Raw genomic sequence first — 56,968 nt, 5'->3', positions numbered from 1 at the left:
CTAGCACCTATGATACTTTGATGGAAATCGCCCGCGAAATGGTTCAGCCAAGAGAGTCGAGGATCACCGGTTATTCCACCGGCTATCCAGACCTTGACCAGATGACCGGCGGCAGTCAGAAAGGCGATCTGATGATTCTAGCCGGACGACCGTCGATGGGCAAGACCGCCTTTGCGCTGAACTTAGCTTCGCACCATTGCAAGACCGGTGGAGAGGTACACATATTTAGTTTGGAAATGGGACACAAGGAACTGCTGAAGCGGATGATATCCTGTGAAGCTGAGGTGGATGGGCAGAAATGGCGCTCGATGAAATTCTCTAATGAAGATTATGAACGCGCGATGACCGCCATTGGGGTAATGGCAGAATGGAACATGGTCATTCACGAGCGGGAGCGCACGGTAGCGGATATCCGGGCCGCCATTCGCCAGGCCGTACATAAAAATGAGGAAGCACGACCGCTTGTGATCATTGATTACCTGCAGCTCATGGCTTCTACGGCACGCTTCGAACGTCGGGATCTGGAGGTTGGGGCCATGACGAGGGAATTGAAACTGCTGGCTCGGGAACTGGAAGTGCCGATTGTTTTGTTGTCACAGTTATCCCGGGGCGTAGAGCAGCGTCAGGACAAGCGGCCGGTCATGTCCGATTTGCGGGAATCAGGAAACATAGAACAGGATGCGGACGTGATCGGATTTTTGTATAGGAATGATTATTATAACTGGAAGGCGGAGGATCAGGATCGGGTCGAGTTTCTGTTAAGTAAACAGCGGAATGGTCCGGTGGGGATGGTAGGGCTCAGGTTTATGAAAGAGTACGGGAAATTTACAGGCGTGTAGGGTGCATTCCTTTTCCTACGGTCGATCTGCGCCTTGAGGGTGACAGCGTATAAAACTCTAGTCTCTTTTCTATAATAATAGAAAGCTCTCATTACGGCAGGAGATGAAGAACGTGATAAGAAGAGTATTGATAACGCTTCTCCCTTTGATTTACATGGGGATGATCTGGCTCCAATCCAGCTACTCTATACAAACGATTAAGAGATTTCTGGGGTTACTCAAATGAATACGGTTCTTGAGATGATGCATTTTGTGGAATTCGCCATGCTTTATGTTCTACTCATCGCAGCTTTAGGTGTGAATCATAGATTAACGAAGGTAACCAGCTGTTTGGCTGCTTTATTTTCTATCCTGTACGGGGTGGGAGATGAGTTTCACCAATTATTTGTGCCAGGGCGATCTTTTACATTGATAGATTTGGTAAAGGATACAGTCGGGGTAGTCACCGTATGGGGGATATTTCATGCTTTCTATTTTAAAAGGAAAGTGACTGCTTCATGTGTGGAGCATCCTGAGTCTCACCCGCTCGTTAAACCCTGGGAGTAAATGGATGATCATTCAGCAGTTGTAACCTGTGAACCACAGATTTTATGGTTAATGAAAACTCCGTAACATACAATACTAACAGGAGTATGACAGGAGGAATGAAAGTGGGCGAGGATTATTTAAGGAAGCGGGTTAAGCTCTTTATTGATCAGGTCACAGGGAAAGTCACACCCCCAGTTCCAATCAAGAAAACTCCCCAGCTCAGCTTCTGGAGGAAATGGCTGAGAAAAAGGGCTTCTAAGGACTCGTTCTAGCCATTGTTTGTACCTATCGCCTTGTTAGACACAAAAAAACCCCGTGCTGATATGATCCCCGGGTCTCCATTGAGAAGATCAGACTACTTTTAGTGGGTATTCGTCTCTTTCCATTGTTCACGCAAATACTTTAACAAGCTTGAAGAACCATCCTGGTTAGGCTGGTTCTTTTTAATGCGGCCTTGACGTCTCCGGACAAACTCTTCGGCTTTCTCCTCTGGCGATCCTTTATCCTTGCCGTTCACCGTACCATCTCCTCACTCTCATTGGCAGACCAGTTTTTATTGGTTCTCGATTACTTCGTCCTTATCCAAGTAATACGTGATCATTAATTCTTCATACAAAATCTTAGAGTAGTTTATAATGCTTTGAAGGGCATCGACATCGTATTGTTCAAATGGTAAGTCGAACCCTGTTTTCATAACGATAATAATATGATCCTCTGTATCTACCTTGTACTGACCTTCGGATTCTCCTTCAAATTCCTTCTCAAAATACGCTAACCCGACTAATGTATTTTCTCCATTGATTAAACGATTCGTGTATACAGCTTGCTGTGTCTTCTTATTTCTTAGGAGGAACTTATACAAGCGCCTTGTATTCTGATCCATTTTTTCGGTGTTGCCCAAAATAAACAATTCGGATTGTAAATCTGGATAAAAAACGCGTATGTACTCCCGGTAGTCAGAAGCTAAATAACTGATGATCTCCTGCTGTACGGTGTGTTCTTCCATTCTCCTTTTGAACGACTTCTTGTCTTCGTAAATGTCGCACAAGATTTCGATGTTCTGTTCAAGCATGGAGGAAATGAATGTGAATCGCTGCTGGATTCTCGACTCTTGAAGGGAAGTGTCACTTATATCAACTTCCAATTTATTAATTTTCACTTTTTTAATCATCGATAAAGACATCCATATAACAAACGAGCCTCCGGCCAGAATCAGAACCATTGCTAACATCCCTATAATAAAAGGGATATTGGCCATGTGTTCAATGATCGTTGCAGGTGAAGCGAACATGGGGGTTTTCCAATAGTTCCAGAACGTATAACCGCCTACCCCTGCAGCTAATAGAAAAAATATAGTTATGGAAATGGAGTAGATGCTTTTCTGGTGATTTTCAAGCCAGTCGATAAAGCGATCCACGCGTCGGAAGAACCAGTTTTTATACATAGAAACGCCTTCCTTCTGCCATGTTTATTTTTCCTTACTGTTTTATTCTATTTTACGTGACGGACAAACATGAAAGGAATTGTAGATATTGGGGAAGGAGGAAGGTGTAAATGTGTGAAAAACTAAAAAACAGAGCACAGGGAATCCCTGAGCTCTGTTTTACTTATTTGTTCGATTTGTTATTTACGCTTTAACAATCCTAGAAGGCGAGAATATCGAAATACTCGAAAGCGAATCTTCATCCGTGTTATTCCCTTGTTTTGGCGAGTATTATAATTTACTATTCCTGGTAACCACAAATTAAACGTGTATAACAGGTTTAGCATATGGAAATTAAAGTTACTTATGATAATATTAAATTAAGAATGAAAGGAGAGTGGAAGATATGGTAGCAAAAGAGACGCCTTTAAGAACCCAAAGAAAAAGAGAATCAAACAAAACTTCCCGTCACAGTACTGTGCCTCCTAGAAACCCGAACAAAAAACCAACAACAATTAATATGAAGCGTTCAATAGGACGCATGAGAGCCAAGGATATGGACGTAATTAGACACGCTAAATAAAATAAATGAAGAAGAGGAAGCATGATATATGTGCTTCCTCTTTTTAATGATACTTTTTCGAGAAATTGCATAAACTATACAAACTATCGAAAAAGGTGAGTTTTTAATATGAAAAAAAACCCGAAAAAATCTGTGCCTCAGAATCCAAACAAACGACCGTGTGTGGCAACAAATATAACCTTTTCGGTTCAAAAGGAAAATGAGGAATGGATTCGTCAGTTATCTAAAAAAACGTAGATAAAAATAAAAAATTTTGAACGGATGTGTAGAATTATAAGTCTTAATCACTTGGGAAAGCGTCGCAATGATCGCGATTGGAACGGTAAAAATTATGTACATAATGAGAAATGAAAGAACTCCTCCGATGTTTTTTGTGTTGCTTGTTATGATCACAGCAGTGATAAATAGAGCGGCAAACGTGAAACAGTGCCGAACATTTTTGTTCGTTACGAAACGAATAGACCACCGAAACAATTATACTAGCGATAACGAACCCTAAGACTACCCGTAGGAAGGGAAGTACTAACGTATCTGCCCCGCGTAATCAACTAGAAACTGGAGACAAGGATCGTGTGATTCCGGAATGAGGTTGCCTGTTTTTTCAAATGATCCCTCATACCTATGGATAACGGTATGGAATTCCAATATTTTGAAGAGATGGTGAAAACTCAATTTCCGCTATGATCAGCTGTAAAAAAAGAGCTCAGGGAAAATTCCCCCTGAGCTCTTTTGCTATTGATATTTGTTATTTACGCTTTAACTAGAGCTTCTTTGCCATAGTAAGAAGCTTTAAAGAGCTCTTTCATTTGCTCAAGAGAAGTCTCGCGGGGGTTGGTGCCCGTGCATGGATCTTCCATAGCATTTTCAGCCATTGTATCCAGATGCTTGTTGAACTCCTCTTCGGATACGCCGAAGTCCTGCAGGGTAGTTGCAAGACCGATGTCTTTGTTCAATTGATAGATATACTCGACTAGAGAATCAGTCAATTCAGCATCGTTGTTCCCTTGCAGGTTCAGGCGGCGAGCGATTTCAGCAAAACGATCTTCAACGACTTCACGGTTGAACTGAATCACGTAAGGCAGGTAGATCGCGTTCGCATAGCCATGCGGAATGCCGAACGTCGGACCACTTTTATGAGCAAGGCTGTGCACGTTACCAAGCACGGCGTTCGCAAAGGCCATGCCTGCCATTGCTTGAATAGTGTGCATCTTCTTACCAGCTTCGTGATCGCCTTTATAAGACGCAACCAGGTTATCTTTAATGACTTCAGCACCACCAAGGGACAGGATGTCTGTGTACATCGTGCGTGGTTTAGCCACATAAGCTTCGAGGGTGTGCGTGAACGCATCCATGCCGGTATAAGCAGCGATGTGCTGCGGCAGGTCTTCGATCATAACCGGGTCGATAATAGCAACATCCGGTGTCAGTTCAAAGTCAGCTAGTGGATATTTTACATTGGTTGTTTCATCGGCTACCACAGAAAGGTTGGATACTTCAGAACCACTTCCGCTTGTCGTCGGAATGCCGGCGTATTTCGCTTTCGTGCGAAGACGCGGTAGTTCAAATGGTTTAATCGCATCTTCAAAAGCAAGCTCCGGATGCTCATAATAGAGCCAGATTGCTTTGGCAGAATCCATCGCGGATCCGCCGCCGATACCGATGATCCAATCGGGCTGGAACTGTTCCAGATCTTTGGCGCCTTGTTTGACTACTTCAAACGTAGGCTCGGTATTGAAACCTTCGAATACTTCTGTTTCTATATTGGCAGCTGCCAGGTGTTCCTGTACCTTGGAAAGGTTTCCGTTTTGTTTAACAGAACCTCCGCCAATCACTAGCGCGGCCTTTTTTCCTTCAAAGGACTCTAATACTTCAAGTGCATTATCTTCGAAATAAATATCGCGTGGTATTGTAAAACGATTCATAGTAAAAATAGCCTCCTTAAGTTGGCATCGTTGATTATCGTTTCTGGGTAAAAAAATTGCCCCTGCCATTCGTCGAAGGGCAATGGAAAGTAATATTCCCATTCATTGATTTTTAAAACCTCTTCGATTGTTCGCAGGGTATCTGGGAAGTTTTTTCTATGGAGAAAATAACTTCCACAAGTGAGGAATTCCCTTTGTGTTTTCATTTAAACACTTTGATGTTCGAGAAGGGGAAGGGTTTGTTTCTTTGAATCTTGCTTTTTAGACATATATTGCATCACTTTTTCGTTAGTTTTAAAATTATATATAATTGATGAACTGTAAACACAATCTGATTTAACAACTAGCCCACTCTGTAGCTAAATTAACAGTTTAGAGAGTACAAGGAGTTACAGGAGTTTAAGGGAGAGTATAGAGGAAGGGACGAGGAGTTATGGCAACGGCATTGAAAATTATAGTAATACCTCTCTATGTTCTAGGAATGAGCTTATTAATAAATCCACTATTTAATGTGGATTTAAACTGGTTCGGACATATAGTAGTGGTCATTCCTCTTACATTGATGACTTACTATCAAGTTTTCTTTTACAATAAACGTAAAAAATAGTCCGTAAATTTACGGACTATTTTAATTTGAGTCTAGGATTTTCGATAAAAGCGGAGCGGCAAAATGCTTGATGGTGATGATCCAGTTTTGGGGAGTCCTGAGTTAGGCTGTCCGTAAAAACGAGCCTAAGATAGAGATGGCTCCAAAAACAGCGAAAGTCACCGCGTAACCGATCCCTTCAATCATACTGCCTGCAAGGATGGACCCGATCACCTGGCCTATGGACAGCATAAGGAAAGGTACACCTATACCTAAAGAAGCATTACTTTCGAATACACGGATTCCCCAGACAATGAGCAAGCCACACATAAATAAGTTAGAGGTGCCAAATAACGCAGCTGATCCTATTACAATTGGGATGCTGTCAGGTGCCCATGTAAGCAGAATCGAAGCTCCTCCCATCATCACAGCAAACAGGGTATAACTGGATTGAAGTCCAATGCGCTCGATAACGGTGCCGCCTAAACCACTGGTTATACCGAAGAGTCCAATCGTTACCCAGAACAGAGACAATACGAGCGTACTGAAGTCCCCGCTGCTTTCTATGAAGCTCCTCGAAAAAGTCCAAAAACATGCACTCGAAATCCCCATGAGAATAGCCCCGGTGATCATAGATTTAGCTCCCTCTAAACCTTTTGCCGATAATAGACCACGCTTGATTCTTAAGGAATCGTCAGGTTTTGGGATAATCCGGTAATTCCACCATAATACGATCAACGCAATAATGGCATACAGTACGTACGTGTATCGCCAATGAGGAGTCAACAGAATGGCTCCGACTCCTGTTGCGACTATACCCAGACTAGTACCAGAATTTATCCAAGTGTTTGCTTTTCCTTGTAAGGGTTCTTTTATCCAAAAGGCAATAGCTGCTCCGTACGGCGGAGACACGAGTCCTGTACTCCCCCCTGCCAGGAGAACCCCGGCAGCAAGCATCCATTCGTTTAAGGAAGCACTAATCATAAACATTCCACTAACAGCAAAACCACCTGCCAGCATAATCATAGGTTTAGGTCCTTTATTGGTGGTCATTACGATAGAGTAAATAATCGTAAAACAATAGGCAAGGTAAAATAGAGAAGAAATGATACCGGAAACTGTATCAGACATTTGAAATGAGTTGGAAATGTTAGGAAGTAATAATCCGAAACTATACCTTGCTAATCCATACGTGACAGCAATCATGGTTACGCCAGGAAAGACGAGTCTCGTAAAATTCATAAACGAAGATACTCCTTTTTCTTGAAACTTAGATAGAACGTTCTTTCTACCTGTATTAAAAATTTTTGATCCACACAAGCTGTATGAATACGTACCATGAACTCCTCTATATGGGGCAAGGATTTACTTATAGAAAAAACGGTATCCTATAGGATGCCGTTTACGTTTGGAAATGGGATTGAAGAGCTTTTGTCATGGTAACTGCATGTTCGGTGGCTTGTGTTGGATCTGTAATCTGGGTCATAGATGTAGCTCCTTCGATAATGAGAAGAAACTCATAAGCAAAGTTCTTATAATCTTTGATGTTGTTACTCATAGCAAGTTCCTCGAAATACTGCAGCACTTTAGATTTATGGTTTTTGGCAATATTCACAATGTTACTGTCTGTATCCTGATATACTTCAATGGCACGCAGGAACATACACCCTTGAGGGGATACTTCTTTTAAGAAAGCTCCGTGTAATTGTGCAATTCGTACAAATGGTTCGTTAGAATAGGCCCCGGATGTAGAGCGAATGTATGCCCAGTACCGCTCTTCCCGGTGCTTAATGGTCTCTTCTACAAGCGTGTTCTTAGAGGAAAAGTGATTATATAACGTCATCGTCGCAACATTTGCTTCTTTAACAATTTGTTTTAAACCTACTCCATGAAATCCATAATCATAAAATAGTTGTTCGGCAACATTTAATACTTGTTTACGTTTCTCACTCAATGGTTAAGCAAACCTCCTTTAGATAGAACGTTCATTCTATTTTCAAGTTAGCATCTATTAAAGTGAAAGTCAAAGTCAACAGAGGGAGGCTGTTTACCGAAAGATATAATGCAGCTCGACAAAGGGATCGTTTGATTACAATCATTGCCTGCCTATGTTTACTTTGGAATAATAGATGTGAGATCAAGTGAGCGAGGACCAAATATTTTGACTTGTTAAAGACTGGGGGGATTATTTGTTATATATCTATTTAGCAACTTTTATTTTAATAGTTGGTAGCTGGGCATGGTTTATTTATAACAAGGAAAAAGATAAACCATACTCATTATTAGTTTTAGTTTCGCTCGCATTGCCCTTTATATTGTTTACTGTCGGTACTAAGCTTGCTGAGTATACAGGCAGCAACAGTGGAATTTTTGTTTCAATCTTCCTTCTAATGATTCTGTTTGCGAACAGTATCATGTTAAATTTAACTATCTTTCTAGTTTCCTTAAAGAATAAAGGAAGAAGTACTATGAAACAGGACTGACTAATAGGCGAGTGGTTAAGTCATAGGGGTTAGGTTGAAGCGGAAGGAATTCACGGAAAAATCCTCTTGGGAAATAAGTTTAAAGGACAGGTATGGCTGTGCTAGCCGGTTCTTGTGGTTATAATTTCCATGTGGGTGTAGATTTGATACGCTTGATTTACATAATTTATTGATTAAGTAGTCACGAATTGAATCTTAATCATAGTGGTAACAAATAGGGGGATGTGAATGTTGTCGAAGAGGAAAACCACAACAGGAAAATGGCTTGTTTATTTAGGTTTGTGGATTTTTGCTGCTGGGTTTGCATTTAGTGAATTCATAGGAATCGAAGGTATGCCGGATATGTTAGAGTCGGCATCCATCCCCCTGGTAGTAATAGGATTAATGATGGTAATCCTATCAAACTTTTTTAATAAGAAAGGTTCAGATTTTAATAGTTGAGGATAGATCAATTATTATTCTGGCTCTATCGGTATTTCTGGGTATAATCGGCTTTGAAAAGAATGCTGGAAAAAAGCTTTTGCTTTTAGCTGCTTTAGGGACAGTAATAGCTATTATGTCCTGTTTTCTAATAGTTTCTATATTATTAATGTCGCATATGGCTTGATTCGAAACTATAGAATAATTTGACCTTTTTAGAAGGGTTAAGATCAATAGTATGGTTGCAGGACAGTTGGTATCGCTGTTTTCATTTGTAGCTATTCCGCTTTTGTTCCTAACAGTCATTGCATTACTGGTAAATGTAAAAAGACGAATAGAGAAAATAGAAAAGAAACTTAATCACATGCCTCCGAATGAAGAAGGAAGAAATAAGGGGAATACTTCATTAAATTAATAGGAGGAGAAGTTCTTTGAAAAGAAAGACAGTAGCGCAATTATCAGTTTTTATTATAGGTGGTTTACTATTTATTTTTTCTATTGAACTTCCTGTATTAGGTTTTAAGAAATTAGAGATTATAGAGGAAACTTCAACCCGTCAGGTAATTAGTTACAATTGGTATGGTAAGGAAATAAGTGAGCAGACCTTTCAAGGCGAGCCTAAAGAAGCACTTAACCTATTCCAAAAGCAAGACAGGCTTCAACAAAATCAAGTGTTGATAGTTGTTTTTGCCCTTATGACTTTGGCGCTATGGTGGAGCCGGGAGAGAAAACGTTATATATACGGCAGTGCCTTTCTATTTCTCCTCTTTGTAGTGATTGATATTATTTTAGTAAGCAAATTTAGTTAGAGTAGGATTTAAAACGTTCTTTATGAGGACGATTATTCCATAGGAGCAATCATCCTTTCGCTATATTTTGAGTCCACAGGTAATGTGAATTGAAGTTAAAGAAAGGGGAGATCAATATGAATTCAACAAAAGAACATCACAAGAGATCACCTTTTCAAGGTAGTAACCGTGAACTTTTTTATGTCGGTTACCTAATTCTCATTTCTTTTCTTTCAGTACAATTCCCCTTGACCCTTAAGTATCTCTTAATACCCATGCTAATCATTTTAGGATTGGATTTTTACTTTAATCATAAACGATTTAAAACAATAAAAATCAGTGTCGTTAGCATTTTAATTTTGCTGTTTATCTTTATATGATCTTTAAATTTCAACAAAGAAGCCCATCGATGAAAAGGTGGGCTTCTTTGTTATTATCCATCCATAATCAGGATTATGTAAAAAGGGAGCATAGAAGACTCCCTCCTCCCACAGTTACACAATCAAGAGATTGAGATAAAAATAATGAGGCAGACAACACGCTTCTTCTAATAAAGTAATGACAAGGGTGATTGTCTTACTCACAATTGGATTGCAACAAGCTATTGAATTAGAGTTAATTAATAAGTTGGGATAATTTAATAACTGCACTAAACACATAGGAATACTTCTTTTTATTTTCGGAATGAGTTTGTTGATATCTCCACTCTTCGATATAGATTTAGGTTTATCCGAGCATGTATCAATGGTGATTCCTAGTATTTTAATAGCTTATTAGCAATCGTTCTTATCTAAGAATAGCGAAAAATAGTTACAATTATGACTGACTGTTTATTTAGGAAGATTCTTTGAAATGTCTCGAAATCAAGTCTTCCGTTAAAGGGGGATTTAGTTGAATAAGAAAATTGAAAAGTCAGTCATCTAATGCTGGCTTTTTTGCTTAAAATAGGAGGATGTAATTTATTGAGGTTTTGTAAGTTTATCACTTTAATGTATGAGCTCACCAGAACAAGTACTCTTGATGGTGTGCTTTAACAATGGTCATCGTTCTCATAATTAAGGACTTATGATATGTTCAGTTCATCAATATTTATATTAATAAAAGAGAGAATTAAGGGATGAGATTCGAGAGTATAAAAAATTAATTTAAAATTGGGAGGGCTTTCAATGTTTGCATCAACTCCACAACAAGCGTTGAAGTTGTTAGAAGAAGCAACAAACACTCATGATTTCAAAAATGTGTCTGAGTTAATAAGTGAAGAAGCTGTATATTACTTTTCTGATGAAATTGTCTATGGACATGAAAATCTTAAAAGTTACTTTGAAAAAACGTGGGATCATATCCGTGATGAAGATTATCAAATACATGATGTAAATTGGATAAGTGCAAGTGATACCGTTGCCGTATGCATATACAAATTTCACTGGGCAGGAAAGATAGACGGTACACTAAAGGAAGGTCAAGGAAGAGGGACAAATGTATTTAAAAAGGAAAGTCAGGGATGGAAAGTAGTTCATGAGCATTTGAGTACTCTACATTAGGATACAGAAATTAAACCTATTATCTTCACTTCAAGTTTTCAACTATTGAATGTATTATTCGCAAATCTACCGGAAGATACCTCGAATTCAAGTATTCCACATTAGGGGGCGATTGTTCAATATGAGCAATCGCTTTTTTGCTAAGGGCAGGTTAGTTGAGAACTTTAATTCGAGATATTATGATATTTTGAAACGATATCTATTCTGTTTCGTAGTTAAATTAGAGTAGCCTATTTAATTGTGTTACAAACGTGGTGAATTGGAGTGATTATTTTATTACGAATCGGAAAATTTTTTTTGTATTATTAGTTCCATTCATCTTAGCATTATTTTGACAGTTTTATATGTAGCGCCTCCTCCATCATATTACTTGGCTTCATTTATCGTGATATTGTTCTGGAGTTGCTATTTTATTGGGATTAGAAAAAATAATGATAGTTAATTTTATTAAAGTGATTTTATCTTGATTTCAAAACTTCCATAAACGGAATGAAAATTACGAAACGAGGGTTTATATGGAAGTTACTTATCCAGCGGGTTTTAGGAACAGGTTTTTAGCAAGTGTGTTAGATTTTATCATTATATTTTTGATAACAGGAATTATCTCTTATTTTCTATATGGAGTATTTTATGATGGTGATAACTCCTACCCTACTGATATTTTAGGATTATTCTATACCGTGTTATTACCTGTTATATGGTCCGGGTACACATTAGGGAGAAGAATGGCAGGCAATCGTATCGTAAGAATTGATGGGAGAAAGGTTGGGGTTGGCACAATGATATTAAGAGTTGTTGTAGCAGGAATGGTCTATGCTCTCACATTAGGAATTGGATTGATTGTAAGTGCCTTTATGATAGGAATAAGAGAAGATAAACGCTCGATTCATGACTTTATTGCATACACGTATGTGACAACAAACCCACCAACCCGGAATTAAATTATGAAAGGTGGAACTTAAACTAGAAGGTGTTAAATTGAAAAGAGCCTTATGAGATATCTTGAATTCGAGTCTTAAAGTAAAGGTGGCAATAGTTGAAGAATGAGGTTAGGTAGGGGGACTATATTTGAACATAGATACTGATTCATTGGTTACTTTCCTTATTACGTGGGGAATACCAACTTTTATGGTTGTTAGAACTTATTTGAAAATGGATTCAGATAATAGGAACTCTGCAAAGAAGGATTTTAAGTCGGCACATTTTGTTTTCACAATCGGCTCACTTGCAATAGGTTATTTTTTCGCTTCTATTGGAAATCTACTAACATTAAATATCATAAAGTTACCTGGAATTTTCTTAATGATCATAGCAGGTATTACAATTACGGTGGATATGTGGAGAAAAAATAAAGCTAAAAGTATGTTAACACCAATGCTTATTGCAGTTGCAATCTTCTTCTTGATTAAGCAATAGTGAACCCCTCCTCTAAACCTAGAAATTAATAACCAATGTTACTGTTTAATGTGGCCATTGTTTCAAAACTTGTTCTTTTGCAATTTGATACACTTCTTTTTCTGAATTGTTTTTGTTAGCTATTACATTAGTTTGGTAAATTTTCCCATTGACTGTTACGTTGATTATATACTTGTACATGTTGTTCTTCCCCCTTTCTCTATACTTATATTGTAAAGGTGATTTTTTAAGTTTTGATAGATTTTACGTAAAAGTTTATTGAATTTAATTTTTAAAGTGTGATCTTTTTATAAAAGATTCGTTTAGTGCATAAAATAAGAACATGTTTTTATATTTTGAACATTCCGCATTCCTTTTTAGGTATCTTTACTCGGGAAATGCCGAATTTCTGATCTGGCTTTAACTGTTGATTAAGTCTAAGGCAGAAATAGTGAGAGTCTACTTCTGTTACCACGTAATAAGGGGAGCCTTTAAAGCAAATTACTTTTTTCAAAATCATCACCCTTTCTTCTAAATAACAATTCATCATATGCTGATCTCTTTCTGTTATGATCTCTATCTTCCCAGCTCATAAAAAAGGTAGGGTTTTAAATACATAACCCTTAATCTGACGGGTATAAAGTTATGAAGACTGAAGATAAGGCGTAAACCATCTTATATAGGTTCCTTAAGCAATGATCCGCTATTCTTTTTAAATTGGAAGGAATATTATCTATTAATTTCAAATCATACTGAGGTTATTAATGGAAATCTATACCTTCTACATAACCTCTATTCAAATGTCAAAAAAACAAATTTAAATACCAATTATTTATTAGCACATTACTCAACGAATTTAAAAGATAGGGAGCTGATCCTGATACAACTGTTTTCTGATTGGAGCATCGATAAATCTAAACAAGGATGGGGGGAAGCATATAAGCAGTATCAAGGAGATGTCTTTCACCCCAGAGATTCCTGAGAAGCTTTCTTATAAACCCTCCAAAATAAATGTAGATACAGAAAGTAAAGCTGGTGGTCAATAATGGAAATCGGAGAATGGAAAGAGTTCAATAAAAGGTTACAACTGAAGTTTTCGAGGAGTATAAAGAGAAGTATAAAAAATAATTTCAAACACCAGTACAGTTAAAGATAGGATGATGGAAATGAGGCGAAGAGACCGCAAAGGGAAGGGGTAGATATGGGTTCAGGGACTTTGTGTACGATGTGTTGTACCTTGTACCTGAGATAATACTGTGGCCATTCAAAATAATAGGGAAATTAATTAGACTCATATTTAATGCTTGGAACTAATTCCGAACTAACTACACCAATTCATAAAAAAGTGAAATTTGACGATATTCAATTAATGGGTGCGATAGTAATAGAAGAGTAAGATATATCTCGAGTCTGAGAATTACATAAACAGGGGCTATTATCCAATAAAAACTATCGCTTTTTCACTAACGTAGCAGTTTAAATTAAGGCAGAAGGTTTTTAATAGATACAAAAGCTCAAGAGGGTGAAAGTGTTATGTTTCTGAAAAAAGGAATGAATTTATTTTCGGTCGGTTTAGTATTAGTTATTCTTTTGCTTTCAGGTTGTGATAGTAACGACAAAACAATGAAGAATAATTATTACTTATCATTATCAGGAGAAAGTGAGCGTTGGGAAGTGGATTCCTATGAAATTGAAATTAAATCCGATACCTTCAAAGCTGGAAACGGAAGCCTAACTATGAAGAATGAAACGGAGAATAGCACTGATTTCTTTAATCTTGAAGTCTATGCTGTTATAGATAATGAAGATAGACTGGTTCAGGCAAAGTCAGTAAAGGGAAGTGAATTAGACATAACCCAAATGACTACAGGAGCAACTGAAGGCGGAACTTTTTTAGATGATAATGGAGTACCTATTTCACTTGAAAAAGTTAGCGACATTTATATGAGTATTGAATGGCAAGATAAAAGTAAGACAATGGAAGAGAAAATAGATCTGTATAATCAAGAAGGGTTCTTCGACTGACGGCTGCGTTAATTGAAGGTTTGTTTCAATATATCTAGAAGTCCAGTTTGCAAGATAAAGGGGCGCTCGTTTCAATAAAGAAGATGATTCTTTACTAAAGGACCAGTTTACATTAATAAATGGAGATGGTAGACACAATGAAATGTCTATGTACGCAACAGGAAACAAATGAATTAAAAGTAGAAGGAGATGTGAGCGCAGACCCTATATGGTGTAATCGCTGTAATTGTAACCTTGACATAGAAGAGATTCCGATTGAATTCGACTTGAAGTTAGAGTTAATGAAATGGATTGAGAAGTATGGTGAATGGGTTGATTGGGATAGTGATGGAATAGTTCCTAATGGTGTTAAACTTGAAGAAGCGCATAATAAAGAAGGGTTGAAACTAGCAGAAAAAGTACAGAAAGAACTTGAAGGTAGGTATAACGTTTCATATTCACCTTCAACATTTGCAAAGGAATATTGATAGAATACAGTCAATTGTATTAACGGGTAGCTAAAAGCTTTAGGAAGTAAATAAGGGTGAGGAGGGTTGCAGAGTGAAATTGAGTAAAGACAATCAATACCTTAAAAGATTAAACCTAAAAACAGATAGTATAAACTCATATGAGACTTTTCCATTTAGTTTATCTGTTATTAGGAATTTTAAAGAATTGCTATTTCATCCTAATGTTACCTATATTATCGGAGAGAACGGAATGGGTAAGTCCACACTGTTAGAAGGTATTGCTATTAAACTTGGCTTTAATCCCGAGGGTGGAACTCTCAATTTTAATTTTTCCAATTATGATTCTCACTCTAACTTAGAACAATATTTACTATTGTCCAAGGGGATTAGAAAGGCAAGAGACAGCTTTTTCTTTAGAGCTGAAACTTTTTACAATTTAGCTACGAACATTGAAGAGTTAGATAGAGACTCGTCATTTGGTCCGAAAATTGTCGATTCATTTGGTGGAGATTCATTACATGAACAATCCCATGGAGAATCTTTTTTTGCAGCATTTAACAACCGTTTTCGAGGGAATGGTCTATACATCTTAGATGAACCAGAAGCTGCTTTATCCCCGTTAAGACAAATATCTATGCTTTCCCGCATACATGAACTTGTTAATAAAGGTTCTCAATTTATTATATCTACTCATTCTCCAATCATCATGGCTTATCCAAATTCAAAAATTATACAACTTAGTGAAGAAGGAATGAAAGAGACAAAATTAGAGAACACCGATCACTACATGATTATGAAGCAATTTTTTGACGACAAGGATCGGCTATTACACCACCTATTTGAGCAAGACAGTTAATTGTAATAAATAATGAAAGATCTACTGAACTATCTTGAATTTGGGTTTCTAGTAAAGGGGGCGCGATAAGTTCTGCTATAAGCGCTTTTCAGCGCAAAAGGCAGGGAGTTTATTCGACTAAATTTCAACTAAAACAAGGAGCCCTTTTCCATCAGCATCTTCAATCTAATCAGGAAAGCGTATGGTATAGACTTCCTCCCTCTCTTTTTATACCAGTTTATTCTTATCGTAATGTTTCCGGGCCTTCACCCGATTTCCACAGACGCTCATTGGACGCCATTTGCGTTTTCCTTTCTTGTCCACGAACCACGCTAAACAAGTTCGATTCTCGCAATACTTCACTTTAGAAAAAATCCCATTCTCGTATGCCTGGAGCATGAAGAAAGACAGTAAGGAAATAAATCCATCTGTCCCTCCCCTGCGCGGCACGGGAACAAGCGAGGTTTTTCTATCTGGTGTTCCGTTAACAGCTGTTTTCCCTCATCAACAAGAACCACTCCTCCAGGTTCTCCTTCTCTATCAAATCTATTGTTTGGCTATACTTATGTCGAACGGTATTGAGAAAGTTTATAAATTAATAGTCTGATAAATGGGAGTACATGGATTCTATACGCATAATCAACCTACCTTATGTGTAATCAGTTGACACCTATTGTAACAAAATGTATTGTCCTAACCACTAAATATTAATTTAGTGGTTAGTGATGTTTGTTTAAAATGCAACAGATGAGACATTTGCACAAGAAACGAGTAACGGATTAGTAATTACTTGCCTTGGAGGCTCATGGTGCGAGCCTTGTAAATGAGAGCTCCTATATTGGAAGACATTGAGCAGGAACAGGAAGTTCAAATGAAAATTGTAAAAGTAGACGTGGTGAAAATATGCTCAATAGGACGGTGTGAAGAACGTTAGCGTTCCACTCTCCTATTCTTTAAAGACAGAGAATTAGTAGATCAGGCTGCAGGATTCAAACCTAAAATAGAAATTGTCTCCATCACTTAAAAACATGTATAAAGGATCCAGAAGACTCGACCTCATAAAAAATTCTAGGGGGTAGAAAAATGGAAAACATTAGCACGATCAGCGGAGAAGACTTTAAACAAAGACAACAATCGGTCACGTTGGAAGGCATTGTAGAAGAGCCGGTGAACATTAACTATACAGACGTGGGCTCAGGCACGCCGATTATGCTATTGCACGGCATCCCGACCTGGTCCTATTTGTATCAAAGCGTAATCCCGGAGTTAGAACAGGAGTACCGGGTCATTGCCCCTGACCTTCTAGGTTATGGATGGTCAGATCAGCGTGATCAGTTTGATCGCTCCCTTCACGTACAGGCAAACATGGTAATCAAGCTCATGGACGAACTAGGATTAGACCAAGTTAATCTGGTTGGCCATGATATAGCCGGAGGGGTCGGACTCCTTCTAGCTCTTAAGGCACCAGAGCGCATAAACAAGCTGGTCTTATCTAATAGCGTCGCCTATGATTCCTGGCCTATTGAAGACATGCTGAAGATGGGGCACCCGTCGAAAAAGAACGATTCTTTACAAGAATTGGAGAGCTTTCTAACGAAGGCATATAAAGGAGGGTTTTCCCAACAGGAGCAGCTTACGGAAACCTTTCTACAGGGCATCATGGCTCCATATCTACACGAAGAAGGCCAATTGAGTCTCGTCCGTAATGCATCTGCATTGAATACAAACGAAACCACCGCTCTCACGCCTAAGCTCTCAGACATCCAGCATTCTGTTCTTTTGTTATGGGGAGCGAAAGATGCCTGGCAGCCGATAGAAACCGCAGAAAGGCTGGAAAACGATTTACCTAACAGCACAATGGTAAGGGTTCACAATGCCTCCCACTGGGTACCTCAGGAAATCCCGAAAGAATTCAGCGCAGAGATTAAGAAATTCATATAGCAGTTCGTAAAAAGATAGAAATATTGATTCTTTAACTGTTTAGATGAAGTTCACAGGCAGCGTCTCATAGATGCTGCCTGATTGTTATGAAACACCCATCATTGTGTTAATTTATTGGCGCACATGCGGGTAATATTTGTTAAGCATTAAGTGTAAACTTCTTTTACAATGTTATAAACATGGATAAACTAATAGATATGTACAAAGTGCAGTACTTCTCAACCATTTAGAAGTACTGTATTATAGTGTTAAATATGCTTCTCAAGAAGGGCAGGGGAAATGAATGCGAACAGTTACACTTGAGCATATTAATCAAAACATCATAAACCATTCTAAGAATGCAAATGCTACAATAAGAACTTCTTCTCCAGGCAAGGGGAGAAGAAAGAAGTCTCGCACCCGGACCCCAGGAGAAGTAAAAGCGTTAAACGAAATATCCGTTGCTCGTTGGCAGAAAGCTGTGAAAGCTGGCAAAATCTCTAAAGTTGGCAAAAGGGTAATCTACTATGACTACCGTTGAGGATCTTAAAAAAGCACTTAAATTCTTAGAAGATAAGCCTAAATTCGAACGCCAATTAGAATTTACCGCACTTCTAACGGACTATTTTATAAATAAAGGGATCAAACCCATAGTGGTAGGTGGTTTATACGTTGAAATTTATACAAGTTTCCTGAAGAGGATGAAGATTACGAGTGGGCTTATAGAATGTTTTTAATTCATAAAGACGATATGGATATAGAGTATTTAGTCGAACAAGCAAAAAAGGCAAATATTTATAAACTTATAGAGCATTGGTTTGGGAATAAGAATTGACAGATTGAAGGTCTGTTGGTTCTTTTTTTTGCCCTCTAGCTCCTAGGAATTAATAGCTAAGACATACTATTCCAAGAAAAAAGGAGAGGGAGCATTGAAAAAAGCGCTATGGCGCGGTACATTCAGACGCTTTAGATAAAGTAATGGCGAAGTGGCAGGCATATGAACGTATGTTGAAAGCAAGAGAGACGGAGATATAATAAAAACGCAGAGGCGAGGTAGAGTGCTTAGGTGGCAGCAATTCCCGGAAGCACATTAGAGGCTGGAGAGACGTTTGAAGAAACCGTTAGACGAGATTACTTGACTAATATACAGGAGGCTCTCATGACTACAAATATTTATATGGTGCGACACGCTCATTCTACATATACCCCAGACGAATTAAAAAGGCCGTTATCAGTAGAAGGAACAAAAGAAGCGGCTAAAGTTAGCGAACTGCTCATAGACGAGAATATCGAGCACGTGATCTCGAGTCCTTATTTAAGGGCCATACAGACCGTGGAAGGATTAGCTTCTGCTCTCGAGCAAGAAATTCACATAATGGATGGTTTTAAAGAAAGGAAGTTAATAGAGGGAGGAGCTGATAACTTTGAGGAAGCGATTCAAAAAGTATGGTCTCACCCACGTTTTTCCTGGGAAGGCGGAGAATCAAATATAAACGCCCAGGAAAGAGGCGTAAAAGCCTTGAACAACGTATTAGAAAAATATGAAAATAAAAATGTTGCCATCGGTACGCATGGTAACATTATGGTGCTCACTATGAATTATTTTGATAACCGATACGACTTTGAGTTCTGGAAAAAGCTTGCTATGCCAGATATCTACAAGCTTTCTTTTGAAGGGAATCGGTTTGTTGATTGTAAGAGAATATGGAAGGATTCTTAAAGAGCGATGGTTCAGTATGGACGTTCGCTTTTACTCTATGATTTTTTTATGTGTTTTTACTAATTTCAAATAATGAATTGACGAAATAGAGGGGTATGATAGAATGGAGTCTAATTAACATTCGAATATTTTGAATTTTCTTATCGAGAGAGGCAGAGGGACTGACCCTGTGAAGCCTCGGCAACCGGCTGATTTATGCACGGTGCCAATTTCAGAGGAAGGCGAAAGCTATTCCGGAGATGAGAGAGCAAGCGGCAGCCAAAAGACAGTTGCCCAAAGCCCTTCTCTCTTCGTGAGTGAAGGGTTTTTAATTTTTCAAAAGGAGGGCAGTTGAACAGTTTCACTATAAAACAATCGGAAAAAGGAGGATGGCCATGTTCTTAGCAATGATGGTTTGGGTGGGGACAATGATTTTTTCCTTCCTATTAGGAACATTTCTCTTGTACAGAGTGGAGAAGTCAGGTGTTAAACGGTGGGGAGCCACCGGACGTCTATTTAAGTATAAATAAGGTGCAGGAAGGAAGTTGCTGACAAATGATATGGTATGTAATTGTATTTAGTTTTTATGTTCTTTTTTTAATTTGGGCCAATGTAAAGAGTCTTAAGAAAGCAGAGTCGATTGATGACTATACAACAGGCGGACACCGAATGGGGCTGCTCCTTGGAATCGGTACCACAGCAGCAACATGGGTAAGTGTAGCTTCTGTCATCGGGGTCCCTGGCTATTTGTACAGTTCGGGTGTATCGGCTGTGATCGGCTGGGTAGCCGGCTGGTGTTTTGGGGGAGCTTTAATCCCTATTGTCGCCTATAAAATCAGAAGACCAGAAAAGCCTGCCAGGACCTTTCCTGAATATATCCGGCACAGGTTTGAACCATTTCAGAACAAGAGTGCACTGCAAGCGATTGTTGGAGTTTTAATGTTTATCGGTTATTTGCTGCTGGTCAATATTCAGGTGACAGGGTTTGGCATTGTTTTTTCAAGTATCACGGGCATTGATTATAAAATTGCGATTTTCGGATTCTTATTATTTATATTAATTACAAGTGTGGGCGGATTCTGGTCTGTAGCCGCCACGGATACATTGAACACGATTTTGATTATGCTCGGCGTATTGCTTGCGAGTGGTGTGGTTTGGTCGTTAACGGGTGGAATCGGCAATATAGTCGATACGCTTGCAACGACTACTTCGCCAACCAACGTAGGAGGGCCGGAACTTGAAGAGGGTATTTTACTGTCTCCGTTTGGGACATTTGGTATTGGTGCATTACTTTCTATTTTTATATCGAATTCGTTAGGAACCCCTTCTTCCCCTCACTGGGTCACGAGGATGCTGGCTCCTCAAAATGTGAAAGTAGCGATCTTACAGGTCCTGGGTACGATCGTAGTGTTGATTTTCATTATGACTCCACTGATCGTTATTGGCCTCGGGGCAAAAGTACTGGTACCGAGCATACCTGTAGACAAAACAACGGACTACATCATTCCTTTAGTCATCCAGCAGTACACGCCACCTATTATCGGAGGTATCACGCTGGTAGCTATCTGTGCAGCTGCTATTTCCACGGCAAATTCAATGCTTTTGCACTGCGCTACTTCTCTTTATTATGATGTGTACTTGAACATCGCTCCAAGAAGAATCAGTGAGAAGAAGTTTAAGAACTGGCTCCGCTTAAGTATATTTGGAATTGCAGCTGCAGCCGTTCTTTTAGCTATTAATCCACCATGGTTCTTGGCTATGGGATTTGTCTATGTGTACGGTGGGTTTGGTGCAGCATTTTTCCTCGTTGTTTTCCTTGGGCTGTACTGGAAGAGAATGAACCGGGCAGGAGCTTATGCCGGGATCATTATCGGGGCCGTCGTTTATGTGGCGGCGAAGGCTATGGGGTATGGATTGCCATTTGTCATCGCTGTTACGGCATCATTGATTGGAGTGTTACTTGCCGTTTACTTTACGAAAAAAGCACCGCTTGAAGCCTATGAACCTTATTTTGAGGCGGAAATTAGTGATTCTACCAGGGAAGTTTTGGAAAAGATGAGATCCACTACTCAGGAAGAACCTGACGTGAAGAATGAACGCTCGAATATAGGATAGAGGGTCTTAGATAGACGGAGGAGCAGCCTTTTGCAGGCAGCTCCTCCGTTTATTTTATTGCGGGGCTAATAGGAAGCCAGTGTATAAAAATACTTCATTGCGCCGTATAGCCGCCATCCACCAGCATATTGGCTCCGACCATAAAGGAAGCATCGTCACTCGCAAGAAAACTGACGGCTTTTGCAATTTCCTCGGGACGACCAAGACGTCCAATCGGGTGTGCACCTGCGAGCCCCTGGCGCATTTCTTCATCGGCATTTTCCAGAATTGCTGTTTCTACATAGCCGGGACATACCGCGTTTACACGAATATTTCTTTTCGCATAGGTCACCCCTAATGTACGTGTGAGATTAACGACTCCGCCCTTGGCTGCCGCATAAGAGGTAACCGATTCCTGGCCTACGTGCCCCAGGATTGAAGCATTATTTACAATTGCTCCACCGGTTTCCTGTTCGAGCATTTGAGTGATGGCGTATTTATTGGATAGAAAAACACCATTAATGTTCACATCCATCAGCTTCTTCCATTCTTCATAGGATAGCTCGTGCGCAGGCGTGGCATCGCCAATTCCGGCATTTGCAAATAGAATGTCCAGGGAGCCAAATGTATCGACTGCCGACTGCACCATGTTCTTAATATCTTCCTCAGAAGTGACATCAGTTTTTTTGAACAAAGTTTCATATCCCTGGTCATTTAACTGAGTAGATAGTTCATTTCCCTGTTCATTCAAATCGGCAATGATCACCTTTGCCCCCTGCTCACAGAAATCCTTAACCACTGCCTCGCCAATTCCACTTGAACCGCCCGTAACTACAGCAACTTCACCTTTTAATTTCATCCTACCCCTCCTATTTTTATCAAAAAGAAATCAGTAATTATTTTCCACTAATGGAAAATGTGAAACGGAATAATCCTATTTATGAAATAATTTCATCCGAATCATCGCTGTTGTCTTCTTGTGGGCAAGGTGGGGATTTCCGTCGTATTACTTTTATTTCATTTATGTGAAATAAAATCATAAATTATCAGATTATGTTAATATGTGGAATATGTTTTAATTTGAGCTTCAGTAGATACATAGTGTCGTAGATTTGTGAAATTTCCATACAAGGAAGTGAGTATTGTGAAAAAATTAAGCCTGCTTTTCTCTGCCATGCTCCTGGTTATTGTCCTGGCTGCTTGCACAGAGAGCACATCATCAAGTCCTGAGAACGATGAAGAAGAGAAGTCTCAGTCAGAGGAATCCGCCTCCGATGAAGAGAAAGAAGGTAAAGCATCATCTGAAAAGGAAGAAACGAAGCCTCCTCAGCCTTATAAGCCGATCGAGCCGGATGAAGATGCGAAGCCACTGAAAGAGAAGCTGTCGGAAGAGCAACTGGCGAAGATGCCTAAAGTGGAAGCTCACGGTGGGGAGCGCGAACGAATGATTCCCGTCGGAGAGACCCTGGTGAAAGGGGCCCAGGACAAAACAGATGGACCTTTGAAGAATCACAGATTGGTTGCCTACTATGGACACCCGAACTCGACCAATATGGGAATTCTCGGGGAGATGGAACCTGATGCGCTTATGGACAAGTTGAAAGAACAGACTCAGGCCTATTCGAATGCCGATCCCGAACGACCTGCTATTCCAACCATTGAGTTGATTTCCACTGTCGCTCAACGGGATCCGGGTCCGAATGGAAAGCACTATACCCGCACACCGCCTGAACAAATTGATAAGTACGCTAAGCTTGCCAAAGAGAATGATGCTATACTTATGTTGGATGTTCAGCTGGGAACGGACTCTGTCCTTCATCAGGTAAAACTGCTTGAGAAATGGTTGAAGCTCCCGCACGTCCACCTGGCTATTGATACCGAATTCCATGTAGACGAAGGGGAAACCCCAGGCATTGATCTGGGGCAGGTAAACGGTGCAGAAGTGCAGGAAGCGGTAGACTACCTCTCGAAATTAGTAGAAGAAAACAAACTTCCGGACAAAATTGTACTTGTTCATCAGTTTATGGATGAGGCTTTGACGAATAAAGAAGCGATCCAGCCGACAGAAAATATTGAGGTCGCCTTAAACTATGATGGATGGGGACCTTCTGCAACGAAGATGTCGCTCTATCGTAAGTTCGTACGGAATGAAGCGGTTCAATACGGTGGGTTCAAAATCTTTTACGACAAGGATGAACCTGTCTTGACTCCCGAAGAGGTACTGACGCTTGATCCGAACCCGGCAATTATCAATTACCAGTAAAGATATATCCAATAACAAAGCAGCCATGGGGGTTTTCTCCATGGCTGCTTTGTTATTTTCACATAGGATAATAACGATGTGGACGTGCCTAATCCCGCAGAATGACTTTAATAAACTCAGGTGGTTTGAAAAGAAGCAAGTAACTACAGGTCAATAGAGCAAGAGGTACAGCCATTTCCCACTTTATTGTTTTACCCATGAAGCTACTATAATAAAGTAAACCTGCCATACTTAGAATAAAAACGACATCGGAAAAAATATTTAAAAATCGAAATGTCCATCGAGAAAGAATAAATGTTCAACTCCTTTCATTTCGTTCAATCCTATGTATGACCATATTCATACGAGTCCATTAAGGCGAACGTTTCACCACTTTGTTTAACGAACTAAAAAATCGGCAGGGTTTCTTTTTTAATAAGAGACCCTGCCGGCTTATTTACCGATTTAGTAACTTTGAACGTCTAACAATAATCGATTTCCTGATGGATCCCGGGTGACCAGCTGTTCGTCTTCCATTTCCACCACATATCCAAGCTGCTTCAAGCGCTGGGCAGCCTGATATCTTTCGACTTCACTAGGAAACACCAGCGCGTATCGTTTCAGTCCGGCATTTTCCTCGGAAGCAGGCGGGGCGTCTGTGCCTTTCCAAGTATTTAACCCTATGTGGTGATGATATCCATTCGATGATAAGAACAAAGCCTGGTTCAATTGATCGGTGGTCACACCAAACCCTAACCCATCACAATAAAAACGCCGGGCCTGATCTAAATCGTGAACGTGAAGGTGGATATGTCCCATAATCGTTTCTGCAGGAAGACCTTCCCACTGCACTCCGTTTAGCTCCGCAAGAATACCTTTTGAATCGAGCGGATCCACGGTCATGGTGACTTTTCCATCATACCAAGTCCACGTTTTTGACGGAAGATCCCGGTAGATTTCAATTCCATTGCCATCGGGATCATTCAGGTACAGTGCTTCACTGACCAGATGATCGGCAGCGCCAAGTTTAATCCCACGGTCAGCGAGATGCTTTAATACTTTTGCTAAGGAAGTTCGGTCCGGAAGAAGAAGTGCAAAATGATACAGCCCGGTAGTGGCTTTACTTTTTGGCTGAATGGAAGGAGGCTGCTCAATCGTAAGTAAGGCCTGTTTTCCATTAGCTGATAAAACAGCTTTTTGTTCAGATTGCTCGATGACCTGTAGGCCTATTATCTCGGTGTAAAACTGGATCGATCTTTCTAAATCCTCCACTTTCAATTCAACCGTTCCAACAAATGTTGAGGGCGCTTGGAAAAATGCTTGTTCCATGTTGGCAGCCTCCTTCGATTTAAACTCAGTCCACGTTTTTAATAGATATGTGAAGATGGTTTATTTGAAAACATTATGCCTTCATAGAATACCATTTGCAAGGAAGTAGATTAGTTTTTCTGAAGCGGACATATTAAATCTTATAATTAACAATTTAGTGGAAAAGAACTAATTAAATGTGCTTGGTTAAAAGGGACCGTACATTATTAAAAAATCTATTTGTCGAAGAATGTAGATTTTTCAAGATTTACAGGCATTTTTAACGGGTATTTATTATTCATATAAAAGGGAGGCGGTTCCTTGGATGATAAAGAAGAAATGGAAAATAAAATAGAAATTCTGAGAGAGCAATTGTATGTGGCCTATGTATATAATGCGGAATACGAAGAACTTCTTAAAATTTCCCAGGAACTGGACTCATTATTAAATTCCCTCAGGAAATTAAATAAGTAACCACGTTTCTAAAAGTTCTCTTCATAATAAAAGAAGCTCTGGTACGCTAGCCAGAGCTTCACCATCCTTATATCTTCAGTCGTCTCTTACGTCATTGTTTTGATGGTTTCTTAACCGTACCAGTTAAATGGTAAGGATGATACCCTTTATGTTTATATTTAACTTAATTGTAACAATTTGTATTTTGTAATAAATATAAAACCTCACTGCTGGGAGGGCCATTAGGTACTTCTATGATTCCTTTAATTCGTCCAGATCCTTCAATAAGTCTTTATTTACACGTGCGATCTCCCGCTCACTCCACGCCCATAAATTCTCCGCCAGCGTCTTATCTTGAGACAGTTCCGAACGTTCAGCTATCTTTCGTTTATAAAAATACTCACCGCTCTCAGTGAGGTCCGGGAAGGTAGCTAAATAAACAGCCGTATCCGCCCCTTGAGCCGGTGTTTGGAAAAAGGGTCTCAAAACAGAGTGGATGGTCTTGCCGAAACCAGTATCACGGTTTATGCCGAGACTCGTACTGACAGCTCCAGGGTGGACACAGTTAGCCTTTACAGATGTGTTTTTGAGAAGGTCGTCCAATTGCCTCGTGAACAGGATATTGGCAAGCTTTGATTGAGCATAGCCCTTAATGACACTGAAATTCTTCTCCAGATGGGGATCGTCAAAATGAATCTTCCCAGCTTTATGTGCTCCGGAGGATACGGTAACAATCCTTCCTTGTTCTGAGCTTTTTATTTTTTCAAGAAGAAGGTTCGTCAGCAAGAAGTGGCCAAGGTGATTGATTCCAAGCATACTTTCAAAGCCATCGGCGGTGGTCGTTCTCTTTGTGGTAACAACACCAGCGTTATTAATCAGAACATCGAGCTTTGAAAAACGCTTGTGGAATTGTTCGGCGAAGCCACGGATGCTTTCAAGAGAACCGAGATCACACAGCATCAGCTCCACATGATCACGCTTGCTTTGCTGCTTCGCTGTTTGCAACGCTTCTTTTCCGCGTTGTTCGTTACGGCAAAGCATGATGACATAAAAATCTTTTTTCAACAGGTCGACGGTAGTGGCAAGCCCCATTCCTGAATTAGCCCCTGTAACAAGAGCTGTTTTGGTTTGTGAATCATCAATTGAAGTTGCGGTGTCATGGCTTAGCATTTCTTGTTCACCCATTCTTTTGGTTTATTTTCCTCAAAAGTCTTACCCTACTAGTTTCCGAACGCCAATCCTTTTAAACGGTCAGACTGGATAATATTTAACGATCGATCAGGGATTGCCTCCTAATTATGAGTTATAATAAGTGAAAATTGCATCACAGACCAAATATAAAATAGCAAGGAGAGTGAAGTAACCTTGAATAACGTCACTAAAATGAGGATTCATAAACCCGCACATGATATATTTGAGGCTTTCGTTGATCCCGAGAAAATAGGCGGTTTTTGGTTTTCTTCAAGTTCAGAAAGATGGGAAGAAGGAAAAACAGTTACCCTGAGATACGAAGAATACAACGCTGAAGGACAAATTACGATCAAAGAGATTCAAGCAAATAAGAAAATTGTCTTCGAATGGGCGGGCAATCATATCGTAACTGTCCTATTAACAGAGGAAGACAGCAAGAGTACCATAGTAGAGGTGAACGAAGAAGGATTTAAAGAAAACGAGGAAGGTTTTTTAAATCAATTGTTAGATAACAAAGAAGGTTGGGTTTATATGTTGACCTGCTTGAAGGGATATATGGAGTACGGAGTTAATCTGCGGGCTTCATTAGTTAAGTAAGATCAACTGTTGTCCGGCTGATTGATCTGTGTGGCAATTATTCTTAACCTTCCGGATCCGTTCATTATGACCGGTTGAAGTTGGGGCTGGTAATAGCATAACCAGTTGAAACGTTTAACGATACTATTCGTAATAAATAGTAGAGATCAAACGAGGAGGTCCTGGCTATTTTAAAAACATTATTGAAAGCCGCTCTACTAGTAACCTTATTAGTATTAGCTGCCGGCTGCTCGACATCCGAATCTTCCAGCACTGAATCCGCTGGTGAGGAAGTGGCATCCGATACCTCTCAGGACAGTGAAGACAGCTCAAGCGCTTCTGAGGAAGAGAACAGTGAAAGCTCCGACGATAGCAGGGAAGGGGAGGAAACCGTCCGCACCTACCTGGAGTACGAATTTACGGGCCCGGGTGACGAGCTGAAGCAAGCGATGGACGAATCCCAAGCTGCATTTTTAGCCTATGTGGAAGAGCAATATAGGCCTCTTTTTCCAGAGGATGACTATGAAACCTTTGTTAATAAAAACTATGTAATGATTTGGCTGCCGTGGGCCTATGATAAAGGCTACGCATTAGAACCCGTCGATATTCAAATAGCAAAAGTCGAGGACATCGAAAATGATGCGTACCGATTCGACGTTAAAGTAGAGTACAGCAAGGATGGGGAAGCCGGAACAGCCAACGTCACAGGACGAATCAATACGAACAATCAAGGCAAGATTTCTGTCATTCGTTTCCAGGATGACGGGTTAAAAGAAAAGCTAAGAGCTGGCTGATGCCCTCACAGAAATAAGTTTCTGAGATTATGTAAGCAAAAAACCCTCCCTTCCAAAGGGAAGGGAGGGTTTACAAGTTAAGCTGCATCGGGGTCCTCTTTGTCTGTATTAGCTTTAGATTTAAAGCCAATGAAGAACAGCAGAGCTAATAGAGCAAGAATGGATACCATTACGATTACGTTTGACTGGACAAGGTTGATCAGATTACCGAGCACAATTCCAACTAGTCCAAAGTCTGCATCTCCGAACGTTGTTCCCTGGAATCCTAGTGATCCGAGTACCGGAAGCAGCAGGGCTGGCAGGAAGCTGATCATAACACCGTTCGCCATCGAGCCAAAGATGGCTCCTTTTCGTCCGCCGGTGGCATTACCGAAGACTCCGGCTGCTGCACCTGTGAAGAAGTGAGGAACAAGTCCTGGTACGATTACTTTTAATCCTAATAAAGGTAAGAATAGCATACTCACAAGTCCGGCAGCGAAGCTGAATAGGAAACCGATGATTACGGCGTTTCCGGCAAATGGGAAGATAGCCGGGGCATCAAGTGCTGGTTTCGCATTGGGAACGATTTTATCAGCGATCCCTTTAAAGGCTGGGACAATTTCTCCAAGAAGCATACGTACACCAGCTAAGATGATATATACGCCGGCAGCAAAGGTAAGACCTTGCATAAACGCGAAGACCATGAAGTTCTGTCCGCCGCTTAATTCTGTTTCAACGAAAGCTGGGCCGGCTGCACCTGCGACGACAAAGAACAGGATGACCATGGTTAGGGATACCGAAACGGATGTATCTCTAAGAAAACCAAGAGATTTTGGTACTTTGATATCCTCTGTTGATTTTGATCCTTTTCCGACAGCCTTACCAACTAGAGAGGCAACTAAATAGCCAACGGAACCAAAGTGGCCGACAGCAAAGTCATCGGAACCGGTGATTTTTCGTGTGAAAGGCTGAAGCATCGCTGGAGAAAGAACCATTAATGCTCCGAGAATGACCGATCCGAAGATAATAAGTGTTGCACCTGAAAATCCGCCGGTGTTTAAGATAACAGCGATTAAGCAGGCCATAAACATTGTGTGGTGTCCGGTTAAGAAGATATATTTAAAGGGGCTGAATCTTGCAAGCAGAATATTGACAATCATACCGAACAACATAATCATCGCAGTCTCTGTACCGAAACTTTCCTGTGCAAGTGCGACGATCGCTTCATTATTCGGGATGACTCCGTCGACAGCGAAGGCTTTGTCGAACATACTGCTGAATTGTCCCAGGGACTGGACGAGGACATTCGCCCCAGCCCCGAGGATAACAAAGCCCATTACCGTTTTAAGAGTTCCGGAAACGACATCGCCCGAGTTTTTACGTTGTACAAGGAGTCCGACTAAGGCGAATATACCGACCAGGATGGCAGGGGTACCTAAGATGTCCTTCATTATTAAATCAATCATGTTATCGCTCCTTCTCTGGTTGTAGTAGACTTACAAATTCTGTTCTAAGGCTTCACGGAGCTCGTTCTTATCCATCAGGTTTTTCAGTTTCACGACGTTTTTGCTGCCATCATCCAGACTACCGACAATATCTTCTGAACCTAGGAAGAGATCCGCTTGTTCTGATTTGGCGGTCGTTAAATCGGTGTGGGAAACGTCCGCTTCTTTCCCTAGTTCTTTCAGTGCTGCTTTTACGTTCATTTCTACAATCATGCTGCTGCCTAGTCCATTTCCACATACTACTAATACTTTTTTCATTTTAAATTCCTCCTCAAATTTTTATCCTTCTACGGATTGGTTGATAATTTCAATAACGGTTTCCTGATCATCCGCTGCAATTAGCTTATCCACATTGTCTTCATTCGATAACAATTCCGTGAGCTGTGCTAATGCTTTCAGATGGGTTTGGTTATCTATAGCTGCTAGAACAATTACTAACTGAGCGCGGTGTTTCTCTTGGTCTGAAAAATAAATCGGATCTTTCAATCGCAGGAAACTCATCCCGAGCCGTTCGACTCCTGCTTCAGGACGCGCATGGGGAATGGCGATTCCCGGTGCGATGACGACATAGGGACCTAACTCATTTACGTTATCAATCATCGCCTGCACGTATTCCGGCTGAATCGATTCTTGCTCGATCAGCGGCTGAGCGGCCGTTTTAATGGCTTCCTCCCAGCTTGACACCTGGTCTTTTAATTGAATGGTCTTTTTGGTTAATAATTCATTGAGCATAGGCTTTTGAATCTCCTTTGTTCCGGGAGTGGTTTGTTCTAATATGTGAATCAATTCCTGTTTCAATTCATTCTTCTGGTGAATCGTCGCATAGCGTTCGATGACTTCGAGCATGTGGTCGACTGGTTTTTTATCAGATGGCTTGGAGTCGAATAGTTCATTCACCCTTTGCATGACCTGCTCTTTTTCGATATTTGTTAATATGGCTGGAACATGAATAACGGGAATATCTTTCGGTTTAATATAATTTGTTGAAAAGATCACATCAGCCTGGTATTCATTGTTTTGAAACTCTCTCGTTGACAGGGTCGTGATGACATTGAGTCCGGCAATTAAATTCTCCAACTGGGTGCGCAGCATATGGGACGTTCCAATCCCATTTTCACAAACGATAATCGCGCTGAGCCTGGTTTCGACCTGCTTTTTCTCTTTGGTGAGCCATCCGCCGAAGTGTAAGGTAATATAAGCCACTTCTTCATTAGGAATTGGTTTCCCGATATAAATCTCCAGGTGTCTCATCACTCGTTTTGTTAAATGGAAAATATCCGGGTAGTTTTCCTGGATGGTCTCCGCTAAGTCATTCGCGATATGCACCCCGTACTTGAGACGGTAATAAGTGGGCTTAATATGAGAGATCATATTCTCTTCAAGCGCTTCCTTGTCATCAAATACTACGCAGGAATACAGTTGAAAATCGGCAATCATCTGCTGCACAACCTCTTTCAGTCCGGCTAATTCCTGCTCGGTATAGCGGCTGAAGTCATCGTGCTGGACTTTCGATCCCAGGAGGTTCATCGTAATGAAATAAACTTCGTCTTCTGGAAAAGAAACCCCTCGTAAGGCTTCGAGTTTATTCGCAATCAGCAGGGAAGCTTGATAAGCTTTCGTCTGCTGCAGAACTTCTTTCTCTGCGGATTGAACATAAATATACTTTTCTGAATCAATTCGCTTCATGATCATTAAGATCTGTAAGGAGAGGATCTCCATCATTTCATCGGTCAGCGTTAAACCTAATTCCTTTTCAGCTTCCATAAGCAATTGTCTTACTGAATGCCACTGATCTGTTTCTTTTTCCCGTGTATCGCTGCCGGGCAGGATCATTTTTTGAATTTCATTTCTGACATTCTGCCAGTCCTGCTGCGATAGAACGGTAGCCAGAATATTGGAAAGTATGGTCCTTTTCGCATCTTCAGGGCCGCTTAAACGGTACCCTGACTGTTTGTCGTAATACAGCCGCAAACCGGCTTCCTTGAATTCTTGTTTGATCGTTTTGATCACTTTGGCAACCGTTCCGCGGCTCATACTCGTAAGATCCATAAACGTCTGCATTGAGGCATCTTGCTCTTCCAGTAATATTTTCGCTTTAATCAGAACTTCTCGTTCCTGTTTAGATAGCTGATACTGCCAATCATCAAAGCTCTGATCCAATTCGTGCATGAGTTCTGCTTTAGATGAAGGAGGCAAAAACAGTCCCTCACCATGTTTACTTTCAATAGGATCCAGTTTCTGAGTACGCAGCCAATCGTTAATTTGATCAATATCGTAATAAATGGTGCGCTGCGAAACTTTCATTTTGGCAACTAGATCTTTCGTTGGTATCGGATCAGAGGATTGTTTAATAATGGATAACAAGTGTGCACGTCTTTTATCCAGTACCATGAGGATCCTCCTTGCGTTGATTCTAAAGGTGGTAATTTTTGCATAATTATACTTTTGTTTCTTCGATGATCATCTTATAAACCTAGTATAACGGGGTTCTTATCATAATGAAAGGGTTTTCAGTGTATAGAAATTGTATATGCAGTTTTTGCAAAATTGAACGGTGGTGAATAATAAAGGCGGTTATAGTTTGATATGAAGGAATAGGAGAATAGGATTAGATATGTGTAATCTGGTCCATCCCATCAAGTACCGAATGTTGTACGCGTAGTTTTTCCAGATCTATTGAAACTTACCCTCAGGTTAATCGTAGAAGAATATGAAGATCATGGCAGTTATCCGAGTAAACAGCTATGACAAAGGAAGGGATCACTGCACCAAGTGATTCCCGTTAAAATATAGTAAGGAAGGAATTCATACTCTATGATTTGGTTTCAGGCAGCGATTTACACGATCTTACCCTTGTTTTTATTTCATCATTTATTGAAAACGGACTTTGCCAGCAGAAAGCAGCTGGTTTTGGACTGGCTGGCCGTGTTCATGTTTATGGCGTTCATTTTTATCATTGGCCCCTGGCATATTTATATCTATTACTTACGGTTGATCTGGCCGATTCTGTTTATTGTGGTTTCCTTTTTCACTTTAAAGAGAATCCCTTTATTACCAAAGAAAGGCCCGAAGAAAGGTAAAAGCTACAAATTTTCCGTAGGTATCAGTATTGTTCTGGTTATCTATTTTGGCATGATAGCCGTGAATGGCTTGTCCGGCTATATCCTGCCAGACTGGGATGAGGCTATTGAACTTTCGTTCCCGATGAAGGACGGGGTGTATGCATTCGGCCATGGTGGATCCGATCCTTCCATTAATTATCATAACGAGTACCTGCCCCAGCAATATGCGTACGATATTTTGCAGTTAAATCCGTGGGGAATGAGAGCATCAGGTCTTTCACCGGCCAATTTAGAAAATTATAAGATTTATGGGACTGCGCTTTATAGTCCATGCAGCGGCGAGGTCACCACCGCGGTCGATGAATATGAAGATATCTCACCGCAGGAGACTCCGAATAAACAGGCATCCGCTGCCGGCAACCATGTAATTTTGTCATGTAAAGGCGTGGAGATTCACATAGCTCATATGAAGCCTGGCACGGTGGAGGTAGAAGAAGGGGATAAAGTGAGCGCAGGAGACCGTCTTGGAGAAGTCGGCAATACAGGCAATACAACAGAACCCCACCTGCACATTCATGCGGAGAAAGATGGGGAAGGGATACCGATTACGTTCGACGAGCGGTTCTTGAAGCGGAACAGTGTGGTATTTAGATAAAAGGGCAGTAGATCATTCTTTCAGATAGAAAAAACAAGCCAACTTACGTTGACTTGTTTGAGGGGCAATTCATTACCAGTTCAGTAGTTGATATCCAAAAACTACGAATGCTATCGCCAAAAGCAGCAGTGTAGCAGGCATCATAATGGATTTTAGTTGGTCTCCTACCTTGAAATGTGTGAAGATGGCGCCGATCATTGTGCCGATAATTAGAATTGCGCCAATCAGTGCGAGTACACTTACCCAAATCCCTGCAATCATTAAGACGGCAGCCGTTACTTCAATCAATCCTGTTAAGATGCGAAAGGAAGATGCATAGCCATAGCGCTGGAATTCATCAACCATCTGCTTTGAGCTGAACTTCATGAAGCCGAACATTAAAAATCCGATACCTAAAAGTACTTGAATGATTAATAAAGCTACGCTCATGATGGAGCCTCCTTAAAAATAAAACATTATTTACTTTAAGGATATGAAACCATCATTCATTTCAGACTTAGCGGATTTAGTCTGGAAAGAGATAGAAAGGCTGTCCGTGTACCTGCGGGAGGAGAATTGAGACGTAGGGTTAAAAATGAGGGCGTATGTTGAAAGTCGTTTTAATGAAGGAGGAGATATATGAAAAAGGTTATGGGACTCGTCAGCGTAATTATTATGGTAGGGATTGTTGCTTTTTTGGTGGTGAATAGAACGGAAGCGACAACATTTGGAGAACTAATCCATAAGGAATTAACCTCGTCTGAGATAATCAGCGAAGTTTATATCTCAAGTGTTGGCGATGAATCTACTACGATCACAAACCGGGAGGAGATAGAGAAAATCATTAAGAACGCTTCGGCTATGGATTTAACAAAAGTGGGTGATGCACCAAATGTTCAATACTCCTTAAGGCTGAGAACAGAGGAAAACTATGAGATCACCGTTGCCGTCGGGGAGGAGAGAATCGACGTGTGGGATAATAAAAATGGAAATGATTCCGCGCTTGGAGGTTTGTATGAAATAGAAGGAACCAATTCCCTGTTAGAAGTAATTCAAGAGTCAAACTATGAGTGGGAAACTCGCTAAAGGAAGAAATAAGCGCCACTCATGTTGATAGATATTTGTTGAGTAAAGGGTGATTGTAAGTGGAGCGAGTGGATGTAGCGTACGCATTTATTTTTGATGAAACTGAAAAGAAAGTGTTGATGGTGAAAAATAAGGATAGTGGTTGGTCACTTCCTGGGGGCGCCGTAGAAAAAGGTGAAACACTAGAACAGGCAGCCATTCGAGAAACCAAAGAAGAAACAAATTTAACGATTAAAATTGAAACCATAGCTGCTGTGAATGAAGGCTTTTTTAAGGATAAAGGCCATCATGCTTTGTTTATTACTTTCAAAGCGAAGGTGGTTGAAGGTGTAATCCAGCTGTTACATAAAGATGAAATAGATGAAATTAAATGGATAGATATAGATACCACCAACAAACGTATGCCTTACCATACGGGTGGGGTAGAAAGTCTGCTTCAATCTTCTGCTTCCTATACATTCCAAGGGTAAAAGTACTCTGGGTTGTTCATGTAGGAGCGCGATTACATAGTATAGAAATCATCTTATTTGTATGAAGGAATTTAAATAAACCGCAATTTAAATTCCATATTTTGTTATTGTTAATAGTGAGCACTATAGATGGAGGGATCCAATTCATGTTGGAATGGTTGGTTATTGTATTTCTAACTCTTGCTATTGGTACTATTATTACGTTTTTTACTTTATTTTCGATCTCAGATAAAGCAAATAGAATTACAACTGGCTTTGCTATGATCTTAGGTGCTCCTCTCGTACTTCTTATATCATTTTTAGGCTTTGGCGGCGGAATTGGAGCAGGGGCTGTGGCTTCTGTCATAGTTATGCCTATTTTAATTAGCAGCGTAATTATTTTAATTATAGGTGGTTTTACTAGTAATAAGTATAGACCGGGGGCATTAGAAAAAGTGAGAGCACAAGCTAACAACTAGTCGTCTAAACTTTATTAGGAAGAATAGAAGTCCTGGTTAAGAATTTTTTCAAACTCCATACTTCTACTACCTGGTACAACAAGACTCTAAGAAATAAACCTGAAAAAGAGGAGGGAGCAGCATGATTAAGTCTTTAAAAGGACAGTTGATCTTAACACTGTTAACCGCCATAGGGTTTATATGTCATTCATTTTTTATGTTGAGTTTACGGGTGAAGAAAGGTTTTTGGAAGTTCGTGTACTCTTTTACTTCATCATGATTATATCTGTCTTTAATGCAGGATTGCTAACCCAGAAATATCTACAATCAAGAACAAAGTAATCTTATTCAACAAATGTTAGAGCCACGTCAAATATTTCTACTAAGGTTGGAACATCTTATGTTATTTCAAAACCTTAGTTACAAGAAGTTACGGAGGGAATCATTTTGGAAATTGGAATAGATTCCTTGATTAGTTTTATTATTTTATGGGGAACTCCTGGTGTAGTGGTTGGAGTAACTTATTTTAGAATGGATAAAAGTGAAAGGAATGAGGCAATAGACGATTTTAAATCATTCCATTCCATTTTCACCGTCGGCTTTCTTACGATTGGTGCGTTTTTATCTTCTCTGGGCAATCTGCTTTCGATAGATATCTTCAAGTACACTGGTATATCTTTGTTGGCAATTGCTGGAGTTACTTCGGTAATAATGATGTGGAATAAGAGTAAAGTTAGGAGCTTAGTCATAATTATTTTAGTTGGTGTAGCTATTATGTCATGGATTTGAGTACGATTACATGGACAATTTTAGATCCTTACATTTAGCAAACAAGTTAGAACATAAAGAATCCCCTCCAAGATTAAATATGGAGGGGATTCTTATCTTTTATGAACCGATTTTTCTATATTCTTCAGCCATAGGCATTTCTTTCACTTGGGTAAAGGCACTGATAATGAAGACAATGACTAGGTTACAAATTAGTCCCAAGATCCCTGGGTTGATGTCGAGCGGCTGGCTTTCAGCAACTAGTTGATAGTAGTAGTTTACTACAGTACCTGCGATAAGACCGGTGATAACTGCCGGTGCAGTGACACGCTTTGAATACAAAGCGGCGTAAACACCTGGTGCAAATTGTACGATCGAACCATAAGCTCCAAGCAAAAGGGCGATGAGACCCTGGCCGCCGAATACAGTAATGAAATAGGCAAGGCCACCGATGACGAAAACACCGATACGCATGATCAAAAGTGTCTTCTTAGACGATAGATCCCTTTTTACATTCCTGACAAAGCCATCCGTGAACTCAAGAGAAGCGCTATGTGTAATGGCATCAGCGGTACTCATTGCAGCTGCAAGGGCACCGGCTCCCACGAGTCCATATACCCAACCGGGAAGGTTGAGAACAGTCGTAATCAAGAAAGGCAAGATTTCATCGGGCGAACCAATTTGGGAGGAGTCGATAACGTTCACCGCAGAAAAACCGACAAATAGTAATGGGATCAGGAAAAGGGCGAAAACTGGATAAACAAGGACCGTTTTCTTAATTGTACGAGCTTTAGTGGCATAAGACTTGGAGAATAAATGCGGCCACATGAGAAACCCGATGGTGGAAACCAAAATTGTGGTTGTGTAGGCCATCGCTGACATGGTAGATCCTTCCGTGCCAATCTGCAGAAATCCTGGGTTCGTTTCCGTTAAATTGGAAAACATTTTCGGTACACTGTCATGAAGCTGATTGACAATGGTCAGACCGACGGTCCAGGAAATGACGATCATGAGAATTCCTTGGAAAACGTCCGACCAGGCTGCAGCTCGTAAGCCCCCAGTTGCTACATAAACCACAACAATTCCGTAAGATAAAAGGGCCCCAAGCCAAAACGGGATTCGCCCCTCTGTCATGATGTTAAATATGTATGCCATCCCTTTCATTTGTGTAGCCAGGTATTGGATGGAAGCAAGCAACGTGATAATACCGATCAGCATAGCCAGCACACGGCTAGTGTACCGTTTTTGTAAGAATCCTGAGACGGTGTAGATGTTATGTTTACGGCCGATTTTCCCAATCTTTGGTCCGATGATATACCAGGGCAGGATGGCGAAAGCGGTGTAGGTGATAATATACAACGCCGGAGCTCCTCGCGAGAAGGCCCATCCCGGTGCCCCTAAGAAAGAGAAGGCACTGAATACTGCGCCGCCCATTAAGAACCACATGACAAATAGTCCGAGGTTTCCTCCGGCGACTGTAAATTCTTCTAACGATTCTTTATCTTGCTTGCGACCGGCCATAACCCCGATGAAAAGGGCGACAACGAGATAGCCGATCATCATGATCATTGCAATTTGCCACTGTCCCATTTACTTGACCCCCTCTTCGTCTTTATCTGGATCGATTCGATACAATAATAAAACGATAATAAAGGTGATAATGATCCAGAAAATCACCCAAAAAACTGAGAATGGAAGCCCTATGATGAATGGGGTTTCCCTGTTTCCGAGTGCAAACAAAGGAAAGACCATCAGCAAAAACGGGGCAAGCAACGACAAACAGTAAATTTTTACAAACTTTTCTTTCCTCAATGAGCATCCTCCTATTATTTATGGTAGGCGATCTCACCATTAAGCACCGTCATATCGACGCTTGTGTTCAGAAGCTCTTCTGGGTGACAGGATAGAATGGAGCGGTCCAGCACTACAAGGTCGGCGAGCTTTCCGGTTTCAAGACTCCCTTTCTGATTTTCTTCAAAACTTGCGTAAGCGCCTGCCCAAGTGTAGGCTCTAATCGCTTCTTCAATGGAAATACTTTGTTCCATTCCTACAGACTCTCCGCTTTTACTTTTACGAGTCATCGCCGCATACATTCCGAGTAATGGATTCGCACTCGTTATTGGACTGTCTGAACCAAGAGCAAAAGGTACTTGATGATCTACGAAACTTCTTAATGGGAACATGTAACGGACTCGATCTCCATAATCGTTTAAATACCCATCGCCAAATTCATAAAGGAAAGCTGGATTTGGTATCGGTATGGAACGAGTGGTTTTTACTTTTTGTAAAAGGTCGTCCGGAGTGAACCCGGAATGTTCCAGACGGTGGCGGTGGTCATCCCTAGGTTGAGAGGTTAGGGATTCTTCTATTGTATGGAGAAGCATCTCAACTGCTTCATCCCCCATCGCGTGGGCCGTGATTTGCCAACCTAGACGATGGGCAGCACCTAAGCTGTCCGTTAAGGCTTGTTGATCCATGTATAAAATACCGGAATCCTCTGGGTGGCTGGTGTAGGCTTCTCGCATTTTACAAGTAGGTCCGCTGCTGCTTCCGTCTATAAACACTTTGGCAGGGCCGACTTTGAAGCGGTGATCGCCAAGCCCTGTCACTATGCCGCTTTCGATTCCTGCTTCCACCATTGATGGGGACTCATACAATGATCCATACAAAGCGTATACACGTTGTTTGATTTTGTTTTCTGTTACCGCTTTTTGTAGATAACGGATATGTTTTGTTCCATAGCCTCCGGCGTCATGGACGCTGGTAATTCCGTGTTTGAGAAAGTCATCAGAGGCTATTTCCAATCCTTGCATTACTTCTTCCTCGGAATAATCGGCAAGTTGGAATATGTTCATGTGAGCGGCTTCTAGTAAGAGACCTGATAATTCTCCGTTTTTCTTATGGAATGTACCTCCGGGGGGATCAGGAGTTTCATTGGTCAGCCCCGCCAGTTCGAGCGCTTTACTATTCACACAAGAGATATGGCCGCACGTCCTTACGACAATGATAGGATGGGATTTGGACACATTGTCCAAATCGTACTTCGTCAGGTGTCTTTTTTCTGACAAATGATTTTGATTATAGCCCCATCCACGGACCCATTCTCCTTCTGGGGTTTGTTCAGCGGCGGAGCGTAATTTTGCCTGTAGTTCTTCGATACTTTCTGTTGTTTTGCAGTTCACCCCGAGCTGGTTAGTTCCATATAATTCGAGATGGGCGTGTGCATCGATGAAACCTGGTAAAAGAGAGCTACCTTCTAAATCGAAGGTTTTTGTCTGTTCGTCGGCCAATTTCATAACTTCAGTGGTGCTTCCAACGTGAATGATATGAATACCATTGATAGCGATTGCTTCAGCGACGCTGCCATCAGCATCCGCAGTAAAGACTTCCCCGTTTACAAAAATTTTGGTTGCTTTCATTGGTCTCCCTCCGTTTATGACTGAGCGATTTTTGCTGCTGTATGGTATAGCAATTCGACCCCTTTTTGGAGATCATCCATTTCCGCGAACTCGAGCGGGTTATGGCTGATCCCTTTTTCACAACGGACGAAAATCATGCCATAGTCACTGATGTAGGACATGAACAGGGCATCGTGAAAAGGACCACTCATCAGTACGGGAGAATTAAACCCGAGTTTTTCATCTTCTTGTTTCATAATATCTTTGATCCAGTCCGCACAGTAACGGGGTTCACTTTTCGTATCTTCGGTCACGGAGTATTCCAAATTATGTTCTGCCGCTGTCTTTTCAATAATTTGATAGAGCTTCTTCTCAAGGTTTGTACGAGCTTCTATATCGATGTCTCTTAGATCAATAGTGAACTCTACTTTTTCAGAAATAATGTTACGGGAGTTGGGGAAGTTCTGGATGCTGCCGACGGTTCCAACTGTATTGGGGGTTCCTTCGTTCCGGACTAGTTCATTGAACTCCTTCGTGATGGTTGCGGCTCCAAGGAAGGCATCTTGTCTTAGATTCATCGGCACAGATCCTGCATGGCCTGCAAACCCTTCGAGGGTGACTGTCAGCCAGATCGGACCGGAAATAGCGGATACAATGCCCACTGGTTTGTTGTTAGCTTCTAGGACGGGCCCTTGTTCAATATGCAATTCAAGGAAGGCTTCAATATCGCCAGGCTGATAGACAGGGCTTTGAGTTACGTCTGGTTCCACGCCGAACTCGCGCAAAGCTTCTAATCTAGTCACTCCATTTTTATCTTTACGCTCAAGCTCGCCTTCTTCCAATTGCCCAATCAAACCGCGGACACCAAAGACTCCTTTATTGAACCTTGATCCTTCTTCATCAGAAAAACATACCACTTCGATCGTGCGGTTCGGGACGATCCCCTTATCTTTCAACGTATGTACAACTTCAATGCCGCCTAATGCACCGGCGGTACCGTCAAAACGACCGCCATAGGGCTGGGAGTCGATATGAGAACCGAGCATGATAATTGGTTTGTCTTTATCTTTTCCATCTAATCGACCAACCAGGTTACCAAAACAATCGATACGGGTTTCTAATCCGGCTTCTTCCATCCAGCCTTTCACGACATCGACCGCCTGACGATCTTCTTTCGAGTGGGCTAATCGACAAACGCCTGTTTCTCCAATTTTCCCGATTTCAGCTAACGTGTTAATGTGCTTTGCAAATCTGCTTCCATTAATCTCCAAAATTTTCCCCTCCTCGTATTTTTATACACTATACCAAGCATGTAATTGTCTGACAATTAACAAAATGTTAAAAGGTTCTTTTATTTTTGGAATGCTAAAGAGGCAGGGTGGAAAAGGATAAATCTTACCTAAGTTACCATTATTGATAAGGGGTAAATATTTAAAGGAGGAGGATAAGTCAAGGGTTATAAGGTGATAGGGGTTGTGAAACAAAAATAGATCTACTTCGTACATGTAGTGTGCTTAATTAAATACTGAAAAAATATGTGAAATTGAAGGTTTACCTGGGAGAACTCTAAGAAGAAATCTATAACAATTATTATAAAGGTAAGGGGAGAAAACCATGTATATATCAAGTGGGGAATTAGCCCGGCGGTTCAAAATTTCGATTAGGACAATTAGATATTACGATCAAATCGGCCTTGTTCGTCCATCTAAATTAGGCGAAGGAGGAAAACGACTCTATTCTGAAGAGGACTGTTTAATTCTTGAAAAGGTTATTCTACTTAAATCCCTTGCTCTACCACTCGAAGAAATAAAAAGAATTATAAAAAACCGATCGACAGATTCGATTCTAACCGCACACCGATCGTATTTGGAAGAGCAGCTACTAAAAGCGCAGAAATCAATTGCTCATACAAATTCGTTACTACATATTCTTAAGTTAGAAGGTACAATTAATTGGAAGGATTTAATCTCTCTAATCCTCCCTCCGGCACAGAATAGACCATGGAGTTCCTATTTCTCTCAGGAAGAGCAGGAAAAATTACATGAGAGTTTACCGAAATTAGAGAAGGATAACCTTACTACAAAAAAATGGATCAACCTAGTTAGACGGATTGAATTATGTATAGAGGAAGATATCTCAGCAGCATCTGAACAAGCTCTTCTTATTATAGAAGACATGGAGATCCTCTCAGAGGAAACCTTTCAAGGTGATGAAAACCTGATGAACAAGTTTTGGGAGGTGCGCCGATCTCAAGAAACTTCAAATGAACTAAACCTATATCCAATTAAGCAGAAGGTCATAGATTTTATTGAAGACGCTTATGCCATCAACCAAAGGCAGTAAGGATAATGGCAAGTCCATTAAATATTCCATGTATGATTATCGCTGGAACAATAGAAGCTGTTTTCTCATATGTCCATGCAAATACAAGCCCTGAGACAAAATTTATTGGTAATGTGTTGAAAGTTGGAATGTGAACGATCATAAAAATAAATGAACTTCCTATCATGCTTATTGGAATTCCATATTTACTGCGTAAGAACCGATAGAGGAACCCCCGGTAAAAAATTTCTTCATATAACGGCGATATAATAGCTGCAGATACGAACCCGATTAAGAAGTTGAGCAAGTTCATTTTTGATTGGAGGCTATCTGTTTTACTATTCTCCGGACCAACACCTATCAAAATTTCTGTAGCTATAACTATTCCAATGCTTATTAAAATTAATCCTATTGTCCATCCAACAATTGCTTTCCAGTAATTCGCAGAAAATCTTCTTAGACCTACTTCCTGCCAGCTAAGATTTTTTGGTCTTATTGCAATTAAATATAATCCAAACATAAAGGTAAGTGCCATCATAAATCCTATCAATGTTCCTGTATAAAGACTATTCTGCAGCACCTCTGATAAATATTCCTTTAAAAAGTATTCGATAAAAATTGGAACGATCACTAAAACCAATAGAAGTAGTTTGGCAAGTTCTCTCCATGACCACGGAGATTTGAGAAAGAACATATCAACATTTTTCATTTAAATCCCTCCTTCATTCACAGAGTAATAGATGACGTTACGTCACCTGCAAAAGTTTTTAAATTTTTTTATGAATATCTTGAATTTTTGTTTTCTGCATTAAAGGTAATTGCTCGGTAGAGTGAACACTTGTTTCAATTTACTGTTTGTGTGTTGTCTTAAGAAAAGATGTTTTAGATTCGCCTATATGCAAGGGCTAAATCCATAACTTAGAGGAGGAAGAATAATTAAAGAAATTAATTCTATTATCATTTTTATTTTTCGGTGTTTTAGCAGGTTGTGGAAACCAGGAGATATCATTTAAAGAACTCGAAGAATTACCAAATAATCTCCCTCCATACATGGAGGGAAAACAGTGAATCATCGGAGGAAAGGGCAATTTCTCTATAAATAATAAAAAGTACACTTTTGTAGTGGTACCTGCGAACAAGGCTGTTAATTTTAATTCAGTCATCTATTCTCCATGGACAGGCAGCGCATCTGCCTACTCTTTTTATTTGTGGAATAAAGAATGTTTCTTTTCCAGGTGGAACAAGAGGAAAATTATTTATGCTTTGTGATCAAGGATAAAAAGTGCACGGAAACATACACATTCTATACAGAGACCATTACCGGGGAGGTATAGAATGAAGGGAAAGTGGTTTTTCTTAGGAAGCATCCTTATTACATGTGTAGTTTTCACTTTTGTGTTTCTGTACCACTCTAATAAAGATCAAATGAGCGAACAGGAATTGGAAAAACTCTTAGTCCAAACCATGAAAGAAGCAGAACAAGAGGAGCAAGAAGTGAAAAAACTATTAAGCGAGGGACCAGAGTATTTAAAAAATGAAGGGTACCCTGGTGTTGATTTGAGCTTCTCGGCGATAGGTAGAAAGCTTACGGTCCAAGTGAGTGACAAGGAACTGCTGGAAACCCAGAAGGACAATATAAGAGAGCGATTGGTTAGTTTAGGGAAGGAGATTGGTTTAGAGGATTTAAATTTTGATTTCATGTATGTGAACAGAGAAGAAAGTTGGGAAAATGACGAAGTTACAAAAGATATGGATCATGTGTTGAAAATAGCTGCCGATACTCTTTCAGAAAAAGGAGCTTCTTACAATTGGGTTCAAATCACTCCAAATGAATCCATTACCATTCAACTGCAGGAAGCGAGTAGTAGCGAGAGTGAAAAAAGAAAATGGAAAGAAGCAATTTCTGAGCAAGTTTACGCGAAAACGAAGATTAAATATCAAGTGAACCTTTCAGAGAAGAGCAAGAGTGAAAAGGTAGAACAATCGTGGGATCCTGTTTTTACTTCGATCCAGCACCAAATAAGTATGCATTTCGAGGAATACCGGGGTTTTGCTTACTCCTTCCACCCTCAACCTTTGCAAATCATCATTAAAACACATGTAGGATCGTGGACATGGAATACCGATGCAAAAGTAGAGAAAATCGAGAGGTATGTAAACAAGGTCATTGAACTGAAAAAGGAAGAGGCAGCGGTTGAAGAAGTTCCATATGAACTTATTATTAGGGATAAGAACAACAATAAAATTAACTAAGCTCTAAGATTTCTCATCAAAAGAAAGATGAAAGCCAGACCTGTGTTTCTAATCCAGCCTTCATCTTTCATGAATCAACTTAGCCTGCAATTCCTTTCTCGAGGATCCGAACGGAGACGTTCACTTTCACAGGAACATCTGGGTACTCCTCTTTCCATTTGTCTGGATCGAAATTTCCGCGACGGTTTTTAATAACTTCGCCTAAACCCAGAGGGTCGATATTATTCTCCTGGAATTCTTGTATAAGCTGCGTTGCGTGTTCTGTAAAATAGTCTTCGAATGCTTTTTCTAATTCTTTAGTATATATCTTTTTATCTTTAGGAACGATTTCCCCAATCATACCTTTGACATTAAGGTTAATATGAAATTCGGGGTTATTTCTGTCACCTTTAATTTTGTATTTCACTTTAGACCCGATATTTTCGAGAACGACTTGATGGTCCTTATACTCAATGGACTGTAAGCCGTTTTTAAAATCCTGACTTAACAACTTTAGAACAAACGCCTCTGAGAAAGGGATCGAATAAACCATTTTCTTCTTATCAAAAAATACATAGCCTGCTAACTTCATCTCGTCCCCTTCTCTTTGGAAAAAAGGAAGAGAGGGATCCATCCCATCAGAATAATAGGCATACAAAAATTCGTGTAGATTCTGTGTAGGAATATATTTAGTCGTATTCTGTTCCGTAAGCTTCTTTATATATTGACCTGTTGGTTCTGTCTTACTGTACTCTCCTTTAATTAGTTTCTCAGCGTTTCCGGCTACAACCCCTAAGTACACATTTCTTCCGATGTCAGGATCTCGATGAAGGAAGTCAATATAGCTCGAAATATCTTTCTTTGCAAGTTCGTCTCCATAGAAAATCATCGACACTTTACCCATCCTTAAAGGCTTGGATGATTTACGTTCTACATTACGGTGAATTTCCTGTACATTTTCTCCAACAGCACTGATATGTTTTTCTTCCACTCCTCCTGCCTCACCCTGAGGAAATTGGCGAATTAGGATGGTCCCTCTGATTTTTTCTTCCTCCCCAAGGTCAAAAGCGGCGATATCTACTAGGGCTGCATCTTCAATACTTTTATGAGGGACACACCCTGTAAGGAAAAGGATTAGAACCAGTAAGCTGTGAAATATGGGGTTACGCTTCATGACGATTCCTCACTTTTTTTATAATAACCACCAATAGATACAACACGGGAATATACATAAAGAAGTAAAGACCAACCTCACTAGTGAAATGATTTAATCGATCAATAGCTCTACGATCTTCCAGGAAAAAGATCGCAACATAAAGGATTATGCTATAAACCCAGAGTACATAACGCTGTTTTATATTAAACATTCTTTTTGGAATCCTGCTCGCTGCCCACAAACAGAGGCAAAGACTTGGAATAATGTAGAATAACCATATGGAAATCCCGAGGTATTCGAATCTCTCGATAAAACTAATGTTAATAATTTTCCAAAGAGATATGGTTGCCCAGATAATTTTATCTAGCTGTTCTTCGCTATAATATATGAACGCAACAATGGCGGTCACTAAATAGATCAATACGGTATAAAACACCCCGAAATGTGCCCACTTCTTAGATTCATTTTTATTTTTAATAAAAGGATAGTAAACAAATAACAATCCTATACCTATAAAGCCGAGGATGCTGCTTTTTGTAGAGGCTAATAGTTCAAGAATGGAGTGGTCGATTAACGGATAGACGTTGTGCACATTTCCATATTGAATAGGAAAAAGCTTAAATAATAGGAGAGTTATTCCTAGAATGGCCCCTGTCACACAGGCCCCTGTAATCACCCGAAAACCACCTTCCACATAATAGTAGATGAGCAGAATGAAGATAAATGCGAATAGCCATAAAGGGAGCTGTGGAAAAATCCACGTCTGGATAATTTCAATAAACGTTCTTAAAATCGTGACACAGAGGAGTAAATAATACAGACTGAATAGAAAATTCATTCCCCCGCCAATATATTTTCCATAAACGAACGTATGAACGGAAACGATATCTCCATCGACAGCCTGCAGGATACGATAAATGATCCAAAGAAGGAGGTGGAGGCCTAATCCAGCAATGATTATCGAGATCCAAGCGTCGTAACCGGCTTCTGTCGCAATATATTTTTCAAAACTAAGGATGCCGACTCCCACTTGCATCGAGTGAATTAAGAAAAATACCATGGTTGAACTAACTAATAAATTTTCAGGTATTTGAGCAGCTGAGTTATTCATCGATATCCCTCCTTTCTATGGCTCTTTTTGAATTGAAACGGAGCGGATCATTCGTACGTGTTTGCATAGGTCTTTTTGTTTGTCTGTTAAATGGAAGGCGAATAAACGCATCCTTTAAGTCCCTGAGTCTCAAAGGATACAAAGGTGCTAAGAACGGACGGCCAATGGAAGTCAGCTTAATTAAATGTCCGATAAAGAAGACCATGACCATTGAGACCCCGACAAGTCCCCACATTTGCGCTCCCAATAAAAAGGGAAAACGAATTAAACGGATCGTATTACTAATTTGGTAAATGGGGGTGGTAAACGAGGCAAGTGCCGATATAGCGACAACGATTAAAAGGACGTTACTGGTTAAGCCTGCATCCACCGCTGCTGTACCAATGACGATACCTCCGACAATACCAATCGTTTGTCCAACCTTAGTTGGCAGCCGGGCTCCTGCTTCCCGAAGCAGCTCAATCGCTAGTTCCAGGATAATCACTTCGATGATTGGCGGAAAAGGGATATCGGCTCTTGAAGAAATGATCGTCGATAATAAATCATCCGGGATCATCTCATGGTGATAGGTTAAGATAGCCACATAAAGCGGAGTGCTAAGAACCGAAAAGAAAACTGCAAATAGGCGAATTAACCGGAAAATAGAAGCTACCGGCCAAGGTGAAAGGTAATCATCGGTTGCTGAAAAAAACTCGATAATCGTAGTCGGGCACGTCAAAGCGTGAGGAGATCCATCCACCATGATGGCTACCTTTCCCTCCACTAAAGAACCTGTGACTCGATCTGGTCTTTCCGTATCTAAAATTTGAGGAAAGGGCGAATGAGAGTTGTCGGCGAGCATTTGACTGATATATGAACTATCATTAATCTGGTCGAATTCTATATTATTGAGTCGTTGAGTGACCGTATTTACGTTTTCAACATTGGCAATCCCATCAATATAAAGAACGGCCACCCTCGTTTTGGTAATTTTACCTACCGTCATTTCTTTCACCGTGAATTGAGGCAGGGGAAGACGTTTGCGGACAAGGTTGATATTCGTGTCCAATGATTCTATAAATGCTTCTTTAGGTCCTACTACACTGAATTCGATTTCAGGAACACTAACTTTCCTCGACTCTTCGGACGGTGCAGGTACAAGAAGAACTTCTTTATCCGAACCTTTCAGTCCAATGACCACATGCCCGAGCATCACTTTATCTCTTATCGTTGAAATATCACCCGTTATGGACGTACCTTCGACAGGAATGGTTTCTTCCATATCCTCCAAAGTTTGAAAAGAGTGACTCTTTATGGACTGCAGAATCAGCTTGTTGAGCGTTTTTGGATCAACAAGGGTTTCAAAGTAAAAGAGCACACTATTAGTTTTTCCTTTGAGCTGATATTCCTTAAAGTCTTTAGAGTGCTTCAGTTGATTTACCAGTTCCTTTAGGCTCTGACTTTGTGTTGGAATATCCTCATTCCCTTGCTTTTTATTCTTCACGGCAGCATGCTCCTTATAGGTTCCGTAGTAGTCGCTTGCTTTTCAAATTAGTGTTAGGAATAGGGAATGAATTTATTCTTCACCGGAGAAGCTAACGGAAGATGTGCATAAGGAGGGAAAGAAATGGTTTATGCCTACATTGTCCCTTTGGTCATCCTGATTTGTTTCTTTATTGCTGTGCTTTTGTTGGCTGAGTGGTTTGCAACCTTTTTTTTATGTGCACTTGTACTTGTGACATTTGTGCTTCCGTATATTCTTCTTTACCAGGCAGAAGGGGATAAGATTGATGAAAAGAATTAAGTACCCGGAATAATGAAAACTATTATCCTTCAAAGAAAAATTGGTAGGACTCATTTATAAATTTTTCCTTTTCCAAGCTTAACTAATTGACGGTTATGTAAGGCTGTTGTATGATAATCTTACAGTTTATGAGTATAAACTGTGCTCAAAAGAGCTAATCATACTCCAAAGGGGAGTAGCTTACAGTTATGTCGACAATACGTGGTCTAAAGGCCACCGGCTAAACTGGCAACCTAGTGTTGTTTGCGAGACCTTTGCCATTTCAGGTAAAGGTAGGAGATTACACATTGTGAGACCAAGACCTTTACCAACACACGGTGAGGGTCTTTTTTTAAACTGTATTAATAGGAGAAACATTCAGGTTCCCGTGGTAAAGTTAAAATGGATAAGTCAGTGCTGTGAAATTTTTTTAGGAGGCATTCAAACTGAGAAAGCTATTGGTAAATTACTTAAGGTTAGGACGTCCTAAAATCGATCTCATTCTTGATTCTCAAAAATCAAGTGAAATTGAAGGGGTATTTTCTTTATACGGTGGGTGGACAGAACACCGTATCCAACGCCTGGAATGTGATCTTGTTAAAGTATCTAACGGCAAAAAAGCAAAGTTTGTAGCTCCGGTGGTTACAAGACTTATGGCTCAAATTATCAAACCGAAGGAACATATGGAGGTACCGTTCTACTACCAGGTACCGCCCGATCTTCCACCCCTGCAACAAGGGGAAGTTTATCAACTTCAAACAAGACTGGTTATAGATAAGAACATGAAATGCACAGATACGGATGAATTAACCACTATGCATCAACTTTCTTAATCAGGAAGTGATTTAATAGGTAACATTGTAATAATATTTACTAAGCTTTAAAAAAATCTGGAGGTGAATCCCCGTTTTTCAGGGGACTTATTGGACATTATACTCGTAACGAATTTGCTTTTAGTTCTGCTTTTAATCGTATTAACTGCTTTTTTTGTAGGATCAGAGTTTGCTGTGGTGAAGGTGAGACTTTCCCGGTTAGATCAGTTAATCGATGAAGGGAATAAAAAAGCAGTAAAAGCAAAAAAAGTAGCTCAGGAACTTGATTATTATCTTTCTGCTTGTCAACTCGGTATAACCGTCACGGCATTAGGTCTTGGATGGTTAGGAAAACCGACGGTAGAGAGACTATTGTATCCTTTATTTGATAATCTTGGTGTATCGCAGGGGCTGGCAGCTTTTATTTCGTTTGTGGTCGCATTCTCCCTGGTTACTTTCTTACACGTAGTTATCGGTGAATTGGCACCAAAAACTTTGGCTATCCAATTTGCAGAAAAGATGACGTTGTTACTAGCACCTCCACTTTACTGGTTTGGAAAACTCATGTTTCCGTTCATTTGGACGTTAAATGGGTCTGCACGGACGTTTCTTCGTATCTTTGGCGTTGAACCTGCGGCGCATGAACAAGCCCATTCCGAAGAAGAACTTAAAATTATAATGGCTCAAAGTTATCAAAGTGGCGAAATTAACCAAACAGAACTGACATATATGCAGAAGATTTTCACTTTCGATGAACGCGTAGCTCAAGATGTTATGGTACCTCGTACCGAAATGGTTACTTTAACTAAAGATATGACACATGAAGAAATCATGGATATTGTTAAAACATATAAACATACTCGATACCCCGTATCAGAGGATGGAGACAAAGATAAGATCATCGGATTTGTAAACGTTAAAAAGATATTATTAGATTATGGCAGTGGGGACCATATTTCGCTTGCGCAGTACATTCAGCCCGTACCTTTCATGCTTGAAAGTACACCTGTTCAGCAAGTGCTCATGAACATGAAGAAAGAGCAAGTTCACGTCACAATGCTCCTGGATGAATATGGGGGAAGCGCTGGCATGGTAACGATGGAAGATATCCTGGAAGAAATCGTAGGAGAGATTCGTGATGAATTCGACTCAAATGAAACGAGAGATATTAACAAAGTAGAAGATCGTATTTACCATTTGAATGGTAAAACACTGCTTTCTGATATAGAAACAGCATTAGGTGTTTTATTTCCAGAAAAAGAACAAATTGATACGATCGGGGGCTGGCTGCAAATGCATCTTGTGGATATTCTGCCCCAGGGGAAATTAGAAAAAGAAGGATATCACTGGACGATTCTTGAAACGGATCACTATCAGATTAAAAAAGTAGCCGTTCATCTACCTACTAATTAATAAAATCAAATTCCAGCTGAAAATTAATGAAAAGCCCTCCTATAGTTAATTTAGGAGGGCTTTATTAGATTGTCTGCTTAGATTATTTTTATATTAAATTAACCTTAAAAAGGCCAGGTTGGAGATCGACGGGGCCTTTAACAAATCGATAGGCAAAATGTTTTTTTTACCTAGGAACTGGACACATTATTAGTAGGTTATTGATTACTTTTCCGTTCCAATTGGCTCCATTCCTCATTAACTGCAAAGGCCAGATCATCATTTCCAAATAAAGATAAGACTTCTAATAAAGTTTCTACAGAGATCTGATGGGCTTCCGTTGGAGGGAGTGTTAGTTCCGCGGCATCTTCCAGGGCAGTATTGGTTGGCTGGTTTGGATAAGCTTTTCGATATACTTCAAAAGGATCCAACTCATTGTTTACACACCATTGAGCAAAAATTAGAATCATCTTTTGTTCATCCTGTTTGTATTGGTGAATGACCTGCTCATCTCTTTCCTTCCGGTCCATTGCTCAGTCCCCCTCAGAATAAATTCGATTTTTACTAGTTAAAAGAATCCTATCTTCTCACTATGCCCAGAAGCATTCAAGTAAAAAGTGGAATACTTTCTTATTATCTATTTTATCATTGGTAGTTCCTGCTGTCTTCTAAGGTTCGTCATCTTACTAAAGTGATGGAGGGGATAGTAAGGACCAATAAATCTTTCGCACTGGCAAATAGATATTAAAGGGGAAGTGTTAGTGGTTATAGAAGATAAGATATGAAACATATCATAATAGAAGACCTTTTTTGCAGAGAGTATGATTAAAAATGAATGAATGCCCAAGTTAGAATTACTAAAAAAATATATTTAATAAACCAGAGGAGGCTAATATGAATATTGAACAGGCAAGACAAGAATTAGCACAGCACAACAAGCGGGGAATTCCGATTCTTTATAGTGCTTTCATTTACTGGGCAGTAATGCTGGGATTAGGGTTTTTCATTGAAAATGTAAAACTGCTTTCTGTGATTTACTTATATGGAACAGGGATGCTGCTCCCAGTAGGGATGTGGATTGCGAAACTAATGAAAATACAGTTGTTTCGTAAGATAAACCCTCTATCTTCGCTTTCTGGAATTCTCGCTTCTACACCTGCTGTAATGGTTCCTTTGACGATTTACATATATTTAACTGATCCGTCAGCTTTACCATTCACAATTGCGATCATTACGGCGGGGCATTTCTTTCCATTTGCCTGGTTGTACCACACCAAAGCCTACGTGTTTCCATCTATTTTTATGATGATTGGGAGCAGCCTTGGGCTCATCATCTGGCCGGACTTGCAATTCTTTATCATTCCGGTTGTCATGATGGTTTGTCTTGCAGGGATCATAGTAGGAGCCATGATGGAAAAGAATACCATGAACTTGGAAGCCTCTGCTTAGTATTTTTTCACAAGGCCCATACTAATCTGTCTCCTTCTCTAATAACTAGTTAATGGAAGAAAAATTCGGGAAAGAATTAAGTACTCCCATTAAAAAAATGACACATTAGAATCTATGATGTACTCATAGAAGGAGGTATATTGTATGGCCTATGTTTACTTGGCTATAGGCATAATTGCTGAAGTGTTTGGTAGCGCAATGCTCAAAGCATCGGATGGTTTCACGAGATTATTCCCTGCAATAGGAGGTGTTGTTGGGTTTGGTACGGCTTTGTACTTCTTATCATTGGCATTTAAATCTATACCTTTAAGTGTTGCCTATGCAACTTGGTGTGGAGTAGGTATAGCAGGTACAGCTTTACTCGGGATATTAATATGGAAAGAAAAACTTAGTTTTATTGGGGTAATAGGGTTGGCTCTAATTGTACTAGGAATAATTTTTGTAAATATTCCTCCTGATAATCATGAGGAAAGTTCATTAGAAGTGGAAGAAACAACAACTTCAGATTAACAACTTACTTCATCATCTTTAAGAATAAGAACCGCCTCGTATTTTCCATATCCCCATATTCTTCGTATTCGAGTACCAACCTAACCAGGTTAAGCCTGGAGAAAACAAACAGAAGCTCGGAAAGTTGATCTCAACCTTTCTGAGCTTCTGTATTAGTGCAATATTTTCTTGGAATAATTATTTTTCCGTTCGCAGCGCCTGCAAAAGGATCTTTTTATGCTGAGGAACCGATTCTCTTAGCTGGTCCGCTGTACAACACCCCGTAAAGTATTGAATCACCAGACCATCAACAAAAGCGATAATTATAGAAGCGCCTTGACCATCTTGTATGACTGGATATTCTTTGTCGGAGTCAAGCTCTTTCAATTTATCCTGCACATGATCCACCATTTCATTGAAAGCGCCACTAAAGGTTGTTTCATAGATTTCCCCTTGAGAGTAACGGCTCATTACGGTTTTAATTGTATCTATATTTTGATCATTATAATCCCAGGAATCGTATAAAAATTGTTCAACGAATGCTTCTACACTCGTCGCCTCATTACCTCTGACTGCTTTTACATAATCATCCTCAAGTCCTTTCAATAACTCATCCATATTTCTATGTGAAATTCTGTGTTCCATTTGATTCATCCTCCTCATGGTGTTTTACTACTCCTTACCTACCCGCCACCATTCACTTTTATTCCTATTTTTAAATACTATTTATTTATACTGATGTAATAAAAGAAATCAGGATCTGTGAGAGGATGTTGTAAAAAGAAAATGTTACTATATCAGATATTATAGAAATGTTTAAAACTAAATTTCTTTCCATATAGGACTGTTTCACTTTATTAAGTATAATGCTCAAATCATATATTAATATATTTAATTACAACTAAAAATTGAAGGGGTCTCATGAACTTCTTAGAAGTGAGTAGTGATTATTCAGCAAAAAAAAGGGTACTTGATATCCAACTCTTCAGCAGTTTATTAGGAAGGAAATATGAATTTTTGAAAGGAGAGAAGATAAATGGAAACTAAAAAATTTCCTTACATAATGTATTGGATTGTAGTAAGCGTTGGTATTTTGTCTTTCATTATGCCTTTATTTCAGGAGTATGGAATTATTACGACTCTAATGATGACATTTCTATGTGGTTTGTTTAGTTGGGTAATAGCAATGGGGCTTGGTAAACGCAAATATATGTATTTAAGCGCTCTACTTTTAGTTAGCCCTTGGTTATTCTTATTGTCTAGAAATTTATTAAATTAGGTTTATTCTTCATTCTTATCGTTTATTCGTTAGAACAATTAAATCAATGGTACAGTTTTGCCAGAGGTGTAAAGGTGATTATTCAGCTATCCTAAGTTGGTCATAATCATGTTATTTTTCTTTGGAACCCTATTCTTTGTGAATGCAGAATATTTTGTATCTGAAAAGTAAAGTGATGGATAAGTTAAAGTTCTAGGATATGATATTTCTGTTGGATAAGACGAAAAATAGCAGGATATTTAAAAAAACACATTGACGAAAACGCTTACAAATAGTATAGTCTACTTAAAGTAATCGATTACGTAAACGATTAAGTGGTTTTAGAAATGAGGATTAACCATGGTTTCCATTAAAGATGTCGCAAAAAAAGCCCAAGTATCTACAGCAACCGTATCTCATGTGATCAATGAGACCAGATTTGTAGCAGATGAGACCAAGCAGAAAGTGTACCTCGCGATGGAGGATTTGAATTACCAGCCTAACCGAATCGCAAGAAGTCTCCGAAGCCGTAAATCGAATACGATTGGACTATTGGTTCCGCTAGTTGCAGAAGATACATCCAATTTCTTTTTCATGAGTATTGCGAATGGGATTGAAAGGGTGTTGAAAGATAACGGGTATAACTTAATACTTAGTAATTCTAATGAAGATGAAGGAACTGAGAAAGATCAAATTCGTGTTTTTAATACGCAATTGATTGACGGATTGGTCATGGCGCCTGTAAATGGGAAAGATTCTGCCTATAAGAAGGAATTAAAAGGAGACTATCCCGTCGTTTATATTGACCGTCATCCGAGCGGTATTGAAGGAGATATAGTTCTAGCTGATAACCTTCGAGGGTCCTATGAAGCTGTCATGGCTCTTCTTAACAAAGGATACGAGCGGATTGGCTTTATTACAGGAACCCTTGGAATTACTACTAGTGATGAACGCTTAAAAGGGTATAAACAAGCGCTGGAAGAAAAAGGGGTCCCCGTAAGGAAAGAGTTTATTAAAGAGGGACCAGCCACATTTGAACAAGGCTATCAATTAGCAAGAGAACTTCATGAAGCAGAAGTATCTGCTTTGTTTGTTGCAAATAATGTTATGACGATGGGAGCTGTTTTTTACCTTAAGGAACGTGAGGTTAAAATTCCTGAGGAAATCGGCATCATAGGATATGACGATTATGATTGGATGAAGATCACTTCACCTCCTTTATCGGTCGTCAGGCAGCCGGCGTTTGAGATTGGAAAAGTAGCCGTTGAGCAACTGCTTAAGAGAATAAATGGGTCAGAAGAGGAATACACAGAAGTCATGCTCGATTCAGAGTTGGTACAGAGAGGTTCTTTTTAACGAGAGCCTTCTCTTTTTAACCATAAAGTAAACGATTACGTAAACGTTTATATGAAATTGGTGGGTAGTTGTTTTGCGTTCAATTATCAAATGGGAGGTACGGAGGATGAAAAAATTATCGTATTTGTTGGCAGGAATTCTTGTAATGTTGATGCTTGCGGCTTGTTCGTATGATAGTTCCGCTAATTCAGAAGAAGATAGTGGCAGTGCGGGGGAGAATGCAACAAGTGACACGGTGGAGACCGGGGCCGTTGATACAAGTGTTGAAGCTACAGGTGATGAAGATGTCATGCTTGATTTTTGGATTCATCAAACGGGTGAAGAGGAAACAAATGCGTACATTGAATTAATTGATGCATTCAACAAAGAGCACGACGACATCCATGTGAACGCAGAAGTTATCATTGATGACGGAGCAAGTGCTTACAGTGACAGTATTAACGCTGCTCTTGTAGCAGGCAACCTGCCGGATGTGATGGCAGTCGATGGCCCTTATGTCTCGAGCTTTGCTGAAGCTGGAGTGATTCAGCCGATTGATGATTATGTTGACGAAGAAACGAAAAGCCAATATGTAGATTCGATTATCCAACAGGGCACATACAACGACAAATTATACTCCTTAGGGGCAATGGAAGCTTCCGTCATGCTTTATTACAACAAAGACTTGTTGGATGAAGCAGGGATTGAGCCGGCTGATTCTATAGAAGAAGCCTGGACGTGGGATGAATTGATGGAGAACTCTAAGAAGCTGACGAACGAAGACCGTTATGGACTGAACTTATTTATGAACTACGGTGTTGGTGAATGGCTGACGTTTATGGGTGCACCGCTTGCCTGGTCTAATGGGGGCGCGTTGATTTCCGAGGACGGTACGAAAGTGGATGGCTATTTAAATAGTCCTGAAACCATTGAAGCTTTAAACTATGTGAAAGAACTATTTGCTGAAGGTGTTGTTACAGACAGTCCTGGTGAAATGCAGTTTGAAGAAGGAAATGCAGCTCTTGCTTTAGGCGGTCCATGGATTGCAGTTTCAGCTGAAGACGCAGGCTTGAACTGGGGGATGATGCCGTACCCTTTCAAAGATGAAAAAGTTTCTCCATCCGGAAGCATGGCTTATGCTGTCACAAATAATACAGAAAATCCTGAAGCAGCTGTCGAGCTTATGAAGTGGATGACGAATGAAGAAGCCACCGTCAAAATCTCGAAAGCTACAGGCATGCCGCCTGCTCAGAAGTCTGCCTTCGAAAACATGGAGAAATTCAATGAGCTTCCATGGAGCGTTATGAAGGAACAAGTCCTTGAAACGGCCCATGCCCGCCCGGCTACACCTGCTTATCCAGTATTGACCGATGCGTTTGCTCAATCCTTCCACGCCGCTGCTCTAGGAGAAGATGTAGAGAGTGTGGTGGAACAGCAGGTTCAACGTGTCGAGCGTGAATTGAAACGTTTTGAAGAGTAGTACGATGATTGGTCGGGGCCTGTGAGTTGCTGCAGGCTCCCTCCGATTTTTAAAAACCGGTCGTCCACGGGTTTGAAAGAGAGGGTGAACCAATATGAAAGGGAATAGTTCTTCTGCGAAACAACTGCCTGTTCATGATGATTATAAGGATCCATCTGAATCATCGATCAAAAAGGTGCCGCCAAAGAGGAAGAAAAGAAGAAAGTCGCAGGCATTCCAAGAAGCGATGACAGGATACTTCTTTCTAGCTCCTGCCTTAATTCTTCTGGGCGTATTCCTTTTGTATCCGATGGGAGCTGCTTTCTATTATAGCTTTACAGATTTCTATATTTTAAAACCGGATGATATTTCATTTGTCGGCTTCGAGAATTTCTCTTATATATGGCAGGATGCTCAATTCCGCCAAGCCTTTTGGAATACCGTTTACTTTTCTGTCATTGTCGTTCCTGTTCAGCTGGCGGTCGCGTTAGGGCTTGCCTTGCTCATTAATAAGAAATTAAAGTTCCGCGTGTTTTTCCGAACGGCCTTTTTCTCGCCTGTCGTGATGTCTTTGGTTGTGGTCTCGATTCTTTGGACGTTTATGTACAATCCAAACGAAGGTTTAATCAACCAGCTGCTCGGACTTATAGGGATTTCTCCACAACCCTTTCTTACAAGCCCTGATCAGGCCATGAATTCCATCATTGTCATGTCTGTCTGGCAAGGGGCCGGTTTCCAGATGATGATCTTCCTGGCAG

61 protein-coding genes and 1 riboswitch (2 of these 62 only partly in view) are annotated in these 56,968 nt (G+C 40.2%); of the genes, 37 read left to right on the top strand and 24 right to left on the bottom strand.

Translation table 11 applies throughout. The features are described from left to right. Both dnaB and ACTWPM_RS02815 read left to right on the top strand, forming a co-directional pair. Positions 1–839, top strand: the 3' portion of a protein-coding gene (gene dnaB / locus ACTWPM_RS02820) for a replicative DNA helicase (protein ID WP_443131547.1). The gene continues 418 nt to the left of window position 1, outside the view; 839 of the gene's 1,257 nt are visible here — the last part of the coding sequence; the start codon falls outside the window, past its left edge; the stop codon is at positions 837–839. A 222-nt stretch (positions 840–1,061) separates the two neighbouring features. Continuing rightward, positions 1,062–1,385 carry a VanZ family protein gene (locus ACTWPM_RS02815; RefSeq protein ID WP_443131546.1) on the top strand — a complete coding sequence of 108 codons (324 nt, stop codon included), beginning with the start codon at positions 1,062–1,064 and terminating at the stop codon, positions 1,383–1,385. A gap of 343 nt (positions 1,386–1,728) precedes the next feature. On the opposite strand, the gene ACTWPM_RS02810 is transcribed toward ACTWPM_RS02815, so the two are convergent. Together ACTWPM_RS02810 and ACTWPM_RS02805 are read right to left on the bottom strand one after the other, a co-directional pair. Beyond that, positions 1,729–1,884 carry a hypothetical protein gene (locus ACTWPM_RS02810; RefSeq protein WP_443131545.1) on the bottom strand — a complete coding sequence of 52 codons (156 nt, stop codon included), beginning with the start codon at positions 1,882–1,884 and terminating at the stop codon, positions 1,729–1,731. Positions 1,885–1,920: 36 nt separating this feature from the next. Continuing rightward, positions 1,921–2,811, bottom strand: a complete 891-nt coding sequence (locus ACTWPM_RS02805; protein WP_443131544.1) for a hypothetical protein — start codon at positions 2,809–2,811, stop codon at positions 1,921–1,923. 385 nt (positions 2,812–3,196) lie between these two features. Here ACTWPM_RS02805 and ACTWPM_RS02800 point away from each other — a divergent pair, with 385 nt between their 5' ends. Next, entirely contained in the window at positions 3,197–3,373 is a 177-nt protein-coding gene (locus tag ACTWPM_RS02800; protein WP_443131543.1) for a hypothetical protein, read from the top strand. A gap of 749 nt (positions 3,374–4,122) precedes the next feature. Here the strand turns inward: ACTWPM_RS02800 and ACTWPM_RS02795 are convergent. Next, positions 4,123–5,295: an iron-containing alcohol dehydrogenase gene (locus tag ACTWPM_RS02795; protein ID WP_443131542.1), complete on the bottom strand. Its 1,173-nt coding sequence runs from the start codon at positions 5,293–5,295 to the stop codon at positions 4,123–4,125. Between the two features lie 433 nt (positions 5,296–5,728). Here ACTWPM_RS02795 and ACTWPM_RS02790 point away from each other — a divergent pair, with 433 nt between their 5' ends. After that, positions 5,729–5,902, top strand: a complete 174-nt coding sequence (locus ACTWPM_RS02790; protein WP_443131541.1) for a hypothetical protein — start codon at positions 5,729–5,731, stop codon at positions 5,900–5,902. Positions 5,903–6,004: 102 nt separating this feature from the next. Here ACTWPM_RS02790 and ACTWPM_RS02785 read toward each other — a convergent pair whose 3' ends face one another. Both ACTWPM_RS02785 and ACTWPM_RS02780 read right to left on the bottom strand, forming a co-directional pair. Next, on the bottom strand, positions 6,005–7,123 hold the full coding sequence (locus ACTWPM_RS02785) for an MFS transporter (RefSeq protein WP_443131540.1): 1,119 nt from the start codon (positions 7,121–7,123) through the stop codon (positions 6,005–6,007). Positions 7,124–7,283: 160 nt separating this feature from the next. After that, a complete protein-coding gene (locus ACTWPM_RS02780) occupies positions 7,284–7,835 on the bottom strand; it encodes a TetR/AcrR family transcriptional regulator (RefSeq protein ID WP_443131539.1) in 552 nt (183 codons plus the stop codon). A 757-nt stretch (positions 7,836–8,592) separates the two neighbouring features. On the opposite strand from ACTWPM_RS02780, the gene ACTWPM_RS02775 reads away from it, so the two are divergent. The 5 genes from ACTWPM_RS02775 (at position 8,593) to ACTWPM_RS02755 (ending at position 12,529) form a co-directional block, all read left to right on the top strand. Next, positions 8,593–8,805, top strand: a complete 213-nt coding sequence (locus ACTWPM_RS02775; protein ID WP_443131538.1) for a hypothetical protein — start codon at positions 8,593–8,595, stop codon at positions 8,803–8,805. A 410-nt stretch (positions 8,806–9,215) separates the two neighbouring features. Continuing rightward, positions 9,216–9,593, top strand: coding sequence for a hypothetical protein (locus ACTWPM_RS02770; RefSeq protein WP_443131537.1), 378 nt, complete (start codon positions 9,216–9,218; stop codon positions 9,591–9,593). Positions 9,594–10,738: 1,145 nt separating this feature from the next. Further along, positions 10,739–11,113, top strand: a complete 375-nt coding sequence (locus tag ACTWPM_RS02765; protein ID WP_443131536.1) for a YybH family protein — start codon at positions 10,739–10,741, stop codon at positions 11,111–11,113. Between the two features lie 515 nt (positions 11,114–11,628). After that, positions 11,629–12,054, top strand: coding sequence for an RDD family protein (locus tag ACTWPM_RS02760; RefSeq protein WP_443131535.1), 426 nt, complete (start codon positions 11,629–11,631; stop codon positions 12,052–12,054). Between the two features lie 127 nt (positions 12,055–12,181). Then, positions 12,182–12,529 (top strand): hypothetical protein, encoded by a 348-nt coding sequence (locus ACTWPM_RS02755; RefSeq protein ID WP_443131534.1) that lies wholly within the window; start codon positions 12,182–12,184, stop codon positions 12,527–12,529. A gap of 45 nt (positions 12,530–12,574) precedes the next feature. Here the strand turns inward: ACTWPM_RS02755 and ACTWPM_RS02750 are convergent, their stop codons facing one another. Beyond that, the gene (locus tag ACTWPM_RS02750; RefSeq protein WP_443131533.1) at positions 12,575–12,709 is read right to left on the bottom strand and encodes a BA3454 family stress response protein; all 135 of its coding nucleotides are present in this window, start codon (positions 12,707–12,709) and stop codon (positions 12,575–12,577) included. Positions 12,710–14,041: 1,332 nt separating this feature from the next. Here ACTWPM_RS02750 and ACTWPM_RS02745 point away from each other — a divergent pair. The 3 genes from ACTWPM_RS02745 (at position 14,042) to ACTWPM_RS02735 (ending at position 15,838) form a co-directional block, all read left to right on the top strand. After that, positions 14,042–14,533 (top strand): hypothetical protein, encoded by a 492-nt coding sequence (locus ACTWPM_RS02745; protein WP_443131532.1) that lies wholly within the window; start codon positions 14,042–14,044, stop codon positions 14,531–14,533. Between the two features lie 137 nt (positions 14,534–14,670). Next, complete coding sequence (locus ACTWPM_RS02740) at positions 14,671–15,000, top strand: hypothetical protein (protein ID WP_443131531.1); 330 nt, start codon at positions 14,671–14,673, stop codon at positions 14,998–15,000. 73 nt (positions 15,001–15,073) lie between these two features. Next, positions 15,074–15,838 carry an AAA family ATPase gene (locus tag ACTWPM_RS02735; RefSeq protein WP_443131530.1) on the top strand — a complete coding sequence of 255 codons (765 nt, stop codon included), beginning with the start codon at positions 15,074–15,076 and terminating at the stop codon, positions 15,836–15,838. Positions 15,839–16,045: 207 nt separating this feature from the next. Here the strand turns inward: ACTWPM_RS02735 and ACTWPM_RS02730 are convergent, their stop codons facing one another. Beyond that, entirely contained in the window at positions 16,046–16,216 is a 171-nt protein-coding gene (locus tag ACTWPM_RS02730) for a CGNR zinc finger domain-containing protein (protein WP_443131529.1), read from the bottom strand. A 684-nt stretch (positions 16,217–16,900) separates the two neighbouring features. Here ACTWPM_RS02730 and ACTWPM_RS02725 point away from each other — a divergent pair. From ACTWPM_RS02725 to ACTWPM_RS02705, 5 genes are all read left to right on the top strand, one after another. Then, positions 16,901–17,758, top strand: a complete 858-nt coding sequence (locus ACTWPM_RS02725) for an alpha/beta fold hydrolase (RefSeq protein ID WP_443131528.1) — start codon at positions 16,901–16,903, stop codon at positions 17,756–17,758. 283 nt (positions 17,759–18,041) lie between these two features. Then, positions 18,042–18,278 carry a hypothetical protein gene (locus tag ACTWPM_RS02720; RefSeq protein WP_443131527.1) on the top strand — a complete coding sequence of 79 codons (237 nt, stop codon included), beginning with the start codon at positions 18,042–18,044 and terminating at the stop codon, positions 18,276–18,278. A 618-nt stretch (positions 18,279–18,896) separates the two neighbouring features. Continuing rightward, a complete protein-coding gene (locus ACTWPM_RS02715; protein WP_443131526.1) occupies positions 18,897–19,457 on the top strand; it encodes a histidine phosphatase family protein in 561 nt (186 codons plus the stop codon). Positions 19,458–19,594: 137 nt separating this feature from the next. Then, a riboswitch (SAM riboswitch) is annotated at positions 19,595–19,703 on the top strand. Positions 19,704–19,831: 128 nt separating this feature from the next. After that, complete coding sequence (locus ACTWPM_RS02710) at positions 19,832–19,966, top strand: hypothetical protein (protein ID WP_443131525.1); 135 nt, start codon at positions 19,832–19,834, stop codon at positions 19,964–19,966. 25 nt (positions 19,967–19,991) lie between these two features. Beyond that, the gene (locus tag ACTWPM_RS02705; protein WP_443131524.1) at positions 19,992–21,551 is read left to right on the top strand and encodes a sodium:solute symporter family protein; all 1,560 of its coding nucleotides are present in this window, start codon (positions 19,992–19,994) and stop codon (positions 21,549–21,551) included. Positions 21,552–21,645: 94 nt separating this feature from the next. On the opposite strand, the gene ACTWPM_RS02700 is transcribed toward ACTWPM_RS02705, so the two are convergent. Then, the gene (locus ACTWPM_RS02700) at positions 21,646–22,389 is read right to left on the bottom strand and encodes an SDR family NAD(P)-dependent oxidoreductase (RefSeq protein ID WP_443131523.1); all 744 of its coding nucleotides are present in this window, start codon (positions 22,387–22,389) and stop codon (positions 21,646–21,648) included. A 285-nt stretch (positions 22,390–22,674) separates the two neighbouring features. Here ACTWPM_RS02700 and ACTWPM_RS02695 point away from each other — a divergent pair, with 285 nt between their 5' ends. Beyond that, complete coding sequence (locus ACTWPM_RS02695) at positions 22,675–23,793, top strand: hypothetical protein (RefSeq protein ID WP_443131522.1); 1,119 nt, start codon at positions 22,675–22,677, stop codon at positions 23,791–23,793. 444 nt (positions 23,794–24,237) lie between these two features. On the opposite strand, the gene ACTWPM_RS02690 is transcribed toward ACTWPM_RS02695, so the two are convergent. After that, the gene (locus ACTWPM_RS02690; RefSeq protein WP_443131521.1) at positions 24,238–25,101 is read right to left on the bottom strand and encodes a VOC family protein; all 864 of its coding nucleotides are present in this window, start codon (positions 25,099–25,101) and stop codon (positions 24,238–24,240) included. A gap of 300 nt (positions 25,102–25,401) precedes the next feature. Here ACTWPM_RS02690 and ACTWPM_RS02685 point away from each other — a divergent pair, with 300 nt between their 5' ends. Then, a complete protein-coding gene (locus ACTWPM_RS02685) occupies positions 25,402–25,554 on the top strand; it encodes a Spo0E family sporulation regulatory protein-aspartic acid phosphatase (protein WP_443131520.1) in 153 nt (50 codons plus the stop codon). A 231-nt stretch (positions 25,555–25,785) separates the two neighbouring features. Here ACTWPM_RS02685 and ACTWPM_RS02680 read toward each other — a convergent pair whose 3' ends face one another. Then, positions 25,786–26,703, bottom strand: a complete 918-nt coding sequence (locus ACTWPM_RS02680) for an SDR family oxidoreductase (RefSeq protein ID WP_443131519.1) — start codon at positions 26,701–26,703, stop codon at positions 25,786–25,788. Between the two features lie 195 nt (positions 26,704–26,898). On the opposite strand from ACTWPM_RS02680, the gene ACTWPM_RS02675 reads away from it, so the two are divergent. Together ACTWPM_RS02675 and ACTWPM_RS02670 are read left to right on the top strand one after the other, a co-directional pair. Next, positions 26,899–27,321: an SRPBCC family protein gene (locus tag ACTWPM_RS02675; protein ID WP_443131518.1), complete on the top strand. Its 423-nt coding sequence runs from the start codon at positions 26,899–26,901 to the stop codon at positions 27,319–27,321. Between the two features lie 272 nt (positions 27,322–27,593). Next, complete coding sequence (locus ACTWPM_RS02670) at positions 27,594–28,094, top strand: hypothetical protein (RefSeq protein WP_443131517.1); 501 nt, start codon at positions 27,594–27,596, stop codon at positions 28,092–28,094. 77 nt (positions 28,095–28,171) lie between these two features. Here the strand turns inward: ACTWPM_RS02670 and ACTWPM_RS02665 are convergent, their stop codons facing one another. The 3 genes from ACTWPM_RS02665 to ACTWPM_RS02655 are packed head-to-tail and all read right to left on the bottom strand — an operon-like array spanning position 28,172 to position 31,969. After that, the gene (locus ACTWPM_RS02665) at positions 28,172–29,539 is read right to left on the bottom strand and encodes a PTS ascorbate transporter subunit IIC (protein ID WP_443131516.1); all 1,368 of its coding nucleotides are present in this window, start codon (positions 29,537–29,539) and stop codon (positions 28,172–28,174) included. 30 nt (positions 29,540–29,569) lie between these two features. Then, on the bottom strand, positions 29,570–29,836 hold the full coding sequence (locus ACTWPM_RS02660) for a PTS sugar transporter subunit IIB (RefSeq protein WP_443131515.1): 267 nt from the start codon (positions 29,834–29,836) through the stop codon (positions 29,570–29,572). Between the two features lie 21 nt (positions 29,837–29,857). Beyond that, entirely contained in the window at positions 29,858–31,969 is a 2,112-nt protein-coding gene (locus ACTWPM_RS02655; protein ID WP_443131514.1) for a BglG family transcription antiterminator, read from the bottom strand. Positions 31,970–32,392: 423 nt separating this feature from the next. Here ACTWPM_RS02655 and ACTWPM_RS02650 point away from each other — a divergent pair, with 423 nt between their 5' ends. Further along, complete coding sequence (locus ACTWPM_RS02650) at positions 32,393–33,295, top strand: M23 family metallopeptidase (protein WP_443131513.1); 903 nt, start codon at positions 32,393–32,395, stop codon at positions 33,293–33,295. A 72-nt stretch (positions 33,296–33,367) separates the two neighbouring features. On the opposite strand, the gene ACTWPM_RS02645 is transcribed toward ACTWPM_RS02650, so the two are convergent. After that, positions 33,368–33,724 carry a DoxX family protein gene (locus ACTWPM_RS02645; RefSeq protein WP_443131512.1) on the bottom strand — a complete coding sequence of 119 codons (357 nt, stop codon included), beginning with the start codon at positions 33,722–33,724 and terminating at the stop codon, positions 33,368–33,370. Positions 33,725–33,913: 189 nt separating this feature from the next. Between ACTWPM_RS02645 and ACTWPM_RS02640 the strand changes: the two genes are divergently transcribed. The 4 genes from ACTWPM_RS02640 (at position 33,914) to ACTWPM_RS02625 (ending at position 36,056) form a co-directional block, all read left to right on the top strand. Further along, positions 33,914–34,360 (top strand): hypothetical protein, encoded by a 447-nt coding sequence (locus tag ACTWPM_RS02640; RefSeq protein ID WP_443131511.1) that lies wholly within the window; start codon positions 33,914–33,916, stop codon positions 34,358–34,360. Positions 34,361–34,419: 59 nt separating this feature from the next. Continuing rightward, on the top strand, positions 34,420–34,830 hold the full coding sequence (locus tag ACTWPM_RS02635) for an NUDIX hydrolase (protein WP_443131510.1): 411 nt from the start codon (positions 34,420–34,422) through the stop codon (positions 34,828–34,830). Positions 34,831–34,976: 146 nt separating this feature from the next. Continuing rightward, positions 34,977–35,288, top strand: a complete 312-nt coding sequence (locus ACTWPM_RS02630) for a hypothetical protein (RefSeq protein ID WP_443131509.1) — start codon at positions 34,977–34,979, stop codon at positions 35,286–35,288. Between the two features lie 426 nt (positions 35,289–35,714). Beyond that, a complete protein-coding gene (locus ACTWPM_RS02625; RefSeq protein WP_443131508.1) occupies positions 35,715–36,056 on the top strand; it encodes a hypothetical protein in 342 nt (113 codons plus the stop codon). Positions 36,057–36,155: 99 nt separating this feature from the next. Here the strand turns inward: ACTWPM_RS02625 and ACTWPM_RS02620 are convergent, their stop codons facing one another. Genes ACTWPM_RS02620 through ACTWPM_RS02605 form a run of 4 tightly spaced genes read right to left on the bottom strand, consistent with a single transcriptional unit; the run spans position 36,156 to position 40,704 of the window. Continuing rightward, positions 36,156–37,625, bottom strand: coding sequence for a sodium:solute symporter family protein (locus tag ACTWPM_RS02620; RefSeq protein WP_443131507.1), 1,470 nt, complete (start codon positions 37,623–37,625; stop codon positions 36,156–36,158). Further along, positions 37,626–37,847: a DUF3311 domain-containing protein gene (locus ACTWPM_RS02615; RefSeq protein WP_443131506.1), complete on the bottom strand. Its 222-nt coding sequence runs from the start codon at positions 37,845–37,847 to the stop codon at positions 37,626–37,628. 14 nt (positions 37,848–37,861) lie between these two features. Further along, entirely contained in the window at positions 37,862–39,454 is a 1,593-nt protein-coding gene (locus ACTWPM_RS02610) for an amidohydrolase (RefSeq protein ID WP_443131505.1), read from the bottom strand. A 14-nt stretch (positions 39,455–39,468) separates the two neighbouring features. Continuing rightward, positions 39,469–40,704, bottom strand: coding sequence for a M20 family metallo-hydrolase (locus ACTWPM_RS02605; RefSeq protein WP_443131504.1), 1,236 nt, complete (start codon positions 40,702–40,704; stop codon positions 39,469–39,471). Between the two features lie 343 nt (positions 40,705–41,047). On the opposite strand from ACTWPM_RS02605, the gene ACTWPM_RS02600 reads away from it, so the two are divergent. Beyond that, complete coding sequence (locus ACTWPM_RS02600; RefSeq protein WP_443131503.1) at positions 41,048–41,776, top strand: MerR family transcriptional regulator; 729 nt, start codon at positions 41,048–41,050, stop codon at positions 41,774–41,776. Here ACTWPM_RS02600 and ACTWPM_RS02595 read toward each other — a convergent pair. Next, a complete protein-coding gene (locus ACTWPM_RS02595) occupies positions 41,760–42,464 on the bottom strand; it encodes a lysostaphin resistance A-like protein (protein WP_443131502.1) in 705 nt (234 codons plus the stop codon). The genes ACTWPM_RS02600 and ACTWPM_RS02595 overlap by 17 nt on opposite strands. A gap of 626 nt (positions 42,465–43,090) precedes the next feature. On the opposite strand from ACTWPM_RS02595, the gene ACTWPM_RS02590 reads away from it, so the two are divergent. Continuing rightward, a complete protein-coding gene (locus ACTWPM_RS02590; RefSeq protein WP_443131501.1) occupies positions 43,091–44,008 on the top strand; it encodes a DUF4030 domain-containing protein in 918 nt (305 codons plus the stop codon). A 79-nt stretch (positions 44,009–44,087) separates the two neighbouring features. On the opposite strand, the gene ACTWPM_RS02585 is transcribed toward ACTWPM_RS02590, so the two are convergent. The 3 genes from ACTWPM_RS02585 to ACTWPM_RS02575 are packed head-to-tail and all read right to left on the bottom strand — an operon-like array spanning position 44,088 to position 47,737. After that, complete coding sequence (locus ACTWPM_RS02585) at positions 44,088–45,161, bottom strand: Ger(x)C family spore germination protein (protein ID WP_443131500.1); 1,074 nt, start codon at positions 45,159–45,161, stop codon at positions 44,088–44,090. Further along, positions 45,151–46,254, bottom strand: coding sequence for a GerAB/ArcD/ProY family transporter (locus tag ACTWPM_RS02580; protein WP_443131499.1), 1,104 nt, complete (start codon positions 46,252–46,254; stop codon positions 45,151–45,153). The genes ACTWPM_RS02585 and ACTWPM_RS02580 overlap by 11 nt, the downstream gene beginning before the upstream one ends. Further along, positions 46,247–47,737, bottom strand: coding sequence for a spore germination protein (locus ACTWPM_RS02575; protein ID WP_443131498.1), 1,491 nt, complete (start codon positions 47,735–47,737; stop codon positions 46,247–46,249). The genes ACTWPM_RS02580 and ACTWPM_RS02575 overlap by 8 nt, the downstream gene beginning before the upstream one ends. Before the next feature lie 123 nt (positions 47,738–47,860). Between ACTWPM_RS02575 and ACTWPM_RS02570 the strand changes: the two genes are divergently transcribed. The 3 genes from ACTWPM_RS02570 to ACTWPM_RS02560 all read left to right on the top strand — a co-directional run bounded on the left by ACTWPM_RS02570 (position 47,861) and on the right by ACTWPM_RS02560 (position 50,241). Beyond that, complete coding sequence (locus ACTWPM_RS02570) at positions 47,861–48,037, top strand: hypothetical protein (RefSeq protein WP_443131497.1); 177 nt, start codon at positions 47,861–47,863, stop codon at positions 48,035–48,037. A 437-nt stretch (positions 48,038–48,474) separates the two neighbouring features. Further along, on the top strand, positions 48,475–48,849 hold the full coding sequence (locus ACTWPM_RS02565; protein ID WP_443131496.1) for a sporulation protein: 375 nt from the start codon (positions 48,475–48,477) through the stop codon (positions 48,847–48,849). A gap of 90 nt (positions 48,850–48,939) precedes the next feature. Next, entirely contained in the window at positions 48,940–50,241 is a 1,302-nt protein-coding gene (locus ACTWPM_RS02560) for a hemolysin family protein (RefSeq protein WP_443131495.1), read from the top strand. Positions 50,242–50,438: 197 nt separating this feature from the next. Here the strand turns inward: ACTWPM_RS02560 and ACTWPM_RS02555 are convergent, their stop codons facing one another. Then, on the bottom strand, positions 50,439–50,750 hold the full coding sequence (locus tag ACTWPM_RS02555) for a hypothetical protein (protein ID WP_443131494.1): 312 nt from the start codon (positions 50,748–50,750) through the stop codon (positions 50,439–50,441). Positions 50,751–51,114: 364 nt separating this feature from the next. Here ACTWPM_RS02555 and ACTWPM_RS02550 point away from each other — a divergent pair, with 364 nt between their 5' ends. Together ACTWPM_RS02550 and ACTWPM_RS02545 are read left to right on the top strand one after the other, a co-directional pair. After that, entirely contained in the window at positions 51,115–51,669 is a 555-nt protein-coding gene (locus ACTWPM_RS02550) for a DUF7010 family protein (protein WP_443131493.1), read from the top strand. 144 nt (positions 51,670–51,813) lie between these two features. Further along, complete coding sequence (locus tag ACTWPM_RS02545) at positions 51,814–52,179, top strand: DMT family transporter (protein ID WP_443131492.1); 366 nt, start codon at positions 51,814–51,816, stop codon at positions 52,177–52,179. A gap of 177 nt (positions 52,180–52,356) precedes the next feature. Here ACTWPM_RS02545 and ACTWPM_RS02540 read toward each other — a convergent pair whose 3' ends face one another. Beyond that, complete coding sequence (locus tag ACTWPM_RS02540; protein WP_443131491.1) at positions 52,357–52,803, bottom strand: hypothetical protein; 447 nt, start codon at positions 52,801–52,803, stop codon at positions 52,357–52,359. A gap of 391 nt (positions 52,804–53,194) precedes the next feature. Between ACTWPM_RS02540 and ACTWPM_RS02535 the strand changes: the two genes are divergently transcribed. The 4 genes from ACTWPM_RS02535 to ACTWPM_RS02520 all read left to right on the top strand — a co-directional run. Then, positions 53,195–53,437, top strand: coding sequence for a hypothetical protein (locus ACTWPM_RS02535; protein ID WP_443131490.1), 243 nt, complete (start codon positions 53,195–53,197; stop codon positions 53,435–53,437). Between the two features lie 339 nt (positions 53,438–53,776). Then, positions 53,777–54,772 carry a LacI family DNA-binding transcriptional regulator gene (locus tag ACTWPM_RS02530; RefSeq protein WP_443131489.1) on the top strand — a complete coding sequence of 332 codons (996 nt, stop codon included), beginning with the start codon at positions 53,777–53,779 and terminating at the stop codon, positions 54,770–54,772. 106 nt (positions 54,773–54,878) lie between these two features. Next, positions 54,879–56,231, top strand: a complete 1,353-nt coding sequence (locus ACTWPM_RS02525; protein WP_443131488.1) for an extracellular solute-binding protein — start codon at positions 54,879–54,881, stop codon at positions 56,229–56,231. A gap of 94 nt (positions 56,232–56,325) precedes the next feature. Further along, positions 56,326–56,968, top strand: partial view of a carbohydrate ABC transporter permease gene (locus ACTWPM_RS02520; RefSeq protein ID WP_443131487.1) — the 5' portion only. The gene runs 341 nt beyond the window's last position; only the first 643 of its 984 coding nucleotides appear in the window; it begins with the start codon at positions 56,326–56,328; its stop codon lies off the right edge, out of view.

The sequence above is a fragment of the Halobacillus sp. K22 genome (genome assembly GCF_052246795.1).
In the GTDB taxonomy this organism is placed as follows: Bacteria; Bacillota; Bacilli; order Bacillales; family Halobacillaceae; genus Halobacillus.
This window is presented reverse-complemented; position numbering and strand designations above follow the sequence as displayed.

What these genes read in the sequence shown, in the direction of transcription:
- ACTWPM_RS02540 (WP_443131491.1), bottom strand. Translation starts at nt 52,803, where the DNA reads ATGGAACACAGAATTTCACATAGAAATATGGATGAGTTATTGAAAGGA.
- ACTWPM_RS02815 (WP_443131546.1), top strand. Translation starts at nt 1,062, where the DNA reads ATGAATACGGTTCTTGAGATGATGCATTTTGTGGAATTCGCCATGCTT.
- ACTWPM_RS02620 (WP_443131507.1), bottom strand. Translation starts at nt 37,625, where the DNA reads ATGGGACAGTGGCAAATTGCAATGATCATGATGATCGGCTATCTCGTT.
- ACTWPM_RS02800 (WP_443131543.1), top strand. Translation starts at nt 3,197, where the DNA reads ATGGTAGCAAAAGAGACGCCTTTAAGAACCCAAAGAAAAAGAGAATCA.
- ACTWPM_RS02690 (WP_443131521.1), bottom strand. Translation starts at nt 25,101, where the DNA reads ATGGAACAAGCATTTTTCCAAGCGCCCTCAACATTTGTTGGAACGGTT.
- ACTWPM_RS02665 (WP_443131516.1), bottom strand. Translation starts at nt 29,539, where the DNA reads ATGATTGATTTAATAATGAAGGACATCTTAGGTACCCCTGCCATCCTG.
- ACTWPM_RS02775 (WP_443131538.1), top strand. Translation starts at nt 8,593, where the DNA reads ATGTTGTCGAAGAGGAAAACCACAACAGGAAAATGGCTTGTTTATTTA.
- ACTWPM_RS02640 (WP_443131511.1), top strand. Translation starts at nt 33,914, where the DNA reads ATGAAAAAGGTTATGGGACTCGTCAGCGTAATTATTATGGTAGGGATT.
- ACTWPM_RS02765 (WP_443131536.1), top strand. Translation starts at nt 10,739, where the DNA reads ATGTTTGCATCAACTCCACAACAAGCGTTGAAGTTGTTAGAAGAAGCA.
- ACTWPM_RS02660 (WP_443131515.1), bottom strand. Translation starts at nt 29,836, where the DNA reads ATGAAAAAAGTATTAGTAGTATGTGGAAATGGACTAGGCAGCAGCATG.
- ACTWPM_RS02785 (WP_443131540.1), bottom strand. Translation starts at nt 7,123, where the DNA reads ATGAATTTTACGAGACTCGTCTTTCCTGGCGTAACCATGATTGCTGTC.
- ACTWPM_RS02645 (WP_443131512.1), bottom strand. Translation starts at nt 33,724, where the DNA reads ATGAGCGTAGCTTTATTAATCATTCAAGTACTTTTAGGTATCGGATTT.
- ACTWPM_RS02580 (WP_443131499.1), bottom strand. Translation starts at nt 46,254, where the DNA reads ATGAATAACTCAGCTGCTCAAATACCTGAAAATTTATTAGTTAGTTCA.
- ACTWPM_RS02590 (WP_443131501.1), top strand. Translation starts at nt 43,091, where the DNA reads ATGAAGGGAAAGTGGTTTTTCTTAGGAAGCATCCTTATTACATGTGTA.
- ACTWPM_RS02710 (WP_443131525.1), top strand. Translation starts at nt 19,832, where the DNA reads ATGTTCTTAGCAATGATGGTTTGGGTGGGGACAATGATTTTTTCCTTC.
- ACTWPM_RS02585 (WP_443131500.1), bottom strand. Translation starts at nt 45,161, where the DNA reads ATGAAGCGTAACCCCATATTTCACAGCTTACTGGTTCTAATCCTTTTC.
- ACTWPM_RS02720 (WP_443131527.1), top strand. Translation starts at nt 18,042, where the DNA reads ATGCGAACAGTTACACTTGAGCATATTAATCAAAACATCATAAACCAT.
- ACTWPM_RS02760 (WP_443131535.1), top strand. Translation starts at nt 11,629, where the DNA reads ATGGAAGTTACTTATCCAGCGGGTTTTAGGAACAGGTTTTTAGCAAGT.
- ACTWPM_RS02680 (WP_443131519.1), bottom strand. Translation starts at nt 26,703, where the DNA reads ATGCTAAGCCATGACACCGCAACTTCAATTGATGATTCACAAACCAAA.
- ACTWPM_RS02655 (WP_443131514.1), bottom strand. Translation starts at nt 31,969, where the DNA reads ATGGTACTGGATAAAAGACGTGCACACTTGTTATCCATTATTAAACAA.
- ACTWPM_RS02630 (WP_443131509.1), top strand. Translation starts at nt 34,977, where the DNA reads ATGTTGGAATGGTTGGTTATTGTATTTCTAACTCTTGCTATTGGTACT.
- ACTWPM_RS02545 (WP_443131492.1), top strand. Translation starts at nt 51,814, where the DNA reads ATGGCCTATGTTTACTTGGCTATAGGCATAATTGCTGAAGTGTTTGGT.
- ACTWPM_RS02795 (WP_443131542.1), bottom strand. Translation starts at nt 5,295, where the DNA reads ATGAATCGTTTTACAATACCACGCGATATTTATTTCGAAGATAATGCA.
- ACTWPM_RS02600 (WP_443131503.1), top strand. Translation starts at nt 41,048, where the DNA reads ATGTATATATCAAGTGGGGAATTAGCCCGGCGGTTCAAAATTTCGATT.
- ACTWPM_RS02570 (WP_443131497.1), top strand. Translation starts at nt 47,861, where the DNA reads ATGGTTTATGCCTACATTGTCCCTTTGGTCATCCTGATTTGTTTCTTT.
- ACTWPM_RS02745 (WP_443131532.1), top strand. Translation starts at nt 14,042, where the DNA reads ATGTTTCTGAAAAAAGGAATGAATTTATTTTCGGTCGGTTTAGTATTA.
- ACTWPM_RS02595 (WP_443131502.1), bottom strand. Translation starts at nt 42,464, where the DNA reads ATGAAAAATGTTGATATGTTCTTTCTCAAATCTCCGTGGTCATGGAGA.
- ACTWPM_RS02740 (WP_443131531.1), top strand. Translation starts at nt 14,671, where the DNA reads ATGAAATGTCTATGTACGCAACAGGAAACAAATGAATTAAAAGTAGAA.
- ACTWPM_RS02555 (WP_443131494.1), bottom strand. Translation starts at nt 50,750, where the DNA reads ATGGACCGGAAGGAAAGAGATGAGCAGGTCATTCACCAATACAAACAG.
- ACTWPM_RS02530 (WP_443131489.1), top strand. Translation starts at nt 53,777, where the DNA reads ATGGTTTCCATTAAAGATGTCGCAAAAAAAGCCCAAGTATCTACAGCA.
- ACTWPM_RS02750 (WP_443131533.1), bottom strand. Translation starts at nt 12,709, where the DNA reads ATGTACAAGTATATAATCAACGTAACAGTCAATGGGAAAATTTACCAA.
- ACTWPM_RS02650 (WP_443131513.1), top strand. Translation starts at nt 32,393, where the DNA reads ATGATTTGGTTTCAGGCAGCGATTTACACGATCTTACCCTTGTTTTTA.
- ACTWPM_RS02715 (WP_443131526.1), top strand. Translation starts at nt 18,897, where the DNA reads ATGACTACAAATATTTATATGGTGCGACACGCTCATTCTACATATACC.
- ACTWPM_RS02705 (WP_443131524.1), top strand. Translation starts at nt 19,992, where the DNA reads ATGATATGGTATGTAATTGTATTTAGTTTTTATGTTCTTTTTTTAATT.
- ACTWPM_RS02535 (WP_443131490.1), top strand. Translation starts at nt 53,195, where the DNA reads ATGGAAACTAAAAAATTTCCTTACATAATGTATTGGATTGTAGTAAGC.
- ACTWPM_RS02525 (WP_443131488.1), top strand. Translation starts at nt 54,879, where the DNA reads ATGAAAAAATTATCGTATTTGTTGGCAGGAATTCTTGTAATGTTGATG.
- ACTWPM_RS02550 (WP_443131493.1), top strand. Translation starts at nt 51,115, where the DNA reads ATGAATATTGAACAGGCAAGACAAGAATTAGCACAGCACAACAAGCGG.
- ACTWPM_RS02730 (WP_443131529.1), bottom strand. Translation starts at nt 16,216, where the DNA reads ATGCTCCAGGCATACGAGAATGGGATTTTTTCTAAAGTGAAGTATTGC.
- ACTWPM_RS02805 (WP_443131544.1), bottom strand. Translation starts at nt 2,811, where the DNA reads ATGTATAAAAACTGGTTCTTCCGACGCGTGGATCGCTTTATCGACTGG.
- ACTWPM_RS02700 (WP_443131523.1), bottom strand. Translation starts at nt 22,389, where the DNA reads ATGAAATTAAAAGGTGAAGTTGCTGTAGTTACGGGCGGTTCAAGTGGA.
- ACTWPM_RS02725 (WP_443131528.1), top strand. Translation starts at nt 16,901, where the DNA reads ATGGAAAACATTAGCACGATCAGCGGAGAAGACTTTAAACAAAGACAA.
- ACTWPM_RS02610 (WP_443131505.1), bottom strand. Translation starts at nt 39,454, where the DNA reads ATGAAAGCAACCAAAATTTTTGTAAACGGGGAAGTCTTTACTGCGGAT.
- ACTWPM_RS02790 (WP_443131541.1), top strand. Translation starts at nt 5,729, where the DNA reads ATGGCAACGGCATTGAAAATTATAGTAATACCTCTCTATGTTCTAGGA.